The sequence below is a fragment of the Pseudomonas sp. SHLD1 genome (genome assembly GCF_028640935.1).
GTDB lineage: Bacteria > Pseudomonadota > Gammaproteobacteria > Pseudomonadales > Pseudomonadaceae > Chryseomonas > Chryseomonas aestiva.
On record NZ_JAQZAD010000035.1, the window covers coordinates 56,056 to 111,630 of the forward strand.

The window sequence follows — 55,575 nt, forward strand, 5'->3', positions numbered from 1 at the left end:
TTTTGGTGAGCCTGGCCCTGGCGCTGGCCCTGTCGGATCTGGTCAGCCAGCGCACCGGCATCGACTCGCTGTTTCTCGACGAAGGCTTCGGTACCCTGGATGGCGAGACCCTGGAGGTCGCCCTGGATGCCCTCGATCAGCTCAATGCCAGCGGCAAGACCATCGGCATCATCAGCCACGTGGAGGCGCTCAAGGAGCGCATCCCGGTGCAGCTCAGGGTGCGCAAGGGCGTCGGTCTGGGCCATAGTGGTCTGGAGCGGCGCTATGCCGTGGAGAAAAACGCGACCGAGTGAGTAATTTTTCCGGCGCAGTGGTCGAAGCCCAGCGCGAAGCGAAACGATGAAACTGTTAACGTAGACAGGTTCGCCGTCTCTGCTGGCGCTATGACATCTCCTTCTCCTACCGGCCACCTACCCACCATGTCCCAATTCCTTGCCGTCGGCCTGTTCGAATACGATCCCAGCCGCGCCGAATGGCGCGCGGATGCCGCCTGTGCGGCCATGCTGGGACGGGACGCCGAGGCACTGGCCCAAGGCCTTTCACCCGCCGAGCTGCTCAGCGAGCTGCAGAGTTGCACCGCCCCGCCCGAGGGGCTGCTGCCCGCCGCGGACCAGGTCTGGGAGGCCTGGCGCCAGGGCACCGATGGCCAGTTGCGCTGCCTGCAATTCCAGCGGCGCGAGGCCGGTGGCGTACTGCTCGACGTCACCGCGCAGCGGCGCCATGAAGCCGAACTCTGGCAGGGCGAGGCCTTCAAGCGCAGCGTCATGGTCTGCAGCGTCGACTGCATCAAGCTGATCGATCTGGAAGGGCGTCTGGAATACATGAATCCGGGTGGCCTGGTGGTCATGGAGATCGACGACTTCATTCCCTTCCAGGGCCGTCCCTGGGCCGAACTCTGGCCCGAAGGGCAGCGCCATGAGGTGACCGCCGCCATCGAGGCGGCGCGGCAGGGCGGTATCGGGCGCTTCACCGGGCTGGCGCCCACGGCGAAGGGCACCCGGCGCTGGTGGGACGTGGTGGTCACGCCGATCCTGGGCGATGACGGCCAGCCCCTGAGATTCCTCTCCATTTCCCGCGACGTCAGCGAAGCCGTCCACACCCGCGAAGCCCTGGACGAACTCAATCGCAACCTCGAGGAGCGCATCGAGATACGCAGCCAGGAGCTGATGGCTCTGGAAGAGGAGCTGCGCCAGGCGCAGAAGATGGAGGCCATCGGCCAACTTACCGGCGGCATCGCCCACGACTTCAACAACCTGCTGACCGGTATCGTCGGCTCGCTCGATCTGATGCGTCGTAGGGTGCAGCAGGGGCGCATCCAGGAGCTGGAACGCTACCTGGACACCGCCACTCGCTCGGCCGAGAACGCCGCGGCCCTGACCCAGCGCCTGCTGGCCTTCGCCCGCCGTCAGGTACTCGAACCCCGTCCGGTGGATGCCGGCCAGCTGGTGCAGGGCATGCACGAATTGCTGCGTCACAGCCTGGGCAAGAAGATCCGCAAGGACGTCCAGCTCGACGCCGACCTCTGGCTGCTGCACTGCGATCCGCATCAGCTGGAAAACGCCATCCTCAACCTGGCCATCAACGCCCGCGATGCCATGCCCGAGGGCGGCAACCTGAGCATCCGCGTGGACAATGTCAGCGGACCGCTCAGCATCGGCCTGCCGATCGAGACCGTGGCCGGTGATTTCGTCCGTATCCAGGTCTGCGATACCGGCACCGGCATGGACGCCGATACCCTCAAGCGCGCCTGCGAACCCTTCTTCACCACCAAGCCCAGCGGGCGTGGCACCGGACTCGGGCTGTCGATGATCTATGGCTTCGTCCGCCAATCCGGTGGTCAGGTGGAGATCCATTCGGTGGTGGGCGAGGGCACCTGCATCAGCCTCTATCTGCCGCGGCTGCTGGCTCAGTCCGTGGTGGAGCCCGCTCCCAGCGAAGCCGAAGGCCCTGTCCTGCCGGAGGTCTCCGGTGACTGCGCGCTGATCGTCGAAGAAGAGCGTGAAGTCCGCGTCATCATCGTCGAGGTGCTGGCGGAGCTGGGGTACACGCCCCTGGCGGTCGCCGACAGCGCCACCGCCGTGGCACTCATCGCCTCGGGCAGCCTGCGCATCGATCTGCTGGTGACCAGTCTCGGCCTCTCCGGGCTGGACGGCCGGCAACTGGCCGAGCAGGCGCGGGCCACCAGCCCCGGGCTGCCGGTACTCTATCTGTCCGGTCAGGCGGACCCGGCGTCCCTGCCGGAGCTGGCGGAAGAGGGCGTCGAACTCATCGGCAAACCCTTCGGTCTCGAAGAGCTGGCACGCTGCGTAAGGCGTCTGCGTCCGGGCGGCTGAGCCGGTCGCGGCGAACTGTCGCGGCGCTCCAGGGTCGATCCTTTCGTGTCGCAACGTCCGTTGCGGCTGCTGTCGTGTCGACAAGAAAAGGAGCGCTTCATGAAACGCCTGCCACCTGCGCCGCCCGCGCGGATGCTCGTCCTGTCCCTGTCCATCGCCTTTCTCGCTGCCTGCGCCCATGAGGGCAGCAAGCCGGAAACCCCGACCTGGAGTTGGCGCGACGCCAGCAGCGCCCGCGCCGTGCCGCCGGACCAGGCCTATCCCGAGCTGTTCGCCGCCGTGCAGCAGGGCAAGCTGTTCAGCGACCAGAAGCACTTCGTCGATGCCCTGCCCAGGCGCAATCCGGCCGATATCCGCCAGGACTATCTGGCCCAGCGCGACAAGCCGGGCTTCGACCTCAAGGCTTTCGTCAGCGCCAACTTCGAAGAATCCGATCCGATCAAGGCCGCACCGCCCAAGGCGGGGGCCGACCTGCCGACCCACGTCAAGGACCTCTGGCCGGTGCTGACCCGCCACTACGAAGAGGTGCCGGCCTACAGCAGCCTGCTGCCGCTGCCCAAGCCCTATGTGGTGCCGGGTGGACGCTTCCGCGAGGTCTACTACTGGGATTCCTACTTCACCATGCTGGGACTGGCCAAGGACGGGCGCACCGACCTGGTCCGCGACATGGTGGACAACTTCGCGCATGAGATCGACGTCTACGGCCACATTCCCAACGGCAATCGCAGCTACTACCTGAGCCGCTCGCAGCCGCCGTTCTTCGCCTACATGGTCGATCTGCAGGCCAGCCTGGAAGGCGACTCCGCCTATCGCCGCTACCTGCCGCAACTGCAGAAGGAATACGCCTACTGGATGGCCGGGGCCGAAGGCCTGCAACCGGGCCAGGCCAATGCCCATGTGGTCAGGCTGGCCGACGGCACCCTGCTCAATCGCTACTGGGACGCCCGCGATACCCCGCGCCAGGAGTCCTACCTGGAAGACCTGGCCACCGCCGCCCAGGCCAAGGGCCGATCGGCCGGCGAGGTCTATCGCGACCTGCGCGCCGGGGCCGAGAGTGGCTGGGACTTCTCCTCGCGCTGGCTGGGCGATGGCAAGACCCTGGCGACCATCCGCACCACCGCCATCGCCCCGGTGGACCTGAACAGCCTGCTCTATCACCTGGAACAGACCATCGCCAAGGCCTGCGGGAAGACCGGCGAGGCCAGTTGCGTCCAGGCCTATAGCCAGAAGGCCAAGACCCGCCAGCAGGCCATCGACCGCTACCTGTGGAATCCGGCCGGTTATTACACCGACTTCGACTGGCAGGCCAAGCGCCGTACCGACAAGGTTTCCGCCGCTACCCTGTTCCCGCTGTTCGTGGGCCTCGCCAGCCAGAGCAGTGCCGACCAGACCGCCGCGACCGTGGCCAACCAGCTGCTGCGTCCGGGTGGCATCGCCACCACCACGGTCAAGACCGGCCAGCAGTGGGACGAGCCCAACGGCTGGGCGCCCCTGCAATGGGTCGCCGTGGACGGCCTGCGTCGCTACCAGCAGGACAAGCTGGCCGCCGACATCGGCACCCGCTTCCTGACCCAGGTGCAGAACCTCTACGCCCGCGAGCAGAAGCTGGTGGAGAAATACGACCTCACCGGCGGCCAGGGTGGTGGCGGCGGCGAGTACGAGCTGCAGGACGGCTTCGGCTGGACCAACGGCGTGACGCTCAAGCTGCTCGAACTCTACAAGCCGCAACCTGGCGCGAAATAAGGCCAAAGAAAAGGTCCGCCATGGCGGACCTTTTTCATACTGCCAAATCCCAACGATCTGGGAGTTTTGGCTAACCCGTGAGCTTCGCTGCGCTCAACCCAACCTGCGGACCGCTATTTCCCTTTCTCCCTTTCGGATAGGGCTGAGGTAAACCTAACCCCCAATCCAGGTTGATGGCGTACTACAGCGTCACAGCGGATCCACCGGTGGCGCATCGTCCTCGTCGGCAGGCAACTCCGCCGGATGCAGCCCCTCCGGATCGTCGTCCTCGGGCAACGGCAGGATGGCGTTCATCAGCTGTACTCCGGATCGCGCGGATTCTTCTGCGGCAGGCGTTCCTCGACCGGCTTGTCATCCGGATCCTCACCTACGGGCTCTTCGGGATCAGGCGCAATGTCCGGGTCGATGTCCAGGTCGTCGGGGTTTTCCTTGATCTGATCGTTCATGCGGCCTCCGCGAGTGGTTGTTAAGCGTTGGGCATAGCCCTCCACGCGAAGTTCGTTACCGGCGATCAGCGATAGCCTCTGGCCTGCAGATCGAACAGCTGGGCATAGCGGCCGCCGCTGGCCAGCAGCTGCTCGTGATCCCCTCGCTCGCGGATCTCGCCGCCTTCCAGCACCAGGATCTGATCGGCATTGCGCACGCTGGAGAAACGGTGCGAGATCAGCAGGGTCATGCGCTGCTGCGCCTGGGCGCGAAAGCGTTCGAAGATCACCGCCTCGGCGGCGGCGTCCAGCGCGGCGGTGGGTTCGTCCAGTACCAGGATATCGGCGTCTTCGCGCATATAGGCGCGTGACAGGGCGATCTTCTGCCACTGCCCGCCGGACAACTCCTGACCGCCCATGAACCAGCGTCCGAGCTGGGTCTCGTAGCCTTCGCGCAGGCCGGCGATGACCTCGTCGGCCAGGCCCTGCTCGGCCGCCTTGCGCCAGCGTGTCTCGTCGTTGAAGGCCGTGGTGTCACCGACACCGAGGTTTTCGCCAGCGGTGAGCTGGTAGCGGATGAAGTCCTGGAAGATGACGCCAATGCGCCTGTGCAGGGCGACCGGCTGCCACTCCTGCAGATCGCTGCCATCGAGCAGGATGCGTCCCTGGGTAGGCGGATGCAGCCGGGTCAGCAGCTTGATCAGGGTGGTCTTGCCCGAGCCGTTGGCGCCCACCAGGGCCAGGCTCTGGCCCGGCGCCAGGTGAAAGCTGATGTCCTTGAGCGTCGCTGCGGTCGCGCCCGGATAGGTGAAGCCGACTCCTTCGAATCTCAGGCCATCTCCGGGCTGGCTGCCGGCGGTGAGGCTGCCGCCCTCGGCGCTGGTCGGCTGGCCCAGGTAGTCGTAGAGATTGCTCAGGTAGAGGCTGTCTTCGTAGAGTCCGCCAAGGGCCGTCAGGCTGGCGCTGACCGCGGCCTGACCCTGGCGAAACAGGGTTAAATAGAGGGTCATCTGGCCCAGGCTCAGACGGCCGCGCACGGTATCGAGCACCACCCAGGCATAGGCGGCATAGAAGGCGAGGGTGCCCAGCAGGCCAAAGACGAAACCCCAACCGTCACGTCTCAGGGTCAGGCGGCGGTCCTCGGCATAGAGCTTGGTGAAGGTGGTGCGATAGCGCTCCAGCAGCAGCGGCGCCAGGCCGAACAGCTTGACCTCCTTGATGTAGGCCTCGTGGGAAAGCAAGGTCTCCAGGTAGGTCTGGCGGCGCGTCTCGGGCGCACGCCGACTGAACAGGCGAAAGGCATCGCCGGAAAAGCGCGCCTCGGCCAGGAACACCGGCAGGGCACCCACCACCAGCAACAGCAGCGCCCAGGGCGAGAAATGCACCAGCAGCACGGCGAAGCTGACCAGCGAGATGAGGTTCTGCAACAGGGTCAGGGACTTGGTCACCAGCGCCAGGGGCCGGATGGACGCCTCGCGCCGGGCCCGTACCAGCTTGTCGTAGAAATCCGCGTCTTCGAATTGTGCCAGCGACAGGGTCTGGGCCTTTTCCAGGATCAGCAGATTCACGGTCTGCCCCAGGCGTACCCGCAGCAGCGACTGCTGCACCGACAGCAGCCGCTGGGCCCCTGCCAGGGCGGCCAGCACCCCCGCTTCGGCCAGCACGAACTTCAGCACTGGCCACAGCGGCGCCTGGCCCTGCTCGGCATGCAGCCGCATGGCCGCCACCACGGCATCGACGATGCGTTGTCCCAGCCAGGCGGCCAGCGCCGGCAGCAGGCCGGCGACCAGGGTGGCCAGAACCAGGCCGATCATCAGCGCGGGAGAGGTGCTCCAGACCAGGCCGGCAGCGCGGCGCATCTGCTGTTGCACGATAGCGAAGGAGGTCGAGAGGGCCATGGCGGATCTTCGGCGAGGGTCAGCATTAGTCGAGGCGGCGGTCGCCATGTTCCCGAGGCTATGGCAAAAGGCTTACACGCCCTGGTGTCACCTGGCCATGTCGCCTTCTCGGCGGGCTGCGTACTCTACATCCATCAGCGGCGCAGGATGCGCAGCTCTGAGGTCACGGATGAAGACCAGGCCAGGATGGCGCCTGACAGGACGTTGGGATGGTCGCAACAAAGAACCCGCTTCGGCGGGTTTTTTGTTGGGCGCGATTTGAGGTCGGCAGGCGGACCGGGCAGGGTATGGCAAAAGGCTTACACGCCCTGGTGTCACCTAGCCATGTCGCCTTCTCGGCGGGCTGCGTAATCTACACCTATCAGCGGCGCAGGATGCGCAGCTCTGAGGTCACGGATGAAGACCAGGCCAGGATGGCGCCTGACAGGATGTTGGGATGGTCGCAACAAGCAACCCGCTTCGGCGGGTTTTTTGTTGGGCGCGATTTGAGGTCGGCAGGCGGACCGGGCAGGGTATGGCAAAAGGCTTACACGCCCTGGTGTCACCTGGCCATGTCGCCTTCTCGGTGGGCTGCGTAATCTACACCTATCAGCGGCGCAGGATGCGCAGCTTTGAGGTCACGGATGAAGACCAGGCCAGGATGGCGCCTGACAGGACGTTGGGATGGTCGCAACAAACAACCCGCTTCGGCGGGTTTTTTGTTTTGGGCGTCATGCCAGCCTGGCAGACGATTAAGGTCCGGGTTCCGCGGCGACGCGATTGCGACCGGCGCCCTTGGCCGCATAGAGCGCCCGATCGGCGCCTTCGGTGAGGGTGTAGGCATTCATCCCGGCCCTGTAGGTAGCGATACCAACGCTCAGGGTCACCGCGCGCCGTGACCAGGCATGGTTGGCGACGGCGGCCCGACAACGCTCGGCAACCAGATGGGCCGCGCTGAGATCGGCACCTGACAGCAGGATGGCGAATTCCTCGCCGCCGTAGCGAAAGCAGGCGTCATTGTCGCGACAGCTTTGTAGCAGCAACTGGCTGACCGTCTGCAAGGTGGTATCACCGGCCTGGTGGCCAAAGGCGTCGTTGTAGGCCTTGAAGTGATCGACGTCGATCAGCAGCATGGACAACGGCGTGCCCTGGTCCTCGGCGCGCCGCAGATGCTCCGTCAGGCGCAGGTCGAAGGCGCGTCTGTTGAACAGGCCGGTCAGGGCATCGGTGACGCTGCGTTGCTCGGCGGCCTGCATCATGTCCAGCAGCTGACGCTGCGAGGCCTCCAGCATGTGCTGTTGCTCGATATGCTCGGTGACGTCCACCGACAGCCCCGCCAGGGCGATGCCCTGCCGGGTGACCAGGGGAAACTTGTAGGACTGCCAGAAGAGGCGTCGGCCGTCCTGAGCCGTCATGCGCTCGACGAGTCGGCTCGGCTTGAGTTCGTTCATCACCTGCTCGTCGACCTGGCGAAAACGTGGCGCCGCCTCTGGCCAGATGGTGAAGTCGTCCTGGCCGAGGACCTCGTCACGGGTCAGTTCCAGCTGCTGCAGAAAGGGCTCGTTGACATAGCGGTAGCGCCAGTCGCGGTCCTTGATGTAGGCGATGAAGGGCCCGTTGTTCATGAAGGCGGAAAAATTGATGTCCAGCTCTTCCAGCTGGCGCAGGGTCTCGCGCTGTTGCAGCAGGATGATGACCTGCCGGGCCAGCCGTTGCAGGTTGTCGACCTGCGCCGGCTCGAAATGCCGGACCCGATCGTCCATCACGCAGAGGGTGCCAAGGGCGACCCCGTGTCGGTCGAGCAGGGGAATGCCCAGGTAGGCGCGCATCCGCTCCAGCCCGGGTGCCGACCTGAGGTGTGAGACACGCGGGTCCCTCTGCAGATCCTCGACCAGAAAAGGCTGGCGAGGGGTGCGGATCGCCAGGTGGCAGAGCGAGGCGTCGACCGGCACCTCGGCTACCGTCATGCCCTGGCAGGCCTTGAACCAGAGACGTTGCCGATCGGCCAGGGTGATGAAGGCCACCGGCGCCCGGGTCAGTTGGCAGGCCAGGGCGACGATGTCCTCGTAGGCGGCTTCGACACCGCTATCGAGAATCTGCAGCTCGCTCAGGGCGTGGAGACGCTGGGCGTCATCGGGGTGAGTCATGCGGGCTCGCGAAGGCGGGGTCTCTGGCTAGAGCATAGTATCCAGGGCGACGGAGGAAAACTGTAGCCTTGCCGCAGTTCGCCCAGGCACCGGTCGCGACCGGCACCTGGGCATTAGCGGACTAGCGCCGGGGTTGCAGCAGCAGCGCCACCAGGGCGCTCCAGCCGGTCTGGTGGGAGGCCCCGAGTCCGCGGCCGTTTTCGCCGTGGAAATACTCGTGGAACAGCACCAGGTCGCGACTACGCGGATCGTTCTGCAGTTGCGGATAGTCGACCATGCTCGGGCGTTTGCCGTCGGCGTCCTTGAGGAACAGCCGCGTCAGGCGCTGGCTGAGGCCGTCGGCGACCTCTTCCAGATTGGCCAGGTAGCCGGAGCCGCTGGGGTATTCCACCGAGAAGCTGTCGGCGTAGTAACGGTGGAACTCGTGCAGCGACTCGATGAGCATGTAGTTGATCGGCATCCACAGTGGCCCGCGCCAGTTGGAGTTGCCGCCATAGAGCCGCGAATCCGATTCCGCCGGCTGGTAGCGGGCGCTGAGCAGGTTGCCGTCGGCCTGGCGCATCTCGAAGGGTTGCTGTTCGTGGGCCTTGGACAGCGAGCGGATGCCGTATTCGGAGAGGAATTCGTTGTCATCCAGCATGCGCTTGAGCAGCAGCTTGGTGCGGTGGCCGCGCAGCAGCGAGAGCAGGAATCTATTGCCCTGACCGGGTTCGGTCCAGCGCGAGACCAGTCGGGCGAGATCCGGCCGCTGGCGCAGGAAGCCGCGCAGCCGTCCGCCGAGGCCGGGGAGGCCCTCGTGCTCGCGCTGTTCCAGGACCTGCACCGCGAACAGCGGGATGAGGCCGACGATGGACCTCAGGCGCAACGGCTCGGCGCTGCCATCCGCCTTGTGCAGGACGTCGTAGAAGAACTCGTCCTGTTCGTCCCAGAGCCCGTCTTCGCGATCATCGCTGTGGTTGATGGCGCCGGCGATGTGCAGGAAGTGCTCGAAGAATTTCACCCCCAGATCGACGTACACCGGATTTTCCTTGGCCAGCTCCAGGGCGATGCGCATCAGGTCCAGGGCGTAGGCGGCCATCCAGGCGGTGCCGTCGGCCTGGTCCAGGTGATAGCCCTCCGGCAGGGGGGCCGAGCGGTCGAAGAGGGCGATGTTGTCCAGGCCGAGGAAACCGCCCTGGAAGATGTTGCGGCCCTCGGTGTCCTTGCGGTTGATCCACCAGGAGAAATTCAGCAGCAGCTTGTGGAAGACGCGTTCGAGAAAGACCCGGTCGCCCACCCCGGTCAGGGACTTTTCCTGCAGGTAGACGTGCCAGGTGGCCCAGGCGTGCACCGGCGGATTGGCGTCCTCGAAATTCCACTCGTAGGCCGGCAGCTGGCCATTGGGGTGCATGAATCTGTCCTTCACCAGCAGCAGCAGCTGCTGCTTGGCGAAACCGGGATCGATCAGGGCGTAGGCCACCGCCTGGAAAGCCAGGTCCCAGGAGGCGTACCAGGGGTACTCCCATTTGTCCGGCATGGACACGATGTCGAAATTGAGCAGGTGGCGCCAGTGGCCGTTGCGGATGCGCTGGCGCTGCGCCGGCGGCGCCGGCTGGGCCGGATCGCCATCGAGCCAGCGATTGACCTCGAAATAATAGAGCTGCTTGGACCAGAGCAGGCCGGCCAGGGCCTGACGCTGCACCAGACGCGCATCGGGATCGGCGATCTTTTCCTGCAGGGCGGCATAGAAGGCATCGGCCTCGGCGATGCGCTCGGCAAAGATCGCATCGGCATCCACCGCCAGCGCATTGGTGGGCGCCAGGCGCAGGTAGACCACGGTCTTGGCGCCACCCTCCAATTCCACGGCGAAATGGGCGGCTGCCTTGCTGCCGAAATCGCGGCGGATCGCCTCGCGGGCGCCGCGCACCACGTAGTCGTTGATGCCGTCCTTGAAGGGCCCTTCGGCGGGCTCGCCGGTGAGGCGGGGCAGGTTGGTTTCGTTGTTGCAGAACAGCCACTCGGCCTCGCGCGGGCCCCAGGCGCTGACCACCAGGTCGGGCCGGTCGAAATAGCTGGCGCGAACCTGGTCGCCTTCCAGGCTGAGCATGGAGCGCGGCGGGGTACCGGTCCAGGCCCAGGTGTTGCGAGACCAGATCTGCGGCAGCACCCGCAGGCTGGCGCGCTCGGTCCCGCGGTTTTCCACGGTGACCCGCATCAGGATGTCGTCGGGGGTGTGCTTGGCGTATTCGACGGTGACGTCGAAATAGCGATCCTCGGCGAAGACGCCGGTATCGAGGATCTCGTATTCGCGGTCCTCCAGGCCGCGCCGGGCGTTTTCCTCGGTGAGCTGGGCATAGGGAAAGGCGGCGTGGGGATACTTGTAGAGCATCTTCTGGTAGGCATGGCTCGGCACCCCGTCCAGGTAGAAGTACAACTCCTTGACGTCCTCGCCATGGTTGCCCTCGGCGTTGGTCAGGCCGAACAGCCGTTCCTTGAGGAAGGGATCGCGTTCGTTCCACAGGGCGATGCCCAGGCACCATTGCTGAGCCTTGTCGCAGAAACCGGCGAGGCCGTCTTCGCCCCAGCGATAGGCGCGGCTGCGCGCATGGTCATGGGGGAAGTAGCGCCAGGCGTCGCCATCGGCGCTGTAGTCTTCACGGACCGTGGCCCACTGGCGCTCGCTCAGGTAGGGCCCCCACTGCCGCCAGGCGGCGGCATCGGTATCAGCCAGGCGCTGGCCTTCTCGGGTATGCAGGATGCCCGGGGCGGGATGTGCCGTCATCGTGTCTCCAGATTCAGGTAACGGTTAAGGCTCGAGGATAGATCACCATTGTGGCGTGCAACGACCTGCCTTGGCGTATCGCTGCAGTTTTTAGTGCCTGTCTGACCGGAAAAAATTCACGCCGTTGCGGTTTTCGTCACAGGGTCTGGGCGGATGCAAAGGCTCTATCTCGGGCAGGCGGCGGACGAAAAAAAGCCCCACGCCGGGTCGGGGTGGGGCCTTCTGGTCATCGCGGAGAGCCCGCCGCTCGCGCAGCGGGCCTGGCAGCGATCTACAGCGCCATGTCGTTGGCGGCCTTTTCGGCGCGCGGGGCGCTGGCGGTGGCCTTGGCGTTCTCGGTGCCGGTGCCGGTGGCGACCGGCGGGGTGGCCAGTTGCAGGACTTCGGCGGTGTAGTTCCACTCCTGCTGAACGCGCGCCGGGTCGCTGTTCAGCTTGGTGCCGTAGCTGGGCACGATCTGGTGCAGCTTGGCTTGCCACTCCGGGGTCGCGACCTTGTCCTTGAACACCTTCTCCAGCACGCTCAGCATGATGGGCGCGGCGGTCGAGGCACCCGGGGAAGCGCCCAGCAGGCCGGCGATGCTGCCGTCCTTGGCCGCGACGATCTCGGTGCCCAGCTTCAGCACGCCACCCTTGTCGGCGTCGCGCTTGATGATCTGCACGCGCTGACCGGCCTGCCACAGGCGCCAGTCTTCCTTCTTGGCGTTGGGGAAGTACTCGCGCAGGGCGGCCATGCGGTCGTCATCCGACAGCATCAGCTGGCCGGCGAGGTATTCCACCAGCGGGTACTCGGCCACGCCCACGCGGACCATCGGCCAGGCGTTGTGGGTGTTGGTGCTGGTCAGCAGGTCCAGGTAGGAACCCTGCTTGAGGAACTTGGTGGAGAAGGTGGCGAAGGGCCCGAACAGGATCACGCGCTTGCCGTCGAGCATGCGGGTGTCCAGGTGCGGTACCGACATCGGCGGTGCGCCCACCGAGGCCTTGCCATAGGCCTTGGCCAGGTGCTGCTGGGCGATCTCGGGATTGTCGGTGACCAGGAAGGAACCCCCCACCGGGAAGCCGGCGTAGTCGTTGGCTTCGGGGATGCCCGACTTCTGCAGCAGGTGCAGCGCACCGCCACCGGCGCCGATGAAGACGAACTTGGCGTCGGTCTCGGTCTTCTTGCCGTCCTTGAGGTTCTTGTACTCCACGCGCCAGCTGCCATCGGCATTGCGGGTGATGTTCTCGACTTCGCTGGACAGGTTCAGCTTGAAGTTCGGCTTGGACTGCAGGTTGGCGGCGAACTGGCGGGTGATCTCGCCGAAGTTGACGTCGGTGCCCAGCGGACTCCAGGTGGCGGCGATCTTCTGCTTGGGATCGCGACCTTCCATCATCAGCGGAACCCACTGCTTGATCTGCGCGGGATCCTCGGAGAACTGCATGCCGGAGAACAGCGGGCTGGCCTTGAGCGCCTCGTAGCGCTTCTTCAGGAAGGCGATGTTCTCGTCACCCCAGACGAAGCTCATGTGCGGGGTGCTGTTGATGAAGCTCTTCGGGTCCTTGAGGACACCGTTCTTGACCTGCCAGGACCAGAATTGACGGGAGATCTGGAAGGCTTCGTTGATCTCGATGGCCTTGGCGATGGTGACCTTGCCGTCCTTGTCTTCCGGGGTGTAGTTCAGCTCGGCCAGGGCGGAGTGGCCGGTACCGGCATTGTTCCAGCCGTTGGAGCTCTCGTCGGCGACCTTGTCCAGGCGCTCGACCATTTCCATGGTCCAGTTCGGCTCCAGCTCGTTCAGCCAGATGCCCAGGGTGGAGCTCATGATGCCGCCGCCGATCAGCAGGACGTCGACCTTCTTGGTGTCTTCGGCCTGTGCGGTGCCCAGGGCGGAGGCGATGGCGACGCCGAGCAGCGCGCCAGTCATTTTCTTCAGCATGTGATCTCTCGTTCGATAGAAGCTGGGTCTGCTTATCGAGTTTCGGTGCGGTGCGGCACCATGGCACATGGGGGGATGTGCAGTGGGCAAGGCAGAATGCAGCCGGAAACACGCAAGGGCAGGTTCTTTTCCCTCCACCGCCCCTCTCTCATGAGTCACCGGAGGAGTCGGAGCAAAAACGCAAGGCGCGGCCTTGGCAGCGGCTGACCGGCGACAGAGGTCCCGGGCGCGGCTGCGTGCGCGTGGCGTAATTGTTGCCGGACATTTTAAAGGGAAGGGGTAGGGCTGCCTAGCCCGTAATTCATTGGCTTTGCCTATTAGCCTTTAGTCTAATCCGCTGTGACGGCGATCAAAGTCCCGCCAGCTGCCGCTCCAGGCGAAGCGGAGCGGCCTGGGCGGCTTTCCGCAAGCCGCCGGCGGCACCGACGAAAGCGGGCAGAAAGCCGCCGGAGGGTCGTCGTTCGCAGGGGCGCGCAGGTAGCGGGACGATAGATCAGGCGAAGCGCCAGGCGAGAAAGCGACTCTGCTTCTGGCCCTGGGCCATGGCTACGACGCGACTTTCAATGACCTTTTCGCGGCGTAGCGCCGCCTGCAACGGCGGCAGATTGCTGGCCTTGGACACCAGGCAGGTGAACCAGCCGACCTGCCTGGCGAAGGCCCGACTCTCGCGGATCATCCTGTCGATAAAGGCTGCCTCGCCCCCGGGGCACCAGAGTTCAGCCGCCTGGCCGCCGAAGTTGAGTAGGGGTACCTGCTTGCCGGTGGTCTTGCCCAGATTCTTCCACTTGCGCCTGCTGCCGCGCACGGCATCGTCGGGGCTGGCGTGGAAGGGCGGGTTGCACAGGGTGGCGGCGTAGCGCTCACCGGGCTGCAGGATGCCGGCGAAGATCGCCTGGGGATCCGGCTGGCGGCGCAACTCGATGGCGGCGGCGCAATCCGCATTGGCCGCCAGGGTGCGTCCGAAGGCAGCCAGCGCCGCCGGGGCGATGTCGCTGCCAACGAAATGCCAGCCATACTCCTTGAAGCCAATCAGCGGATAGACGCCATTGGCGCCCGTACCCACGTCCAGCAAGAGTGTAGTCGTGCCACGGGGAATCCGGCCGCCATTGCCCTCGGCCAGCAGGTCGGCCAGGTGATGCAGGTAATCCGCCCGGCCAGGAATCGGTGGGCAAAGGAAATCAGCGGGGATGTCCCACTCGCGCACGTCATGGTGCAGTGCCAGTAGCGCGCGATTGAGTGCGCGGACGGCCTGGGGATCGGTGAAGTCGATGGACAGATTGCCCCGCGGCGTCGGCGCCACGAACGGCCTGAGCGCCGGGCTCATGCGCATCAGGGCGGGAAAGTCGTAGCTGCCCTGGTGGCGATTGCGTGGATGCAGGGGCGCGGGGCGGCCAGGGAGGGGGCGGCGGGGCGAGGTCATGAAGGCAGGCAGGGTGGAAAAGGGGCGGCGAGCCTAGCACAGCCGCCCCTTTCACTCACGCGGGCGTCGGGGCATCCTCTGGCAGCACGCCGATCTCGCGCAGGTTGCGCCAGAAGGCGGCGGGGATAGGCGCCCGCAGCAGTTCGGCGTTCTGCCAGGCCCGCTCCGGCGTGCTGCTGCCGGGAATGGTGGCGGCCACCGTGGGATGGGCCAGGCAGAACTGCAGGGCCGCGGCGCGGATGTCCACCCCGTGATCCTGGCAGACGCCCTCGATCAGTTCGACCTTGCGACGCAGTGCCGGCTCGGCTTCGGCGTAGTTGTAATGCTTGCCACCCGCCAGCAGGCCGGAGTTGTAGGGCCCACCCACCACGATGCCCACGCCGCGGCGTGCGCATTCCGGGAAGAGCGTGTCCAGGGCTTCGCGATGATCCAGCAGGGAGTAGCGACCGGCCAGCAGGAAGGCATCGGGATCGCTCCGCTCCAGCGCCAGGCGGCAGGGTTCCACTAGGTTGACGCCCAGGCCCCAGCCCAGGATCAGCCCTTCCTCGCGCATCTCGGTGAGGGCCTTGGCCGCACCCTGCATGGCCTGGGCGAAGTAGTCACGCCAGGCTGGGCCGTGCTGGTCCTCGGACAGATCGTGGATCCAGACCAGGTCGAGGCGATCGGTCTTGAGGCGTTCCAGACTGGCCTCGATGGAGCGGCGGGCGCCGTCGGCGGAATAGTCGAGCACCCGCTTGAAGGGCAATTCGTTGACGAACGGCGGCGCATTTTCCGGCTGATCGGCCGGTTCCAGCAGGCGGCCGACCTTGCTGCAGAGGACGAAATCGTCGCGCGGCTTGTCGGCCAGCACCTCGGCGAAACGTCGCTCCGACAGCCCGGCGCCATAGTGGGGCGAGGTGTCATAGAGGCGGATGCCCGCGTCCCAGGCGGCTTCGAGAGTCGCCCGGGCGTCGGCGTCGCCTACCTCGCGGAACATGTTGCCCAGCGGGGCGCCGCCAAAGCCGAGGGAGGGGATGTCGATACGCATGGGAAGTCTCCAGGGTGGTGCGTGTCTGCATCCCGACCGGTGTCGCCGGACTCCTGTTCCCCTAGTCCGCCGGACGTAGCAGGGCCACCTCGGCGCGGGTGAGCGGGCGATAGGCACCCTCGGCCAGGGCGGAATCCAACGCCAGCTCGCCGATGCGGTCGCGATGCAGGGCGACAACCTCGATGCCGAAGCGGCCGAACATGCGCTTGACCTGGTGATAGCGGCCTTCGACCAGGGTCAGGAAGGCGTTGTGATCATCCAGTGGCTCCAGGCGTGCGGGTTGGGTGACCAGGTCTTCATAGGCGAAGTAGAGCCCCTCGGCGAAGGTGGCCACCAGCTGCGGCGGAATAGCCTCGGCGGTGGTGACCCGGTAGCGCTTGGTCTGCTTGTGACGCGGATGACTGAGACCGCGCGACCACTGGCCATCATTGGTGAGCAGCAGCAGGCCGGTGGTGTTGAAATCCAGCCGCCCGGCCAGGTGCAGATCGGCGCGCTGATCCGGTGCGAGGCAGTCCAGCACCGTGGCATGGCGGGCATCGACGGTGGCGCTCACGCAGCCGCGCGGCTTGTGCAGCATCAGGTAGCGGCCGCCGGGACCGTCCTGCAGCAGGCGCTCGTCGGCCTCGATGCGATCGAAGGCGAACACCTCCTGCTCGGCCCGCAGGGTGGTGGTGCCATTGACCCTTACCCGACCCTCGGCGAGCAGACGTCGCCCCAGTTGGCGGCCTAGCTCGGGTCGGTTGCCCAGCCAGCGGTCCAGGCGCATCAGCGAGATTCGCCGGCGGCGCCCGCCGCGCAGGCCGGGCAGAGGCAGCGTCGATCGCGCTCTTCCGCGGGCAGGCGCTCCAGGACGGCGGGATCGATCGGCGTCTGCAGGCACCAGCAGTCGAGGAGTTCGCCACCGGCGGCCAGGACGCAGCTGTTGGCCTGGCCGCACAGCGGGCAGCGGGTGGGATCGAAGGGGATGGGCGATGCGGCCATGGTGATCTCGTCGGGCGAAGCGGGCGGCAGAGTACCGGGAATTGCGACCTGGGTAACGTCCGCTACGCTGGGGGTCTGCGTACTGTCGCATCCGGGGTGCAAGCTGCATCCTAGCTCCGATCGTCGGACCACCCGAGGAACCCATGACAATAACTGCTCTGCGCACCCTGATCCGTACCCTGATTCCCGGCACCCTGCTGGTCAGCCAGCTGGCCCTGGCCACCGAAGCCGATGTCGGCCAGACCCTGGCCCGGCAGGCCGGCATTCCCTGGCCGGCGGTGATCGCCCATCGCGGCGCCTCCTTCGACGCCCCCGAATCCACCGCGCCGGCCTATCTGGTGGCGCGGGAACTAGGCGCCGACTACCTGGAGCTCGACCTGCAGCGCACCAGGGACGGCCAGCTCATCGCCCTGCACGACGACACCCTGGAACGGACCACCGACGTCGCCAAGCGCTTCCCCGACCGCGCCAAGGCCCCGGTCAGCCAGTTCACCCTGGCCGAACTCAAGTCGCTGGACGCCGGCAGCTGGTTCAACCAGGCCCATCCCGACCGCGCCCGGCCGAAATTCGCCGGACTCAGAATCCTTACCCTCGACGAGGTCATCGACATCGCCGAAGGCGGTCGCAACAAGCCGGGTCTCTACATCGAGACCAAGCAACCCAAGCTGTTTCCGGGCATCGAGCGCGACCTCAAGGCCAAGCTGACCCAGCGCGGCTGGCTCGGTAAGCCCAAGCCGGGCGCCACCGGCGTCGCCGCCATGCCCGGGCGGGTGATCCTGCAGACCTTCGAGAAGAGCAGCCTGGAGCTGTTGCAGAAGGAGATGCCGAAGACGCCGAAGATCCTGCTGCTGTGGCTGGGCGACGACTACATCCCGGCCAAGCCCGGGCCGAGCTACGCCGAGTCGGGCGAGGCCAGCAAGGCGGCCTACTACGCCAAGCAGCAGGTGCGCTCCGAAGGCGATTTCACCGCCTGGATCGAGTGGGCCAAGGCCCATGGCGCCATCGGCATCGGCCCCTCGGCGGCTCTGGAGGAGGGTGGCGACCAGAGCTACGCGGACCTGGTGAAGCCCTGGATGAACGACGTCGCCCACGAGCGGGGTCTGCTGGTGCATGCCTATACGGTGGACTCGGCGGTGGACTACGCGCGTCTCGCGCCGCGTGGTGTGGATGGCTTCTTCAGCAATCGCGCCGCCGAATTGCTCAAGTTCTATGAGCGTCCGGCCAAGCAGGAACCGGGTGCCCTGCTCAAGCAACTCGGTTACTGAGTGGAGTTGGGGAGACCGGCCGGTCTCCCCCCGTCATCTGGAGCCCCATCATGTCCCGCCATGCCTTCAACGGTGCCAAGCTGGCGCTGCTCTGCGCTGAGCAGATCCTGGTCTATCAGCGCGACGACAAGCCCGACATCCCCTGGCCGGCCCTCTGGGACCTGCCCGGCGGTGGTCGCGAAGACGGCGAGACGCCCGAGCGCTGCGCCCTGCGCGAGCTGGAGGAAGAATTCGGCCTGGTGCTGGACGAGGCGCGGCTGACCTGGGGGCGTTGCTATCCGCCGCGCCAACCCGGTTACCTCCCAAGCTGGCTGTTCGCCGGGCAGTTGCATCCTGGCGAGATCGCCGCCATCCGCTTCGGTGACGAAGGCCAGCATTGGCAGTTGATGAGCATCGCCGACTTTCTCGCCCATCCCCAGGGCGTGCCCCATCTGCAGACGCGGCTGCAGGACTACCTGGGCGAGCGGGAGGAGAACCGAACGGCGTCTCTTAATCCCGGCTGAATGAACGCGCGATAACCGGGCGCGGCGCCTGGCCAGGGCTTAAGCTTTCTCCAGGCCCATCCGGGCCGTTCTGGAGATATCCCCATGCGCCATTTCCTCTTGGCGTCGCTCTGTGCCCTGACCTTTACCGGCTGCACCGTCTACGACACGTCCCCGCGCTATTACAGCCGTCCGGCACCGCCCGCGGCGGTCTTCTACGGCACGCCGGCCTATCCGCCGCCCGCGGTCATCGTGCGGCCCTATGGCTATGGCTACTACTATCGGCCGGCGCCGCCACCACCGCCTCACTGGGGTCCGGGTCCCGGTTGGGGACCGCCGGGCTGGGGGCCGCGTCCGGGTTATGGTCCGCCCGGCTGGGGCCCGCGCTACGGTCCGCGCTGGTAGCGGGTTTGACAGAGGCAGCCGGCTTTTCTAGGGTGCTGCCCTTGTCTTGACCAGGAAGCCTCGAATCGTGGACGACGATCGCATCAAGCTCGACCCCCAATGGAAAGCCGCGCTGCGCGACGAATTCGAGCAGCCCTACATGCGTCAGCTGAGCGAATTCCTCAGGCGCGAGAAGGCGGCGGGCAAAGTCATCTATCCGCCCGGTCCGCTGATCTTCAACGCCCTCAATACCACCCCTCTGGATCAGGTCAGGGTGGTCATCCTCGGCCAGGATCCCTATCACGGTCCGGGCCAGGCCCACGGGCTGAGCTTCTCGGTGCAGCCTGGGGTGCCGGCGCCACCGTCACTGCAGAACATCTTCAAGGAGCTCAAGCGCGATCTGAACCTGCCCATTCCCAACCATGGCTACCTGCAGCACTGGGCGGAGCAGGGCGTGCTGCTACTCAATACCTCGCTGACCGTGGAACAGGCCAACGCCGGTTCCCACGCCAAGGCCGGCTGGCAGAGATTCACCGATCGCATCATCGAGGTGGTCAGCGCCGAGCGGGAGAATCTGGTGTTCCTGCTCTGGGGCAGCCATGCCCAGAGCAAGCAGACGCTCATCGACCCCCAGAAGCACCTGATCCTCAAGTCGGCGCATCCCTCGCCGCTGTCGGCCCACCGCGGCTTCATCGGCAACGGCCACTTCGGCCGCACCAACGAATTCCTGCGCAACGCCGGCCTCACCCCCATCGACTGGGCGCTGCCGCCGCTGGCGTAGGAGGGGCGCAGCCGGCCAGGACGCTCGCGTTCAGGTCGTCCCTGCCGCGACTGTCCGAGGCGGGCGCCGGTGGCACTGCAGGCACCAGCTCGTCCCGAGCATGAGCAGGAGGATCGCCAGGAATTCCAGGCGAGTCGGCCAGCGCCCGTTCCAGAGAAAGCCATAGGTCAGCGAGGCCAGGGTCTCGATGACGATGGCCTGACCACTCAGGGTCAGGGGTAGCCGGCGGCTGGCCTGGTTCCAGCAGGCGCCGCCGATGACCGAGGCGAGCAGCGCCACGCCGGCAGCCACCAGCAGCGGCTGCAGCCAGTCCGCCGGTGTCCGCAACGCCAGCTCGTCTCCCAGCAACCAGGGCGCGACCAGCAGTGCCTGGGCACCGGTCATCCCGCCCAGCAGCAGGCCCCAATCGTGGGCGCCGATCGGCGTCCTGGCCAGAAGGCGCATGTTGACCACCGCGAACCAGCTCCAGGCCAGCAGGGCGCCGCAGGCGCACAGCAGGCCCAGAGCGGGCTGCTCGCCGACTGTGGGGGTGGTCAGCGTCTCGTAGCTGATCAGGATCACGCCGAGCAGTGCGCAGCAGAGCGCTGGCCAGAGGCGACCGAACCTCACGGCGCCCGCGTCGCGCTGCCCGGCCAGGGCCACCAGCAGGGGGATAAGGCCGACGATCAGGGTGGTCGCCGCGATACCGGCCTGCTTCACGCCCACGCCGACCAGGGTGTAGTAACCCAGGTTGCCGATCAGGCTGAGCCAGAACAGGCGCTTGCCGGTGGCCCAGGTGAGTTGGGTGCGAAGTCGGCGCCAACAGGGCAGCAACAGTCCGAGTGACACCAGCCCGTAGCAGAGAAAGCGCAGCACGGCGAACTGGGCGCCGCTCAGGTCAGGGACCAGCGCCGGGGCCAGAAAGATCACGCCCCAGCACAGGCCTGCCGCCAGTCCGTAGCCGATACCCACTGCCGATAGTTCTCGTTCCTGCATCGCGCCGTCTCCACCGATTCGCCACCAGTGTGGCGACGGCGACGTGGACCGGTCTTGCGCGAGACTGCAAGGCTTTTTACCCGGACTGCTTACCTGGACGGCGTTACCCGGGCAATCGCTGGCCGCGCCGCCAGGCCGCCGGACTGATGCCCAGGCGGCGGGTCATGGCGCGGGTCAGAGCGGCCTGGTCGGAAAAGCCGACACGCAGGGCGATGTCGGCGATGGGCAGGCGGCTGTCGCCGAGCCAGCGTTGTGCCTGGCGCAGCCGCAGGTCGGTGAGCCAGGCCTGGGGCGTCTGGGCGAAACGCTGGTGGAACAGCAGGTGCAGCCGGGTCAGCCCCAGGCCCGCCAGGCGGGCCATGGCCGCATTGTTCCAGTCACCGGCGGGCTGGGCCTCCACCTGGGCCAGCAGGCGGTCGAAGGCCGAGCCGGCGGTGGCGGAGGTAAGCGACGCGAGCAGCAGACGGGTGAGTTCGGGCGCGTGTTGGTCGAGGGTGTCAGGCGAGGTCAGCTCGGCAAAGGCGATCAGCTGGCGGGTCGCGGGCGGAATCGCCATACCCGGCTGCCGTAGCGCTCGATCCAGGATCGGAGCAGGCAACCAGTCCGCCGCGCAGTCGATCACCAGAAAGCGGCTGCCTGGCTCCGATTGCTGGGCATGACCGCAGTCGGGCGCAACCAGGGCCGCGAGACCGGTATGCAGCCGCGTCCCGCTACGTCCGTCGAGCTCCAGCTCCATGCCGCCCTGGATGGGCAGCACCAGCTGCGCGAAGGCATGGGCATGGGGCTGGTGTTCGCCCTGATAGCGCTTGATGGCGAGGCGGGGAGTCAAGGCGCACCTCGTTGGGAGCGGGAGGTCGAGAGCCTTGATCCTAACACGCCACCCCGGGGCCTTTCGGCCCTCAGCGCACCGGCTGCAGCGGCAACTCCACTTCGCCACCACCGCTCAGATCCACGGTCACCGGCTCCTGGGTCAGGTACAGCGGGCGACCGCCGAGCAGGATGCGGCCGCTGAGCAGGTAGCGCTCGCCGCTCTTGACCTTGGCCGGGGCGTAGTCGAGGCGGAAGGGTACCTGGCCGGGCTGCTTGACGAACAGGGTGCGCTGGGCCAGGCGACCGGCAGGGGTGTCGCCGGCACTGGCGCTGTAGAGGCTGACGGTGAGCTTGGCGGTGGGCGGCACCGGCTCGTTGGCGGTAAAGGTGGCCTGGCCGCTGAGGCTGGTCATGCTCGGCTGGGCCGGCACGCCAGGAGTGGTGGTCTGCGGCTGCTCGGTGGGCGGCAGCGGCTGGCCGGCGGGCGGCGGTGGCGTCGCGGGGCCGGGGCGCAGCCCGCTACAGGCGCTGAGCAGCAGCGAGGTGGCGAGCAGGGTGGCGATTCTCTTCATGGGTAGATCCTGGGACTGAAATCGACTGCTGTGACCCATGGACGCCAGCTTAGTTGCCGGCGACCGCAGGGGATTCGGGATCCGGCAGGTCGGGCGCATCGGGGCGGTCCAGCGCCACCTGACGAATCGACAGGCGGATCTCCGCCGGCAGCACCCGCTTGCCGGCGCCTTCGGCCAGTTCGCCCAGCAATTCGTGATGGCCCAGGGTGCCATCGTCGGCCTTGCGCAGCACACCCTCGGCCAGCAGCGTCTGGATGAAGTGGCGGAACAGCGACTTGTCGAAGAATTCCGGCGCATTGAGGCCATGCAGCACCGACAGCCGCTGGGCCATCACGGTGCAGAGTTCTTCCAGCTGCGGCGCGGTCAGGCTGTTCTGGCCGTGGTTCAGGATCAGTGCGGTGGTCATGTAGTAGCGCTGCAGGGTCTGCAGGATGGCCCGCGCCAGCAGGGTGAGGCGGACGAATTGCCGCGAGCTGGGCGCCGCACGCACGAAGACGTCGTCCTCGATACGCAGCAGGCCGCGCTCCACCATGGCTTCCAGCCAGCCGTCCAGCACCAGGGGCAGCTCCTCGCGCTCCCAGTGGATGAACAATTCGGCCTGCAGATAGGGATAGAGCGCCAGGGCGAATCTATGGATCAGCTCGCGGGTCATGCGCCCGGTGTTCTGGAAGAAGCTGGCGATCAGCGCCGGGATGGCGAAGAGGTGCAGGACGTTGTTGCGATAGTAGGTCATCAGCACCGCGTTCTGCTCGTCCAGGTAGAGGATGCGCCCCAGGGCGTCCTGCTGCTCGGAGAGGAAACCCAGGGCGCGCACCTCTTCGATGATCGCCTGGCCGTCGCCCTCGGGCAGGGTGACGCTGGTGGAGTAGGGCACCCGCTTCAGCAGATCCAGATAGAGGTCGATGGCGCGTACCAGGGCGCCTTCGTCGAGGGCCTGACGATGGGTCGAGAGCAGCGCCAGGGCCACCAGGTTGACCGGGGTGACGGCCGCCGCGGCATTGATGCGGCGTACCACCCGCTCGCCCAGTTCGTGGGTGACCGAATTGAACCAGGCGGGCTTCAGGTCTTCGTCGAGGGGTTCGTCGCGCCAGCCCGGGCGGCGGGCATCGAGGAAGCCCTGCAGCGGGATGGGCTCGCCGAAGTTGACCCAGACCCGACCGAAGCGCTGGCGCAGGGCGCCAAAGACCTTGACCAGGTCGAAGATGGATTCCTTCTTCTTGGCCGCACCGCGCAACTCGCCCAGGTAGGTGCGCCCCTCGAAGACCTTCTCGTAGCCGATGTACACCGGTACGAAGACGATAGGGCGCCGCGAATCGCGGAGGAAGCTGCGCAGGGTCATGGCCAGCATGCCGGTGCGCGGCTGCAGGGTCCGTCCGGTGCGCGAGCGACCGCCCTCGACGAAGTACTCAGTGGAGAAGCCGCGGCTGAACAGGCTGTGCAGGTATTCGTTGAACACCGCCGCATAGAGGGCGTTGCCCTTGAAGCTGCGCCTCATGAAGAAGGCCCCGCCGCGACGCAGGATATTGCCCACCACCGGCATGTCCAGGTTGATGCCGGCGGCGATGTGCGGCGGGGTCAGGCCGTTCTGGAACAGCAGGTACGACAGCAGCAGGTAGTCGATGTGGCTGCGGTGGCAGGGGACGTAGACCACCGTATGACCGGGCGCCATCTCCTGGATCCGCTCGATGTGGCTGACCGTGACGCCGTCATAGATGCTGTTCCAGAACCAGCGCAGGCCGACGTCCAGGCAGCGCACCACCGGATAGGAGAAGTCCGAGGCGATCTCGCGCGCATAGTGCGCCGCCTCGTCTTCGATGCGCCCGGGGGTGGCCTTGCGCTGGGCGATCTCATGGGCGATGGTCGCCCGCACCTGGGGCGCGCGGAGCAGGCCGCGCAGCAGGGTACGGCGGTGCGAGAGGTCCGGGCCGATCACCGCCTGGCGCACGTTGCGGAAGTGGATGCGCAGCCGCCGCATCACCAGGCGCTCCAGGCGTTGCGGGTCGGGACGCTGGCTGGCCAGTTCGCCCAGCGACAGCGGCTTGGAGAATTGCACCCGGGTCAGCCGGCCCAGCACCAGGATGCGCGCCAGCTTGCGCAGCCGTCCGGTCACCACCCAGTTGTCCGCCCAGAGCAGTTTCCAGGGACTGGTCTCGCGATCCGGCGACTGGCCCCAGAAGACGCTGACCGGTACCAGCTGGACGTCTTCCAGCTGCTGCTCGGTCACCGTGGCCACCACCCGGCGCAGGGTAGGAGGTACCGAGCGCCGGGCGGGGCGCCCGCGCCAGTTCGCCTTGCCGGTGGCGTTGAAGTAGGCCAGCGGTTCGGTCTTGCTCCCCAGCACCAGCGGGCGTAGCGGTCGCGGCAGGCCGGCCTTGCGGCATTCCCGGTCGAGCACCGCCAGATCGCTCAACGAGGCCTCGGGCAGGACATAGAGCACCGGCTTGGCGGGATCGATGCGGCTGAGCAGGCTGGCCGCCTGGGTGGTCTCGGAGCGGACCCAGAGATAGAGCAGGCGCTTGAGCAGCGAGAAGGCCAGCAGGCGCAGCGGCGAACGGGTCATGGAGGGCTACCGGATTGACGAGGCGGCAGTGTGCCGGATGGCCTGGCGGGCGTAAAACCGCCCGTGTCGTTCTCTCTTCGACCCGGCAGTCGGCGGCTTGTCCCCGCTGTCGAAAAAATGCCGCTCAAATCGTCGAAAACCCGGCGTTGGCGCGGCTTCCAGCCGTGATGGCACTTTGCGTAAAGAACGTTGCTTTTGCCAGGGAAGCCATGCTTTATAAGACGTCGGCAGCTTCCTGCCGCTGGTCGGACCGCGACGCCAACCCGGCAACCGGTTCGATGCTCGATCTGTACCGATACAACAAGGCAACCCGAGCGCCCAGCTTGTGGCGAGCGGGGATAGGAAATCCAGAAAGCTTCGGAGAGATGTGATGGGTGAGCAACGCGAAACCGGGACCGTCAAGTGGTTCAATGACGCCAAGGGATATGGATTCATTCAACGCGAGGGCGGTGCCGACGTGTTCGTTCACTACCGCGCCATCCGCGGCGAAGGTCATCGTTCCCTGAACGAAGGCCAGCAGGTGGAATTTTCGGTGATCGAGGGCCAGAAGGGCCTCCAGGCCGAAGACGTCGCCCAGGTCTAGATCCGTGGCGCGAGGAGCGCAAGGCTCCTCGCGCCTTCAGTTCACTCGGTGCGCCAGACGATCTCTTCGACGCCCGCGTCCGTCACCTTCAGCCAGCGATCGGCGGCTTCTTCCTCTTCTTCCTCGCTCCAGCCGCTCGGGGCGCAGCGCACCTGTACCTGCAGGGCTGCATAGGCATCGCGGGCGCAGGCCAGGTCATCCACCCAGGGCGACACATCGCTTTCCAGCAGCAGGCTGTGCCACTTGCCGACCGCCTTCGGCAGCCAGGTCACCGGAATCGACTCGCCGCCATAGCGCAGGGTGCATTTGAAGGTCTGTCCGCGCGCCTGCCAGATGCAGGGCATGGCGAACACCTGTTCGAGCCAGGCCGAGACGGCGTCCTGATCGACGTCCTTGAGGTAGATTTCGATATCGGGCTGGCGCATGGGGCTTAGGCTCCGGATTTGATGATCCAATCGTAACGTACTGCCACCCGCATTTCGAAGGGCTCGGCCAGGACCCGCTCGCGGCGCTCGGCGTTGACGCGCCAGCCGTGGGGCGTCATGGCCAGCAGGTCTTCGCGGGTCTGGCGCTCGGCCAGCGGCAGCACGAATTCGAGCCCCTCGCTGTGGGCCAGTTCCAGGCCCGGTGGCAGATCCTGCAGGTGCTTGTCCTCGGCATAGTCGCGCACCTCGTCATAGAGTCGCTGGCGCAGCTCCAGCAGGTGGGCGCTGGCCGGCCCCAGGCGCAGGATGCCGCCGCCGGGTGCCAGCACGCGCTGGGCTTCGCTCCAGTCGATAGGGCTGAAGACGCTGGCCAGCAACTGGCAACTGGCGTCTGGCAGCGGCAGGCGCGCCATGCTCGCCACCAGCCAGGTCAGGGCCGGGGTACGCCGGCAGGCGCGGCGCACCGCCTCGCGGGAAATGTCCAGGGCATAGCCGTCGGCTGCGGGCAGGGCCTGGGCCAGGCGCGCGGTATAGAAGCCTTCGCCACAGCCCACGTCGATCCAGCGCTGGGGCGCGCGTTCGGCGGCCAGGTGCGCCAGGCGCTCGGCCAGGGGCGCATAGTGACCGGCATCGAGAAAGCGTCGGCGTGCCTCGACCATGGCGGCGTTGTCGCCCGGGTCCAGGCTCTTCTTGTGTTGCACCGGCAGGAGATTCAGATAGCCCTGGCGGGCACGGTCGAAACGATGGCCGGCGGCGCAACCGACGCCACCCTCGAGTTCGGCCAGCGGGGCCTGGCAGAGCGGACAGATCAGCTTCATGCCAGCAACCGTACCAGGGTGCCGTAGTACACCTCGGTCAGCAGATCCAGGTCGCTGGCCAGGACGTGCTCGTCCACCTGGTGAATGGTGGCGTTGACCGGACCCAGTTCCACCACCTGGGCGCCCAGGGTGGCGATGAAGCGACCATCCGAGGTGCCGCCACTGGTGGAGGCTTCGGGGCGATAGCCGGTGACCGCGTCCACGCTGGCCGAGACGGCGTCGAGCAGGTCGCCCGGCTCGGTGAGGAAGGGCAGGCCGGACAGCGACCAGTCGATGTGCCAGTCCAGGCCGTGGCGATCAAGAATGGCCTCTACGCGGGCCTGCAGGCCTTCCACGGTGGATTCGGTGGAGAAACGGAAGTTGAACAGCGCCTGCAGTTCGCCCGGCACCACATTGCCGGCACCGGTGCCGGAATTGAGGTTGGAGATCTGGAAGCTGGTGGGCGGGAAGAAGGCGTTGCCATCGTCCCACTGCTCGGCGGCGAGATCCGCCAGGGCCTGGGCCGCCAAATGGATGGGATTGCGTGCGAGGTGCGGATAGGCCACATGACCCTGCTTGCCACGCACGGTCAGGCGGCCGTTGAGCGAGCCACGGCGACCGTTCTTGACCACGTCCCCCAGCAACCGGGTGCTGGAGGGTTCGCCGACGATGCACCAGTCCAGGCGCTCGCCGCGCGCGCGCAGGCGCTCCACCACGGCGCGAGTGCCGTGCAGGGCCGGGCCTTCCTCGTCGCTGGTAATCAGGAAGGCGATGGCGCCACGGTGGTCGGGATGGCCGGCGACGAAGCGCTCCACGGCGATGATCATGCTTGCCAGGCTGCCCTTCATGTCGGCGGCGCCCCGGCCGCGCAGCATGCCGTCGGCATCCACGTGGGCATTGAAGGGGGCCTGCTGCCAGGCCTCCAGCGGGCCGGTGGGCACCACGTCGGTGTGACCGGCGAAGCACAGCACCGGACCGTCGCCGCCACGGCGCGCCCAGAAGTTGTCCACCTCTTCGATGCGCAGGGGTTCGAGGGCGAAGCCCAGGCGCTCCAGGCGCTGCATCATCAGGGCCTGGCAGCCTTCGTCCAGCGGCGTGACCGAAGCCCGGCCGATCAGGTCGCAGGCGAGTTCCAGGGTGGGGGTGAGGGCGGTGGTCATGGCGGGTCCCGGGAGGCAGCTAGGGTTCAGGGGGAGCGGTATGGTAAAGGAAAACCTATACTGTGGCTTTTGTGGAAAGCCTTCATGACGTTCGATGAACAACGCTTCGGCGGGATCGCCCGGCTCTATGGGCAGGAGGCCGTCGAGCGCCTGGCCGCCAGTCACGTCGCCGTGGTCGGCATCGGTGGCGTGGGTTCCTGGGCCGCCGAGGCCCTGGCGCGCAGCGGTGTCGGTCGCATCAGTCTGTTCGATCTGGACGACGTCTGCGTCAGCAACACCAATCGCCAGGTACATGCGCTGGAAGGGCAGGTGGGGCGGCCCAAGGTCACGGTGATGGCCGAGCGCATCCAGGCCATCAATCCGGCCTGCGTGGTCAAGGCGGTGGCGGACTTCGTCACCCGCGAGACCATGGCCGACTACATCACCGAAGAACTCGACCTGGTGCTGGACTGCATCGACAGCGTGGCCTCCAAGGCGGCGCTGATCGCCTGGTGCAAGAGGCGCAAGATCGCCATCGTCACCACCGGCGGCGCCGGCGGTCAGATCGATCCCACCCAGATCCAGGTGGTGGACCTCAATCGCACCTACAACGACCCCCTGGCCTCGCGGGTGCGCTCGCTGCTGCGCCGCGACTACGGCTTCTCGCGCAATCCCAGTCGCCACTACAGCGTGCCCTGCGTCTTTTCCACCGAGCAGCTGCGCTATCCAAAGCCGGACGGCAGCGTCTGCCAGCAGAAGAGTTTCGTCGGCGAGGGGGTCCGCCTGGACTGCGCCGGTGGCTTCGGCGCGGTGATGATGGTCACCGCCACCTTCGGCATGGTCGCCGCGGCCCGCGCCGTGGACAAGTTGATCCAGAAGCCGAAGGCATAGCGCTTTTCGCAGGTTGGGTTGAGCGCAGCGAAGCCCAACGGTGACCAGGTCGAGCCCGCCATGTTGGGCTTCGGCGGTAAAGCTGTCTCAACCCAACCTACGTCCTGAAGAGGGACTTGGTTAGGTAGGGTGGACAACGGCGCAGCCTTGTCCACGCGGGCGGATGCCGGGGCGCCAGTGGAAAACGCTGCCGCGGTTTTCCACGCTACGGGTATCGAGCGCACCGTGCCTCACATGTCCTGGGGCGTTTCCCGGGCGGGGCGGTCGTCGGCGATGGCGGGGACGTGCAGGCCGGTCTTGGCCAGTTGCTGGCCTTCCATCTGCGGCTGGGTGGTCCAGGTGAGGATGTCGTAATAACGGCGCACGTTCTGCACGAACTCCACCGTTTCGCCGCCGCGGGCGTAGCCGTAGCGGGTCTTGCTGTACCACTGCTTCTGCGCCAGGCGCGGCAGCATCTTCTTCACGTCCAGCCAGCGATCCGGGTCCAGGCCCTGGGATTCGGCCAGGCGGCGGGCGTCGAGGATGTGGGCGATGCCGATGTTGTAGGTGGCCAGGGCGAACCAGGTGCGATCCGGTTCGTGGATGCTGTCGGGCAACTCGTCGCGGATCTGGTCGAAATACTTGGCGCCACCGGTGATGCTCTGCTCCGGATCCAGGCGGTTGGCGACGCCCATGGCCTGGGCCGTGTTGTTGGTCAGCATCATCAGGCCGCGCACCCCGGTCTTGGAGGTGGCGTCCGGGGTCCACAGCGACTCCTGGTAGCCCATGGCAGCAAGCAGGCGCCAGTCCAACTGATGCTTCTGCGCCACCTTGCGGAAGTGCTTCTCGTACTTGGGCAGGCGTTCTTGCAGGTGCTGGGCGAAGGTGTAGGCGCCCACATAGCCAAGGACGTCGACGTGACCGTAGTAGCGCTCCTTGAGCTGCTGCAGGGTGCCGTCGCGGCGGACCTTGTCGAGGTAGGTGTTGACCGCATCGAGCAGGCTGTCGTCCGCGCCGGGTTGCAGCGCCCAGGCCTGGCCCTGGTTGTCGCCCAGGTCGAAGGCCACCCGCACGTTGGGGAAGTACACCTGGTTCATGGCCAGTTCGTTGGAATCCACCAGGGTCAGGTCGATCTGGCCTTCGTCGACCATGCGCAACAGGTCGCTGACCTCCACCTGATCGGACTCGTCGAAGGTGAGTCCCGCTACCTGAGCCTGCAACGCCCTGAGCTGCTGCGCCTGGCTGCTGCCCTTGAGCACCAGGATGCGCTTGCCGACCAGATCCTTGGGCGTGCTGGGGCGGACGGTGCCGTTGCGGTAGATGACCTGGGGCACCACGTCCAGATAGCTGCGGGAAAATTTCAGATTCTGGCGATTGATCGAAGGCGTGAGGCCGGCCGCGGCGATCACCGGGCCGTCCGGCGCGGTCAGGCGATTGAAGAGGTCGTCGAGGTTGTCGGCGGTGCTGATTTCCAGGCGCACCTTGAGCGATTCGGCGAAGCCCTTGACCAGTTCGTATTCGAAACCGGTCTCGCCGTTGCGGTCCTGGAAGTAGGTCGCCGGACTGTTGCGCGTCACCACGCGCAGCACACCCGCCTGCTGCACCTGCTCCAGCGCGGTCGGCTTGGGCGGCGCAGGCACGTCGGCCTCCCCGCAGCTCATGAGCAAGGCGAGGAAGGGCAGGGTAAGCCAGGCGAATCGCTTGAAGGCTCTATTCAAATGGGCTAGCTCGGCCATACGGCATCAAAACGGCACTGGCGCCTTGCTGACGCGCCTCATCGGTGGCCCCTCCGGGCACTCGTTATGGTCGGGGCGCTCCGCGCCACCGGTCCGGCCAAAGGCTCTATCCTGAGCCCAATGGGGAGCCGCGTCCATGGGGCGCGGCAGGCCGTAACGGCGGGCAGTATACGCGAGAAGTGGCACAGCGCCCATTTTATACATACAGGGGTGGTGGTAAGGCTGCATGAACCCTCGTCGCCGGAAGGTGTCCCCGGCGCGCCTTTAGGCTAGAATGCACGGCCCCAAAGTGACTTGGCCCCGAGGCTGTCCCCGATGCTGATCCTGCGCGGCGCTCCCGCTCTTTCTTCGTTCCGTCACGGCAAACTTCTCGACCAGCTGACTCGCCTGGTTCCCGGTGTCTCCGGGCTCTATGCCGAGTTCGTTCATTTCGCCGAAGTCGCCGGCACCCTGAGCGCGGAGGAAGAGGGCATCCTCGGCCGACTGCTGCAATACGGCCCCAGCGTCCCCCAGCAGGAACCCAGCGGCGCACTGTTCCTCATCGTGCCCCGCCTGGGCACGATCTCGCCCTGGTCGAGCAAGGCCACCGACATCGCCCACAACTGTGGCCTCGCGCAGATCGAGCGCCTGGAGCGCGGCGTGGCCTACCATGTCGCCGGCGAACTGGACGCCGCCGCCCACGCGCAGCTGGCCGCGGCCCTGCATGACCGCATGACCCAGCGCGTGCTGCCGGCCCTGGACGCCGCTGCCGACATCTTCAGCCATGCCACGCCCAGGCCGCTCACCGCGGTGGACGTGCTCGGCGGTGGTCACGCCGCGCTGGAGCAGGCCAATCTCGAGCTGGGCCTGGCCCTGGCCGATGACGAGATCGACTACCTGGTCAAGAGCTTCACCGCCCTGGGGCGCAACCCCCATGACATCGAACTCATGATGTTCGCCCAGGCCAACTCCGAGCACTGCCGGCACAAGATCTTCAATGCCAGCTGGGACCTCGACGGCGAGAGCCAGGAGAAGTCGCTGTTCGGCATGATCAAGAACACCTACGAGATGAACCGCACCGGCGTGCTGTCCGCCTACAAGGACAACGCCGCGGTCATGGAAGGCTTCACCGCCGGGCGCTTCTACCCCGACGCCGAGTCCCGCGAGTACGGGGCGCACAGCCAGCCCGTGCACATCCTGATGAAGGTGGAGACCCACAACCACCCGACCGCCATTGCCCCCTTCCCCGGCGCCTCCACCGGCTCCGGCGGCGAGATCCGCGACGAAGGCGCCACCGGCCGCGGCTCCAAGCCCAAGGCGGGCCTGACCGGCTTCACCGTCTCCAACCTGAACATCCCCGGTTTCGAGCAGCCCTGGGAGCAGCCCTACGGCAAGCCCGAGCGCATCGTCACCCCCCTGGACATCATGATCGAAGGCCCGCTGGGTGGCGCCGCCTTCAACAACGAATTCGGTCGCCCGGCCCTGGCCGGCTACTTCCGCACCTTCGAACAGCAGGTCCAGACCCCCCGCGGTCCCGAGGTGCGTGGCTACCACAAGCCGATCATGCTCGCCGGCGGCCTGGGCAACATCCGCGCCGACCACGTGCAGAAGGGCGACATCTCGGTGGGTGGCAAGCTCATCGTGCTGGGCGGTCCGGCCATGCTGATCGGCCTGGGCGGCGGCGCGGCCTCGTCCATGTCCACCGGCGCCAGCTCCGCCGACCTGGATTTCGCCTCGGTGCAGCGCGAGAACCCGGAAATGGAGCGTCGCTGCCAGGAGGTCATCGACCGCTGCTGGCAGCTGGGTGAAAACAACCCCATCACCTTCATCCACGACGTGGGTGCGGGCGGCCTGTCCAACGCCTTCCCCGAGCTGGTCAACGATGCCGGTCGCGGCGGTCGTTTCGAATTGCGCAACGTGCCCAACGACGAGCCGGGCATGAGTCCGCTGGAGATCTGGTGCAACGAGTCCCAGGAGCGCTACGTGCTCTCCGTGGACGCCGAGAACTTCGAGACCTTCAAGGCCATCTGCGAACGCGAGCGTTGCCCCTTCGCCGTGGTCGGCGAAGCCACCGAGGAGCGCCAGCTGACCGTGGCCGACAGCCACTTCGGCAACCACGCCGTGGACATGCCGCTGGACGTCCTGCTCGGCAAGCCGCCGCGCATGCACCGCAGCGCGACCCGGGAAGCCGAACTGGGCGACGCCTTCGACGGCGCCGGCCTGGACCTGACCGAGTCGGTGGAGCGCGTCCTGCGCCACCCGGCCGTGGCCAGCAAGAGCTTCCTGATCACCATCGGCGACCGCACCATCACCGGCCTGGTCGCCCGCGACCAGATGGTCGGCCCCTGGCAGGTGCCGGTGGCCGACTGCGCCGTGACCGCCACCAGCTTCGACGTCCACACCGGCGAAGCCATGGCCATGGGTGAACGCACCCCGCTGGCGCTGCTCGACGCGCCCGCCTCGGGCCGCATGGCCATCGGCGAGACCATCACCAACCTGGCCGCCGCACGCATCGAGAAGCTCGGCGACATCAAGCTGTCCGCCAACTGGATGGCCGCTGCCGGCCACCCGGGCGAAGACGCGCGCCTCTATGAGACCGTCAAGGCGGTGGGCATGGAGCTGTGCCCGCAGCTGGGCATTACCATCCCGGTCGGCAAGGACTCCATGTCCATGAAGACCCGCTGGCAGGACGGCGGCGAAGACAAGAGCGTCACCGCGCCGCTGTCGCTGGTGATCACCGGCTTCGCCCCGGTGCAGGACATCCGCCGCACCCTGACCCCCCAGCTGCGCCTGGACAAGGGCCAGACCGACCTGATCCTCATCGACCTGGGTCGCGGCCAGAATCGCCTGGGCGGCTCCATCCTCGCCCAGACCCATGGCAAGCTCGGCCGGCAGGCCCCCGACGTCGACCAGGCCGAAGACCTCAAGGCCTTCTTCGCGGTGATCCAGGGTCTCAACCAGGACGGCCTGCTGCTGGCCTACCACGACCGTTCCGACGGTGGCCTCATCACCACCGTGGTGGAAATGGCCTTCGCCGGTCACTGCGGCCTGGCCCTGCGCCTGGACGCCCTGGCCGCCGACCGTGACGAGCTGACCCGCGCGCTGTTCGCCGAAGAACTGGGCGCGGTCATCCAGGTGCCCCAGGACTTCACCCACGAGGTGTTGGCCCAGTTCAGCGCGGCCGGTCTGGAAGACTGCGTGGCGGTGATCGGCAACCCGGTCAACGGCTACGAGATCAACATCCACTACCACGACGAGCACCTCTACCGGGCCGAGCGGCGCATGCTGCAGCGCGTCTGGAGCGAGACCAGCTTCCAGATCCAGCGCCTGCGCGACAACGCCGAGTGCGCCCAGCAGGAATTCGATGCCCTGCTGGAAGAGGATCATCCGGGTCTGTCGGCCAAACTGGCCTTTGATCCCAATGAAGACATCTGCGCCCCCTACATCAAGAAGGGCGTGCGGCCGCAGGTTGCCATCCTGCGCGAGCAGGGCGTCAACGGTCAGGTGGAGATGGGCGCGGCCTTCGATCGCGCCGGCTTCGCCGCCATCGACGTGCACATGAGCGACATCCTCTCCGGGCGCATCGACCTGGCGGACTTCAAGGGCGTGGTGGCCTGTGGCGGCTTCTCCTATGGCGACGTCCTCGGCGCCGGCGGTGGCTGGGCCAAGTCCATCCTGTTCAACGCCCGTGCCCGTGACGGCTTCCAGCAGTTCTTCGAGCGCACCGACACCTTTACCCTGGGCGTGTGCAACGGCTGCCAGATGGTCGCCAACCTGCGCGAACTGGTGCCCGGCAGCGAATTCTGGCCGCGCTTCGTGCGCAACCGCTCCGAGCAGTTCGAGGCGCGGGTGGCCATGGTCCAGGTGCAGGATTCGCCCTCGCTGTTCCTCGCCGGCATGGCCGGGTCGCGACTGCCCATCGCCATCGCCCACGGCGAAGGCTTCGCCGAGTACCCGAACCAGCAGGCGCTGGTCGCCGCTGACGTCTCCGGCACCGTGGCGCTGCGCTATGTCGATGGTCACAGCAAGGTCACCGAGACCTATCCGGCCAACCCCAACGGCTCGCCGCTGGGCATCACCGGTCTGTCCAGTCAGGACGGTCGCGTGCTCTTGATGATGCCGCACCCCGAGCGCTGCTTCCGCGCCGTGCAGAACTCCTGGATCCCGGCCGACTGGCAGGGCGAGGACGGCGGCTGGATGCGCCTGTTCCGCAATGCGCGGGTCTGGGTGGACTAGGTCCGCCGGCTTGCCGCTCTGACGAAACCCGCGCCCAGGCGCGGGTTTCGTCTTTCTGGGAAGGGCTTAAGCTGAGGGGGTCGTCCAGCGTCCCCGGAGTTCTCGATGCTCAAACTGTGTTTCTACGTCCCCGACTCTCACCTTGAAGCCGTCAAGCAGGCGATCTTCGCCACGGGCGGCGGTCGCATCGGCCGCTACGACAGCTGCTGCTGGCAGGTCCAGGGCCTCGGCCAGTTCCGCCCGTTGCCAGGCAGCCAGCCGCACCTGGGCGAGCAGGGCAGTCTCGAACGCGTGGCGGAATGGCGGGTGGAACTGGTGCTGGCTGACGAGCTGATCGCCCGCCAGGCTGTGGCGGCGCTCAAGGCCGCGCATCCCTATGAGACGCCGGCCTATGACGTGGTACAGGTGCTGGATTTCTAGGTGTCAGGGATAGCCCAGGACCGTCTTGATCCGCGGCAATTCACGCTCTACCCAGCGTGGATCCACCGCGCCCCAGTCGCGGATCTCGTAGCCGCCGGCGTTGTTGCGGGCGCCTTCGCCCTGCACGAACTGGCAGTCGATATCCAGATCGGCCAGGGCCAGCAGGGTGTCCTGGGCGGTACGCCGCGGCATACCGGTGGCGGTCATCAGGGCCGGTACGCTGGTGGCGGTGCCGCTGGCCACCAGCCAGGCCACATAGAGTCGGCGATAGAAGCTGGTCTTGGTCTTGCTCACGTCCATGTCATTGATCCTGATGAGCGCTAAGCGTTGATTTCAAAACAGTTGGAAGAAGATCCGAGACTCGAGAAAAAGCGTGTCTTTCGTCCGGCCGAAGTCACGCTTAGTTAGCGTCTCTCAAGGCGCCAAGCTGATCCAGCAGCCTGGGCAGATCGTCCCGGATGATGCTCCAGAGGATGTCGTCGTCGATACCCAGGTAACCATGGATCAGTCGATTGCGCGTCGCTATGACCTGGCGCCAGGGAATGTCCGGGTATCCCTCGCGCACTGGCGCTGGGATGCGTGTCGCCGCCTCGCCGATCAACTCGAGATTGCGCAGCGTCGCATCATAGACCAGGGTATTGGCCACGAAGGTAGTCCTGCTCAAGCCCGCGCAATAGGTGATGGCCTTCTCGGTGAAGTCGATCATGTCCTCTATATAGAAGGTCCAGAGGCGCTCCTCAGACATGTATGGCATCTCGCTCCACCAGCGGACGTAACTCGCCGCGTAGCGCTTTTTCAGTAACCAGATCGACGGGATGCCCCAGCTGATCTTCGAGGTGGAACTGCACGCCGAAGTAACGCTCCGAGGTGGCCGGTCCGTCGAAGTCGACCAGGATGTCGATGTCACTGTCGGCTCTGGCCATTCCTCGCGAAGCCGAGCCGAACAGGGCGAGTGAAACCAGCCCGTAGCGCGCGGCCAGATAGGGCTTGCTGAGGCGAAGCTTGGCCAGAATAACGTCGCGTTCCAAAGTCCTGACCTTGGCAGAGGAGATTCGAGTCAGTCTGGCATGGATCGGCAGGGGCTTCCAACTCGCTACCTCGTTGTCGGCTTCCCAGGCAGTGGGGTGACGGCTGACCGACCTGCATAAGGGAAAACGCCGCAGTCGTATCCGACTGCGGCGTTTGCGTTACAGCGTCGCGATGCGCTGCCGCTGGTCCACCAGCTTGGCCAGGGCCTGTTCGGCCTCGGCCAGTTTGGCGCGCTCCTTCTCCAGGACCTCGGCCGGGGCCTTGGCGACGAAACCTTCGTTGGCCAGCTTGCCGCCGACGCGCTTGACCTCGCCTTCCAGGCGGCCGATCTCCTTGTCCAGGCGCGTAAGTTCGGCGTCCTTGTCGATCAGGCCGGCCATGGGCACCAGTACTTCCATCTCGCCCACCAGGGTGGTGGCGGACATCGGCGCTTCCTCGCCGGTGGCCAGTACGCGGACCGATTCCAGCTTGGCCAGCTTGTTCAGCAGCGGCTCGAAGTCGGCCAGGCGGCGCTGGTCCTCGGCACTGGCATTGGCGACGATGATGTCGATGCGCTTGGCCATGGAGATCTTCATCTCGCCACGGATCTGGCGTACGCCCAGCATCAGCGCCTTGACCCACTCGATGTCGCCTTCGGCGGCGACGTCGATGCGCGCCTCGTTGGCCACCGGCCAGGGTTGCAGCATCAGGGTCTCGCCCTGGACACCGGCCGGCGCCTTGAGGCGCTGCCAGATCTCCTCGGTGATGAAGGGCATGAAGGGATGCGCCAGGCGCAGCACCACTTCCAGCACCCGCGCCAGGGTACGGCGAGTGCCGCGCTGACGCTCGAGGGAGGCGTTCTCGTCCCACAGTACCGGCTTGACCAGTTCCAGGTACCAGGCGCAGTACTCGTCCCAGACGAATTCGTAGAGCGCCTGGGTGGCCAGGTCGAAGCGGAAGGCGTCGAGCTGGCGGGTCACCTCGGCCTCGGTGCGTTGCAGCTGGGAGATGATCCAGCGGTCCACCGAGGACAGCTCGACGGCTTCGTCGTTGACGCCGGTGTCCTGGCCCTCGACGTTCTCCATGACGAAGTTCGCCGCGTTCCACAGCTTGTTGCAGAAGTTGCGATAGCCCTCGACGCGCCCCATGTCGAACTTGATGTCGCGACCGGTGGTGGCCAGGGAGCAGAAGGTGAATCTCAGGGCGTCGGTGCCGTAGCTGGCGATGCCGTCCGGGAATTCGGCGCGGGTCTGCTTGGCGATCTTCTCGGCCAGCTTGGGCTGCATCAGGCCGCTGGTGCGCTTCTCCAGCAGGGTATCCAGGTCGATGCCGTCGACGATGTCCAGCGGGTCGAGCACGTTGCCTTTGGACTTGGACATCTTCTGGCCCTGGCCATCGCGCACCAGACCATGGACGTAGACGGTCTTGAACGGGATCTGCCCGGTCAAGTGGGTGGACAGCATGATCATCCGGGCGACCCAGAAGAAGATGATGTCGAAGCCGGTGACCAGCACGTCGGTGGGGTGGAAGGTTTTCAGCGCCTCTGTCTGCTCGGGCCAGCCCAGGGTGGAGAAGGTCCACAGGCCGGAGCTGAACCAGGTGTCCAGGACATCGTCGTCCTGGCGCAGGGCGATGTCACCCAGGTTGTGCTTGGCGCGTACCTCGGCCTCGTCGCGACCGACGTAGACGTTGCCGGCCTGGTCGTACCAGGCGGGAATGCGGTGGCCCCACCAGAGCTGGCGGCTGATGCACCAGTCCTGGATGTCGCGCATCCAGCTGAAGTACATGTTCTCGTACTGCTTGGGCACGAATTGCACCTCGCCGCTCTCGACCACGGCGATGGCCTTCTCGGCCAGGGGCTTGGTGGAAACGTACCACTGGTCGGTCAGCCAGGGCTCGATCACGGTGCCGGAGCGATCGCCCTTGGGCACCTTGAGGGCGTGGTCGTCGATCTTTTCCAGGCGGCCGGCGGCCTCCAGGTCGGCGACGATGCGCTTGCGCGCCTCGAAGCGGTCCAGGCCGGCGTAGGCGGCGGGCAGGGTGGCGTCGAACATGCCGTTGACGCTGCCGTCCAGGTTGAACACCTGGGCGCCGGGAAGGACGGCCGCGTCGGCATCGAAGATGTTGATCAGCGGCAGGTTGTGTCGCTTGCCGACTTCATAGTCGTTGAAGTCGTGGGCCGGGGTGATCTTGACGCAGCCGGTGCCGAATTCGGGGTCGCAGTAGTCGTCGCCGACGATGGGAATGCGACGGCCCACCAGGGGCAGCTCGACGTACTGGCCGATCAGGTCCTTGTAGCGCGGGTCTTCCGGGTGCACGGCTACGGCCGCGTCGCCCAGCAGGGTCTCGGGGCGGGTGGTGGCGACCACCAGGTGGTCCATGCCCTCGGCGGTGCGGGCGCCATCGGCCAGCGGATAGCGCAGGTGCCAGAGGTGACCCTTCTCGTCATGACTTTCCACTTCCAGGTCGGAAATGGCGGTGTGCAGCTTGGTATCCCAGTTGACCAGGCGCTTGCCGCGATAGATCAGGCCGTCCTCGTGCAGGCGCACGAAGGCTTCCTTGACCGCCTCGGAGAGGCCCTCGTCCATGGTGAAGCGCTCGCGCGACCAGTCCACCGAGGAGCCCAGGCGGCGGATCTGCCGGCTGATGTTGCCGCCGGATTCGTTCTTCCATTCCCAGACCTTCTCCAGGAATTTCTCCCGGCCCAGGTCATGACGCGACAGGCCCTCGGCGCCGATGCGACGTTCCACCAGCATCTGGGTGGCGATGCCGGCGTGGTCCGTGCCCGGCTGCCAGAGGGTGTTGCGACCCTGCATGCGACGGAAGCGGATCAGGGCGTCCATGATGGCGTTGTTGAAGCCATGGCCCATGTGCAGACTGCCGGTCACGTTCGGCGGCGGGATCATGATGGTGTAGGGCTCGCCCGACCCCTGGGGCGCGAAATGGCCCTGGCGTTCCCAGGTCTGGTACCAGGAGGTTTCGATGGCGTGCGGCTGGTAGGTCTTGTCCATGGAGGGGGCTTTTGTCGCTGGAAGAGGAAAGCCTCCGAGTATAGCGACTCCGGCCCGCCGACGGCAGGGCGCCTTGGCGCCCCGCGCTCAGGGACGCTGCAGCAGTTCTTCCAGGCGCCGCTGCAGACGCCGCTGCAATTCGGCTTCCAGGCGCGGCAACTGCTCGTCGAGCAGCTCCTGGAGAATGGCCGGTGCTTCCTGGCGCAGGCGCACCTGGGCCAGGTCTTCGTGCGGCGCGCTGGGCGTCACCTCCTCGATGACGTCCGGCACGATCTGGTCGAGCAGCGGCGGAATGGCCTTGAGCCGCTCGGCGCTGGGCGCGATGACGTCGGAGAGGATGGGGATGCCATCGGCGCTGCTCGGCTGGACCGTGTTACGGCTCTTGTCGAGCACCTGGCGGATGGCTTCGAGGTCTTGCAGGACGTGCGCGGGAGGCTTGGTGCTGGTCATGAAATCAGACACGTGACAGCTGATGGTCCTGTAGAGCATAGCCAAGCTTGCGGTAGAAGCGAAAACCTTCGCGCATCGCCTGGCGGACTTCGGGGGCTTCGACGACCACTTCGGCGATCCGGGCGAAACCCGCATGGCAGGGCGGCGGGGCCAGGCTGAGGTTGATCAGCAGCTCACCCCTCAGCTCGGCGGGCGTGGTCAGGCCGAGCACTACCGGACTATCGCCGGATGTTTCCGCAAGATCGTGAGGAACGAAGCTGTCCGGGCGGAAGGCCCACAGCTGGTCATCCAGACGCTGGCGCTGTTCGGCGTCGGCACAATGCACATAGACCGGCATGCCCTGCTTCCAGGCCTTGTCCACCAGCCGGCAGGCAAAGGCCAGCCGCGCCGCGGGATCGGTGGAAGGCAGAACATAGAAGTCGACACGGGTCATTGCGGATCACGAAGAAGGGGAGGGAGGCGGCAAGGCCGCGACGTAGGGGCGTCGCGGCCTCTATAGGCGTTAGCGCGTGTTCAAAGTCTCGCGAGCTAGAGCCAAACAAGGCGAAAAGACCTGAGGAAGCGGAGTTTACAAAACGTAAATGAGCATTCCGAAGGTCTTTTCAACGCCGTTTGGCCGACGCGCAGCAGACTTTGAGCAGGTGCTTAGGCCTCGGCGGTGCGGTCGAGCAGGTACTGCACCAGCAGCGGGACCGGACGACCGGTGGCGGCCTTGTCCTTGCCGCCGCTGATCCAGGCGGTACCGGCCACGTCCAGGTGCACCCAGGGATAGGCCTTGGCGTAGCGCGCCAGGAAGCAGCCGGCGGTGATGGTGCCGGCCTTGGGGCCGCCGATGTTGGCCATGTCGGCGAAGGGGCTGTCCAGCTGCTCCTGGTACTCGTCGTGCAGCGGCAGTTGCCAGACGCGGTCGTCGGCGCGATCACCGGCCTGCTTGACCTGGTCGATCAGGGCATCGTCGTTGCCCATCAGGCCCGAGACCAGCGAACCCAGCGCGGTGATGCAGGCGCCAGTCAGGGTGGCGATGTCGATCACCGCCTTGGGCTGGAAGCGTTCGGCGTAGGTGAGGGTGTCGCACAGCACCAGGCGGCCTTCGGCGTCGGTGTTGAGGATCTCGATGGTCTGGCCGCTCATGCTGGTGACGATGTCACCCGGACGGGTGGCGGTGCCGCTGGGCATGTTCTCGGCCAGGGCCAGCAGGCCCACCACGTTGATCGCCGGCTTGAGCTCCATGAGGGCGCGGAAGGTGCCCAGGACGCTGGCGGCGCCGCACATGTCGTACTTCATCTCGTCCATGCCGGCGCTCGGCTTGATGCTGATGCCGCCGGTGTCGAAGGTGATGCCCTTGCCGACCAGGGTGTAGGGCTGGGCATTCTTGGCGCCACCCCGGTACTGCAGCACCACCAGGCGCGGCGGCTGGGCGCTGCCCTGGGCCACGGCGAGGAAGGAGCCCATGCCCAGTTCGCGCATCTTCTTCTCGTCGAGCACCTCGACGGAGAGTCCGGCGTCCTTGAACTGCTTGCCCAGGGCCTTGGCCTGATCGGCCACATAGACCGGGTTGCAGACGTTCGGCGGCAGGTTGCCGAAGTCCTTGGCGTAGGCGGTGCCATGGGTGATCGCCAGGGCATGGGCCAGGGCCCGCTCGGCCTCCGGCTGGGAGGCCTTGGTGGTGACCAGGGTCAGCTTCTTCAGCGGCCGCGGCTCGGCCTTCTTGCTCTTGAAGCGATCGAAGACGTAGTCGCCATCGGCCAGGGTCTCGGCCAGCAGGCGCAGGCGGGCATAACCATCGCGATTCTTGACCGGCACGTCGCCCAGGGCGATGGCGGCGTCGCTGCCGCCCAGGCTCTTGAGCACGCCCAGGGCGCCGCTGGCCAGTTTGCGGTACTGGCGGTCGGACAGTCCTTCGCTGGCGCCGCTACCCACCAGCAGCACGCGCTCGGCCTTGAGGCCGGGCAGGTTGGTCAGCAGCAGGGTCTGGCCGGCCTTGCCGGCGATGTCGCCGCGCTTGACGGCCGCGCTCAGGGCGCCGGAAGTGGCAGCGTCCACGGCGCTGGCCGCTGCGTCGAGCGCACCGCCTTCACCGACGGCCACGACCAGCGTGGCGGTTTTCAGGGTTTCCGGACGAGCGTTTTTGACGACGAATTCCATTAGGAGAAGCTCCCCAAGACAAACACATGAGTTCGCAGGATATAATGCGGGGCTTTCGCCAGGGCCTTTCCCGGCGATCGGCCTTCAACGGGTGGGCCTTGCAACGCAAGCCATGCAGCCGAGCTAGTGTGAGCGTTCGCGCCAGAGCCTGACAACCCTGGAGAATCCTGTTTGATCGTCTTCCGCTATCTGTCTCGAGAAGTTCTCACCACCCTCGGTGCGGTCAGTGCCGTGCTGCTGGTGATCATCATGAGCGGCCGCTTCATCAAGTACCTGGCCCAGGCGGCCCAGGGCCTGCTGGATCCGGGTGTGCTGCTGCTCATCATGGCCTACCGCATCCCCGGCTTCCTGCAGCTGATCCTGCCGCTGGGGCTCTTTCTCGGCTTCCTGCTGGCCTATGGCCGGCTGTACCTGGACAGCGAGATGACCGTGCTCACCGCCACCGGCCTGAGTCCGCGCCGCCTGCTGGCCTACAGCATGGCGCCCGCCGCGCTGGTGGCCCTGGTGGTTGCCTGGCTGAGCCTGTCGCTGGCGCCCCTGGGCGTGCAGAAGGTCACCACCATCCTCAACCAGCAGGACGCCATGACCGAGTTCGACACCCTCGAACCGGGCCGCTTCCAGTCGCTGCGGGACAACTCGCGGGTGACCTACACCGAGCGCCTGTCGGCGGATCGCAGCCAACTGGGCGGCGTCTTCATTTCCGAACGCAACACCTCCACCGTGGGTGGCAAGGACCGTGGCGTGGGCGTGCTGGTGGCCGACACCGGCCGGCAGGAAATCCACCCGGACGGCAGTCGCTACCTGATCCTGCAGAACGGCTTCCGCTACGATGGCGTCCCCGGCCAGGCCGACTACCGCGCGGTGCAGTACGACACCTACGGCGTGCTCCTGCCCAAGCCCGCGGTCAGCGAGGACATCAGCGAGCGTGACGCCGTCACCACCGGCGAACTCATGCGCAGCAACGAGCTGCAGTATCGCGGCGAACTGCAATGGCGGCTGTCGCTGCCGATCCTGGTGTTCATCGTGACCCTCATCGCCGTGCCCCTGGCCAAGGTCAATCCGCGCCAGGGCCGCTTCCTCAAGCTGCTGCCGGCGATCCTGCTGTACATGGCCTACCTGTCGCTGCTGATCGCCGCCCGCGGCGCACTGGACAAGGGCCGCCTGCCGCCGGCCATCGGCCTGTGGGGCGTGCACCTGCTGTTCCTGGTGCTCGGCCTGCTGCTGGCCTTCTGGGAACCGCTCAAGGCGCGTCTGCGCGGTCACAAGCCGGAGGTGGCGGCATGAACAAGCTCGACTGGTACATTGGGCGCACCGTTTTCGTCAGCATCCTCGCGGTGCTGGGCGTGATCGTCGGTCTGGCCCTGCTGTTCGCCTTCATCGACCAGCTCGGCGACTTCGACGACAACTACGGCGTCGCCGAGGCGCTCAAATTCGTCCTCTTGACCTCGCCGCGGCGCGCCTACGAGATGCTGCCCATGGCCGCGCTCATCGGCTGCCTGATCGGCCTGGGCACCCTGGCCAGCAGCAGCGAGCTGATCGTGATGCGCGCCGCCGGCGTTTCGCTGGGGCGCATCGTCTGGGCGGTGATGAAGCCGATGTTCGTGCTGCTCATCGCCGGCATCCTGGTTGGCGAGTACGTGGCGCCCTGGTCGGAAAACCTGGCCCAGAGCGGCCGGGCCCTGGCGCAGAGCGCCGGCAAGGCGCAGAGCTCGCGCCATGGCCTCTGGCATCGTCAGGGTCACGAGTACACCCATGTCAACGCGGTGCAGCCCAATGGCCTGCTGCTGGGCGTGACGCGCTACGAATTCGACGACAATCGCCACCTGCTGCAATCCAGCTTCGCCCAGCGCGGCATCTATCGCGGCGATCACTGGGAGCTGGAAAACGTCAGCATCACCGACTTCGGCAATCGCCAGACCAGCATCCGCCAGGAGCCCAAGGTGATCTGGAACGTCGAGCTGACGCCGCAGGTGCTCGACACCGTGATCATGGAGCCGGATGCGCTGTCGATTTCCGGGCTGTGGTGGTACATCCACTACCTGGCCGATCAGGGGCTGAGCAACAAGAGCTACTGGCTGGCGTTCTGGTCGAAGATCTTCCAGCCGCTGGTGACCGCCGCCCTGGTGCTGATGGCGATCTCCTTCATCTTCGGTCCGCTGCGTTCGGTGACCTTGGGGCAGCGGATCTTCACCGGGGTGATCATCGGCTTCGCCCTGCGGATCTTCCAGGATCTGCTCGGGCCATCCAGCCTGGTGTTCGGCTTCTCGCCGCTGCTGGCGGTGCTGGCACCGGCGCTGCTCTGCGCCGTGGCCGGGGTGCTGTTGCTGCGCCGGGCCGGCTAGCGCCGCCCGGCGGCGCCGCTCGCTAGGCGGCGCCCTTGCTCGCTGCCGGCTGCGGCTGCAACCAGCCGGCGTGCGCTTCGCAGAAGTTCAGGATCCGCTGCACACGGCGGATCTGATCCCGGTGGCGACATTCGCCCACCACAGTACGCACCAGCAGATCGACGTTCTGCATGTGGATCAGGCGCAGATCCGCACTCATGTCGGGGCAGGTTTCCATCTCGTCGATGCGCGTCTCGCAACGCGAGAGCAGCCGCTCGATGAAGGCCGGGGAGAAGCGGGCGGGGGTCTGGGCCGTTTCCAGGTCCTTGACCGCCACCTGGGAGAGGGGGGAGAGCGTTTCCATGCGCAAGATCTCGCGTCCGTATCGATGTCTTACTATTGCACGCTTTGCCCCTGCGTTTCAGCTGCCGGTGGTCAGCTGGCTATCCGGTCGTTTCTAGGGCTCAGCGCGGATGTCCGGGTGCTTCTGCCGCCACGTCGAGCAGCGCTGATCGCGCCTTAAGATAAGACTGCTTCTGCTGCAAGTCGGCCGGATGATCGATGGTGAGCCCGGCCAGATAGCCCTGCCAGGCGGCCAGATAGGCTTTCTGCGCATTGCGCAGCAGTCGATCCTGACCGGTGGGTAACTGGCCCGTGGCATGCTTTTCTTCGTCAGCGGCCTGGGTCTGGCAGCGGCTCAGCCGCTGACGAAAGTCCGCCAGACGCGCCTGTTCGCCCGCGAGACGGGCATTGTTGCCGTGCAGCACCAGCAACTCGCAGCCATAGAGGGCGCTGTGCAACCGCGCCTGCAGGGTCCAGCTGGGGGAGCGATTCAGGTCGACGCCCGTACCAGTCGGCTGGGCCGGTTGCTGCACGGCGCAGCCACCCAGGGTCAGCAGCAGAACGAGCAGCAGGGGAGGGCACAGGCGCATCTTCCGGTCTCGGCAAGCTTTTGGCAGGCGCCAGCCTACTGGTAACGCTGCCATTCCCGATACTTGTCCAGCAGGTGGTCACCGACCGCCTGCCGGTGCTTGCAGTCCTCGCCGCTCAATGGACTGGGTTCGCAGACGGAGCCGGCTGGGCTGTAGTGGTTGCAGCCGGTCAGTAGCAGGGCGAGGCATAGCTGGAGCGGTTTCAAACAGTCTTCTCGGGTGGTGATGGGTAACGCCGCCGGTGAGCCTGGACGAGCGGTCGGTGGCTCACTGGGCGGGCAGGCGGCACTTACTGAGGGCTTCGCCGTGGTTTGCTGCTTGAATTGATGGTCACGTCATCGATGATCGTGGTCGCCAGCGCCTTAATCTGATCGGACGTCATCGCCGAGAATACACCCTCCCAGGCGCTGGACGAGGTGTCGTAGGTGCGGGTCGCCAGCGTTTCCCCTGAGGTGGCGTCCTGGTAGCGCACCTGGGTGCTGATCCAGGCGTTACCCGCCATCACTCCCACCGAATAGCGCAGGCCTGAGCTCATGTAGCGAAAGTTGGTAACCTCGATGGTGGCCAGGGTCGCTGCCGTCTTCGGTCGCTCGGTCAGGACCTGCAGCCCCTTGGCCTGGCCGCGGGTACGCAGGGCCTCCAGTCATTCGCTCTTCAGCAGCGGCCATTTTTCGTTGGCCTGAACCTTGGCATCGGCCTTGAACAGCACCACCAGCGTGCTTCTGGCATCGGCATAGACGGGAATCGGCGTCTGATCCGCGGAGGAGGTGACCTTGGCGGCGCAGCCGCCAACCAGCAGGAGTGCAGCGACAACGACGAGTCTGATCATCGGTTGGCTCCGGTTAGTGAGGGGCCGGCTCCAGGGGCGCTCGCCCTGCGCTGGACGAGACGCTGGCGCGCCGGTCAGGGCAGTCTAGTCGCTGCTACGAGAGACAGAGTCTTTTGCTGCAAGACGGCAGATGGCCCGGCGATACCAACGCCTGCACGGTCGATTGCCAGACACAAAAAAACCGCCTCAATGGGCGGTTTCTTCAGTTTCCATGCCTCTCGAAGGCGGCCTGGAAGGTACAGCTTGGTGCCCCGGGGGAGACTCGAACTCCCACTCCTTTCGGAAACGGATTTTGAATCCGCCGCGTCTACCGGTTCCGCCACCGGGGCAATGGCGGCGGAGTATAGGGACGCGGGCAGGCCCGGTCAATCCAAAGTGCTTTGGTGAAAAAGGTCGCTTCCGGTAAGCTGTGCGGCCTTTCGAGATCTACCTGCCATGCACGTCGCCGACTTCCATTTCGACCTTCCCGAATCCCTCATCGCCCGTCATCCGCTGGCCGAGCGCCGCGGCAGTCGATTGCTGGTGCTCGACGGGCCCAGCGGCGAGCTGAGTCATCGCCATTTCGCCGATCTGCTGGGCTATCTGCGGCCCGGCGACCTGATGGTGTTCAACGACACCCGGGTGATACCGGCGCGGCTGTTCGGCCAGAAGGGCAGTGGCGGCAAGCTGGAGATCCTGGTGGAGCGGGTGCTGGACGAAGAGCGGGTGCTGGCCCATGTGCGGTCCAGCAAGTCGCCCAAGCCGGGCAGCCGCATCCTCATCGACGGCGGTGCCGAGGCCGAGATGGTGGCGCGCCACGAGGCCCTGTTCGAGCTGAAATTCGCCGAGCCGGTGCTGCCGCTGCTGGAGCGGGTCGGCCACATGCCGCTGCCGCCCTATATCGACCGGCCCGACGAGGCCGAGGATCGCGAGCGCTACCAGACCGTCTATGCGCGCAATGCCGGCGCGGTGGCCGCGCCCACCGCCGGATTGCACTTCGACGAGCCGCTGCTGGACGCCATCCGCGCCAAGGGCGTGGCGACCGCCTTCGTCACCCTGCACGTCGGTGCCGGCACCTTCCAGCCGGTGCGGGTCGAGCGCATCGAAGACCACCACATGCACCGCGAGTGGCTGCAGGTCGACCAGGCCGTGGTGGATGCCGTGGCCGCCTGCCGCGCCCGGGGTGGTCGGGTGATCGCCGTCGGCACCACCAGCGTGCGTTCGCTGGAAAGCGCCGCCCGTGACGGTGAGCTCAAGGCCTTCGCCGGCGAGACGGACATCTTTCTCTATCCCGGTCGGCCCTTCCACGTGGTCGATGCGCTGGTGACCAACTTCCACCTGCCCGAGTCGACCCTGCTGATGCTGGTGTCGGCCTTCGCCGGTTACCGCGAGGCCATGGCCGCCTATGCGACGGCCGTGGCCGAGGGCTATCGCTTCTTCAGTTATGGCGACGCCATGTTCATCACCCGCAATCCCGGGGCCCAGGGCCCGGAGAGCTGATATGAGTTTCATGAATTTCGAATTGCTGGCCACCGAAGGCAAGGCCCGTCGCGGTCGCCTGACCTTTCCCCGTGGCGTGGTCGAGACCCCGGCCTTCATGCCGGTCGGTACCTACGGCACGGTCAAGGGCATGCTGCCCGACAGCGTCGCCGACATTGGCGCCCAGATCATCCTTGGCAACACCTTCCACCTCTGGCTGCGGCCCGGGACCGAGGTGATCCAGCGCCATGGCGACCTGCACGACTTCATGCAGTGGCAGGGGCCGATCCTCACCGATTCCGGCGGCTTCCAGGTGTTCAGCCTGGGCGCGCTGCGCAAGATCAAGGAAGAGGGCGTCTATTTCGCCTCCCCGGTGGACGGCGCCAAGGTCTTCATGGGGCCTGAGGAATCCATGGCGGTGCAGCGTGCGCTGGGCTCGGACATCGTGATGATCTTCGACGAGTGCACGCCTTATCCGGCGGATTTCGACACCGCGCGCCGCTCCATGGAGCTGTCGCTGCGCTGGGCCAAGCGCTCCCGCGAAGCCCATGGCGACAATCCCTCGGCGCTGTTCGGCATCGTCCAGGGCGGCATGCACGAAGAGCTGCGCCTGAGATCCCTGGAGGGGCTGGAAGGCATCGGCTTCGACGGCTACGCCATCGGCGGCCTGTCGGTGGGCGAGCCCAAGGAAGAGATGATCCGGGTGCTGGACTTCCTGCCACCGCATCTGCCGGCGGACAAGCCGCGCTACCTGATGGGCGTGGGCAAGCCGGAAGACCTGGTGGAAGGCGTGCGCCGTGGCGTCGACATGTTCGATTGCGTGATGCCCACCCGCAACGCGCGCAACGGCCATCTGTTCATCGACACCGGTGTGCTCAAGCTGCGCAACGCCATGCACCGTCATGACGAGACGCCGCTGGATCCGACCTGCGACTGTTACACCTGCAAACACTTCTCCCGGGCCTACCTGCACCATCTGGATAAATGCGGGGAAATGCTGGGGAGTATGCTGAATACGATCCACAACCTGCGGTATTACCAGCGCGTGATGGCCGGTTTGCGCCAGGCTATCCAAGAGGGTAAATTGGCCGACTTTGTGGACGCCTTCTATGCACGGCGCGGCCTGCCTACGCCGCCGCTCGACCGCTGAAAGCCCCTGTCCGATCGTCCAGGCGAAACGGCGCTCGCGCGTCCTTCGCCGGGTGCGTGAGCGGGGTCCCGAAGCGGTCGGAACGGCTACGAGCGACCCCCGGCATCTCTTCTTTTTCCGTCATCCAACTCTGCAAGGAGTAGTGCAATGAGTTTTCTGATTTCCACGGCCCAGGCCCAGGAAGCTGCCGCGCCGGCCGCCAACGCTGCACCGGGAGGTGAATACATTCAGTTCATCTTCCTGATCGGCTTCGTGGTGATCTTCTATTTCCTGATCTGGCGTCCCCAGGCCAAGCGCACCAAGGATCACAAGAACCTGATCGGCGGCTTGCAGAAGGGTGACGAAGTGGTGACCACCGGTGGTATCGCCGGCCGCATCAACAAGGTCACCGACGAGTTCGTGGTGCTGGAAGTGTCCGACAACGTCGAACTGAAATTCCAGAAGGGCGCCATCGCGGCAACCCTGCCGAAGGGCACCCTGAAGGCCCTCTGAGCCTTCCTCAATCTAGCTAATATCGGGGCGCGCAAGGCGCCCCGCCTTTATCTCGGGCGGTGTCATGCTCAACAAATATCCCCTCTGGAAGTACCTGCTGATCCTGGCCGTACTGGTCGTGGGCGCCATCTATTCGGTCCCTAATCTGTACCCCGACGATCCGGCCCTGCAGATCAGCGCTTCCAGCACCGAACGCGCGGTGACCCCCGCCGAGGTCCAGCGTGTAGACGCGGCCCTGGCGCAGGCGAAGCTCGCCGTGAAGTCCAGCGATCTCAATGCCAATGGCAGCCGGGTGCTGATCCGTCTGACGCGCGCCGACGATCAGCTGCCGGCCCAGGAAGTGGTCCGCCGTACCCTCGGCGACGACTTCGTGGTCGCCCTGAACCTGGCGCCCACCACGCCGCAGTGGCTGCGCAAGCTGGGCGCCAGCCCCATGAAGCTCGGCCTGGACCTGTCCGGCGGTGTGCACTTCCTGTTGGCGGTGGACATGGACAAGGCCGTGGATGCGCGCCTGAAGGTCTATGACAACGAGGTCAAGACCCTGCTGCGTCGCGAGAAGGTGCGCTATCGCAGCATGCCCGACCAGAACGGTGCCCTGCAGCTCGGCTTCACCGACGCCGCCGACCTGCAGCAGGCGCAGAGCCTGATCCGCAAGAACTACACCGATTTCGAGCTGACCACCGATACCCGGGGCGACCTGCAGGTGCTGCGGCTGCAGCTGACCGAGGCCAAGCTGCGCGAGATCCGCAACTATGCCGTCACCCAGAATCTGACCACGGTGCGCAACCGGGTCAATGAACTGGGCGTGGCCGAGCCGCTGGTGCAGCGCCAGGGCGCCGACCGCATCGTGGTCGAGCTGCCGGGCGTGCAGGACACCGCCGAAGCCAAGCGCATCCTCGGCAAGACCGCCAACCTGGAATTCCGCCTGGCCGCCACCGCGGACACCCCGCGCGCCTCCACCGAGAGCTTCGAATTCCGCGAGCCCGGTCGCCCGGCGGTGCCGCTGGAGCGTAACGTCATCATCACCGGTGACCAGGTCACCGATGCCTCGGCCAGCTTCGACGAAAACGGTCGGCCCCAGGTCAACATCCGCCTGGATGGCCATGGTGGCGATCTGATCAACCGCGCCACCCGCAGCAACGTCGGCCGCAGCATGGCCGTGGTGTTCATCGAGCAGCGTCCGGTCACCCGCTACACCACCCAGACCGTGGATGGCGTGCAGAAGGAAGTGGCGGTGCCCGGCTTCGAGGAAGAGCGGCGCATCATCAGCCTGGCGACCATTCAGTCGGCCCTGGGCAACAGCTTCCGCATCACCGGCCTGAACGGCTCGGGCGAGGCCTCGGAACTGGCGCTGCTGCTGCGTGCCGGTGGCCTGGCCGCGCCCATGTACTTCGCCGAGGAACGCACCCTCGGTCCGAGCCTGGGCGCCGACAACATCGAGAAGGGCATCGATGCCTCGCTGTGGGGCATGGTCTTCGTCTCGCTGTTCCTGATCGCCATCTACCGCTTCTTCGGGCTGCTGGCGACCATCGCGCTGGGCTTCAACATGGTCTTGCTGATGGCCCTGATGTCCATCCTGCATGCCACCCTGACCCTGCCCGGTATCGCCGGTATCGTCCTGACCATGGGCCAGGCGGTGGACGCCAACGTACTGATCTTCTCGCGGATCCGCGAAGAGATCGCCAACGGCATGCCGATCCAGCGCGCCATCCATGAGGGCTTCAGTCGCGCCTTCACGGCGATCCTGGACTCCAACCTGACGACCCTGCTGGTGGGCGCCATCCTGTTCGCCATGGGCACCGGGCCGGTCAAGGGCTTCGCCGTGACCATGTCGCTGGGTATCTTCACCTCCCTGTTCACCGCCATCTTCGTGACCCGTGCCATGGTCAACCTGATTTATGGCGGCCGGAACGTCAAGAAGCTGTGGATTTGAGGACGCGGCGATGAAAAAGACCATCAACTTCATGGGCGTACGCAATATCGCGTTCGCCATCACCGCGCTCCTGACCGTTCTGGCGTTGTTCAGCTGGTTCTACAAGGGGCTGAACTTCGGCCTGGATTTCACCGGCGGTACCCTGATCGAGCTGCGCTACGAGCAGCCGGCCGACCTTGGCAAGATCCGTCAGGAATTGCAGGGCGCCGGCTTCGGAGAAGCCGTGGTACAGAGTTTCGGCGCCACCACCGATGTGCTGGTACGGATGCCGGGTGACAACCCGCAGCTGGGCCAGCAGGTGACCGGCGCGCTGCAGAAAGCGAGCACCGAGCGCTTCTCCCTGACCCGTACCGAATTCGTCGGTCCGCAGGTGGGCGAGGAACTGCGTGACCAGGGCGGCCTGGGCATGCTGCTGGCCCTGGGAGGCGTGCTGCTCTATGTTGCCTTCCGCTTCCAGTGGAAGTTCGCCGTGGGCGCCATCATTTCCCTGGTGCACGACGTGGTGGTGACCCTGGGTCTGCTGTCGTTCTTCCAGATCACCTTCGACCTGACGGTGCTGGCGGCGGTCCTGGCCATCATCGGCTACTCGCTCAACGACACCATCGTGGTGTTCGACCGGGTGCGGGAGAACTTCCGGGTACTGCGCAAGGCCAGTCTGATCGAGAACATCAACGTCTCGACCACCCAGACCCTGCTGCGCACCCTGGCGACCTCGATCTCCACCCTGCTGGCCGTGGCGGCGCTGCTGTTCTTTGGCGGCGACAACCTGTTCGGCTTCTCGCTGGCGCTGTTCATCGGTGTGCTGGCCGGTACCTACTCGTCGATCTACATCGCCAACGTGGTGCTGATCTGGCTGGACCTGAAGAGCGAGGATCTGATTCCCCCGCAAGCCAAGGAACTCGACGAGCGTCCCTGATGTCCCAGGCATGGCAAAGGGCCAGGTGCCCGCTATGACAGAGTAGTCAGGAGGTTGTAGTGAACAAATCGATGCTCGTAGGTACGGTTCTGGGAGCCATCGTCGCCACCGCAGGTGGCGCCGTGGCGTACAGTTTCGTCGACCGCGGGCCTCAGTACGCCGAGGTCGTCGCCGTCCAGCCGGTCAAGGAAACGGTCAAGACCCCGCGCGAGGTCTGCAAGGAGGTCGCGGTGACGCATCGGCGGCCGGTTCAGGACCAGCACCAGATCGCCGGGACCGCCGTAGGCGCGGTCGTCGGCGGTCTGCTGGGCAACCAGGTCGGCAATGGCAGCGGCAAGACCCTGGCGACCATCGCCGGTGCCGTCGGCGGTGGCTACGCCGGCAACAAGGGTCAGGAATACATGCAGAACCGCGACACCTACACCACCAGCCAGACCCGCTGCAGCACGGTCAATGACAGCAAAGACCAGGTGGTCGGCTATGACGTCAAGTACCTGCTGGATGGCAAGATCGGCCAGGTCCGCATGGACCACGAGCCGGGCAAGCAACTGGAAGTGAAGAACGGCCAGGTGCTGGCCAGCCAGTGATCCGCGCCAGCGGCTGAAGCCCCAGGGCTTCAGCCAATGAAAAACCCGCTACCAGGCAACTGGTAGCGGGTTTTTTGTTGGGCCTTGCGCGGTGACCGGTGAGGTCACCTGCTCCGGCCGGGCGCGCGGGGCGCCCTGGCCGGCGCCGTCACTCAGATGGCGGGGCGGGGGGTTTCTGCTTTGGGCCGAAGCCACCGCCGGGCGGAGATCCACGCCGGCGCCTCGAACAGACCGTTGATGCCGCGGGCTTCCAGCAGCTTGGCGATGGCCACCGGCACCAGGATGCCGAAGGCGCAACCGGCGATGATGTGCAGCAGCCCGTCGTTGATGTGCAGGCCCTTGCTCAGGATGATGCGTGCGCCACTGCCGCTCAGCACGTGCATCACATAGATCGGCATGGACAGCGCGCCCAGGGTCAGCACCCATTGCAGCGGCCGCTGCGCCAGCACCATGCAGGTGGCGCTGACGAAGATGATGCCGTTCAGCGCCAGAACCAGGGTGGCCAGGCCGCGATCGGTGTAGACCAGGCCCAGCAGGCCGTGGAACCAGTATTCGAGCACCACGAACAGCAGACCCGAACCCAGCATCACGCGGCCGGCCTGTTCCTCGATGGCCTGCTTGAAGTTGTTGAACCAGACGCCGAAGGCGAAGAAGACGAAGTTCTGCGCGGTGAAGGTGAAGAAGAAGTCTTCCGGGCCGGCGTTCTGGAACAGATAGACCAGGGCGCCAAAGGCGAACACGGCAAAGAACGCCATCGGCTTGGCCCAGCGATAGGCAAGCATGGCCAGGCAGAACACCAGGAACAGCGCATAGAGGAACCAGAACTGCTGGCGCGGCTCCCAGACCATCAGGACTTCGCTGAAGCTGACACCGCCATTGGTGTAGCGCGACATCAGCGCCTCGACCGAACCCTGCAGCAGCGACCACACCAGGAAGGGATAGACGATGGTGTCGATCTTGTTCACCAGCAGGCCGCCGGTGCCGCGCTTGACGAAGGAGTTGTAGAAGAACAGGCCGGACAGGAAGAAGAACAGCGGCATGTGGAAGCTGTAGATGACGCTGTCCACCAGGCCGTGGAATTCGGCGTCCTGCAGGATGCCGGCGTTGAGCAGGCCGCGGACGACGTGGCCATAGACGACCAGCACGATGCCAATGGCCTTGGCATAGTCGACCCAGAGATTGCGAGTGTTCATTGAATGATCCTTTTCAAAAGAGAACCTGTGCAGCTGAGGCCAAAGCACTGGGGCAAACGAAAGCAGGGACGCTGCGACGCCAGGGCGCGCGTTGCGACAGGTTCGGTCATGGTAGGACTCCCGAAGGAACGACGTCCGTAAGTAGCCGGTTACAGGAAGGGGCTCCTTGCCCGCGTTCTGACCGTGGCTATCTGCCATTGTTCATGGCCTGTTTCCGGCGATGCGTGACCGGGACGACACTTTGGCCGCCCGAAGGGCAATTGTCCGACGAGCTGTAACCGGATGTTTAGAGAGAGTCTTTGACGAACTGCAGCTGCTTCTCCTTGAGCAGGGGCTCGTAGCGCGGCGAGGTATAGATCAGCAGGACCTGCTTCTTGCGCGCCGCCTGGGCGCTGAACTTGTAGACGACGGTGTCGTGATCGAAGGCCAGATAGGCCTGGGCATTGTCGTCCTGGGTCAGGCGCTCGAAGGCCGCGGCCGACGACTGGGAGGAGGGTTTGCCGTACTTCTGGGTGAGGCCTTCGGCAATCAGAAAGGACTGCGCCAGGGGCGTGACGATGGACAGGCGCAGGAAGCGGCCATCGATGAAGAAGGCGCCGGCCTCGACCTTTTCACCGGCGAAGCCGAGGTCGGTGCACTCGAAATAGTCGACGCCGACCACGTCGATCTTGCGCGGCTGGAAGGTGCAGAGCTTTTTCGCCAGAAAGGCTTTCTGGTCGGTACCGAAGGCGATGCCGGCGTAGCCGTCCACGGCCCGGGCCGGCGCGGGGACGAGCACCAGCAGCGCCAACAGGGGCGCAAGGAAAGGCGACAGGTAGGACCTGACGGTCATGGTGATCTGGATTCCCTTCACGAAGGCCCTGGGGCCCACTCAACCCGACGGATGCTAAGAGCTCCGCCGGGGCTTTGCCACCGCTGTCGACGGCTTTTGTCGAGGGGTTCAGGATTGGCGTCAGGCGATGCCGGGTGGAATCTGGTCCTTGCCGTAATCCTTGAGCTTTTCCAGGTTTTCCGGCTTCTGGTGCTCGGGGACGTCGTCGCCGTCGGCGGGGGTGTCCAGGGGTTCCTGATCGCGGGTGTCTTCGCTCATGGCAGCGCTCTCGGCAGGGGATGTCCGACTTTGAGGGGAGCGCCGCCCCGGCGGTTCCGCAACCTCAGCCACTGCCGCCATCGCTGAGCCAGCCTTCGCGGCGGGCCAGGCGCCAGGCGAGCAGCGCGGAGATCAGCCCGCGCAGCGCCATGAAGGCGAGAAAGGCCAGCCACAGGCCGTGATTGCCGAGGCCGCGCAGCAAGCCGCCGAGCGGCAGCGCCAGCAGCAGGGCCAGCAGCATCGAGTTGCGCATCTCCCGGGCGCGGGTGGCGCCGATGAAGAGGCCGTCCAGCAGGTAGCTGACCATGGCGATCAGCGGCAGCACGGCCAGATAGGGCAGGTAGGCGTGGGCTGCCTGGCGCACCGCGGCGATGTCGCTCTGCAGGGCGACGAACAGATCGCCGCCCAGCGCGAAGGCCACGGCGAAGCCGAGACTGGCCAGCAGCGACCAGCCACCGGCGATCACCAGCACCCGGCGCAGGGTGGCGCCCTCGCGGGCGCCGAGGGCATGGCCGGCCAGGGCCTCCACCGCATGGGCGAGGCCGTCGAGGGCGAAGGCGGTGACCAGCAGGCCATTGAGCAGCAGGGCGTTGACCGCCACTGTGGTCTCGCCCAGCTGGGCGCCCTGGGCGGCGAACAGCAGGAACACCGCCTGCAGCGCCAGGGAGCGGATGAAGATGTCGCGATTGACCGCCAGCAGCGGCCGCCAGCTGGCGAGGCGGCGCAGTGCCGGATGGTCGATCCGGCCGGGCCACAGCCGCAGACGGCGCAGCACCAGCCAGAGGCCGAGCAGCATGCCGCTCCATTCCGCCAGGACCGACGCCAGGGCGATGCCCTGCACCCTGGCGCCGAGGCCCAGCACGAAGCCGGTCACCAGCAGCAGGTTCAGGACATTGGTGGTGAGCAGCAGCACCAGCGGCGTGCGCGCATCCTGGGTGCCGAGCAGCCAGCCGATCACCGCGTAGCTGAGCAGCGCCGCGGGCAGGCCGAGCAGGCGCAGGTGCAGGAAGCGCGCGGCCAGGTCGGCGAAGGCGGGATCCAGGCCAAGCCAGGCGAGCAGCGGTTCCAGTGCCAGGCTGGCGGCCAGCAGCAGGAGCACCGACAGGCCCAGTCCGAGCAGGCCGGCCTGCAGGAGGATCTGGCGCAGGGCGGCGCCGTCGCGCCGCCCGCTGGCCTGGGCGGCGAAACCGGTGGTGCCCATGCGCAGGAAGCCGAGGATGCCGAGCAGGGCGGTGTAGAAGGCGCCGCCCATGGCCACCGTGGCGAGCTGACGGGCTTCGGGCAGATGGCCGGCGATGGCGCTGTCGACCAGGGTCACCAGCGGCACGCTGAGATTGGACAGGATCATCGGCGCGGCCAGGGCCCAGACGCGACGGTGCAGCAGGGGATGACGCCAGTCGGCAAGCAGGGTGGACAT

At 66.2% G+C, this 55,575-nt stretch carries 52 protein-coding genes and 1 tRNA gene (1 of these 53 only partly in view); 19 read left to right on the plus strand and 34 right to left on the minus strand.

The genetic code is table 11. The annotated features are described in order from the left end of the window. The 3 genes from PVZ77_RS23900 to treA all read left to right on the plus strand — a co-directional run. Nucleotides 1-293: the end of an AAA family ATPase gene (locus tag PVZ77_RS23900; RefSeq protein ID WP_273808515.1), read on the plus strand. Its footprint begins 3,133 nt before the window's first position; 293 of the gene's 3,426 nt are visible here — the last part of the coding sequence; its start codon lies off the left edge, out of view; it ends in the stop codon at nt 291-293. 126 nt (nt 294-419) lie between these two features. Beyond that, on the plus strand, nt 420-2,333 hold the full coding sequence (locus tag PVZ77_RS23905) for a hybrid sensor histidine kinase/response regulator (RefSeq protein WP_273808516.1): 1,914 nt from the start codon (nt 420-422) through the stop codon (nt 2,331-2,333). Between the two features lie 99 nt (nt 2,334-2,432). Further along, nucleotides 2,433-4,076 (plus strand): alpha,alpha-trehalase TreA, encoded by a 1,644-nt coding sequence (gene treA / locus PVZ77_RS23910; protein ID WP_273808517.1) that lies wholly within the window; start codon nt 2,433-2,435, stop codon nt 4,074-4,076. Between the two features lie 293 nt (nt 4,077-4,369). Here the strand turns inward: treA and PVZ77_RS23915 are convergent, their stop codons facing one another. The 9 genes from PVZ77_RS23915 to PVZ77_RS23955 form a co-directional block, all read right to left on the minus strand. After that, nucleotides 4,370-4,522 (minus strand): hypothetical protein, encoded by a 153-nt coding sequence (locus tag PVZ77_RS23915; RefSeq protein ID WP_178118456.1) that lies wholly within the window; start codon nt 4,520-4,522, stop codon nt 4,370-4,372. Between the two features lie 65 nt (nt 4,523-4,587). After that, the gene (locus PVZ77_RS23920) at nt 4,588-6,399 is read right to left on the minus strand and encodes an ABC transporter ATP-binding protein (RefSeq protein WP_273808518.1); all 1,812 of its coding nucleotides are present in this window, start codon (nt 6,397-6,399) and stop codon (nt 4,588-4,590) included. A gap of 731 nt (nt 6,400-7,130) precedes the next feature. Further along, nucleotides 7,131-8,525 carry a GGDEF domain-containing protein gene (locus PVZ77_RS23925; RefSeq protein WP_273808520.1) on the minus strand — a complete coding sequence of 465 codons (1,395 nt, stop codon included), beginning with the start codon at nt 8,523-8,525 and terminating at the stop codon, nt 7,131-7,133. Nucleotides 8,526-8,646: 121 nt separating this feature from the next. Then, nucleotides 8,647-11,286 (minus strand): MGH1-like glycoside hydrolase domain-containing protein, encoded by a 2,640-nt coding sequence (locus PVZ77_RS23930; protein ID WP_273808522.1) that lies wholly within the window; start codon nt 11,284-11,286, stop codon nt 8,647-8,649. 271 nt (nt 11,287-11,557) lie between these two features. Continuing rightward, the gene (gene mqo, locus PVZ77_RS23935) at nt 11,558-13,201 is read right to left on the minus strand and encodes a malate dehydrogenase (quinone) (protein ID WP_273808524.1); all 1,644 of its coding nucleotides are present in this window, start codon (nt 13,199-13,201) and stop codon (nt 11,558-11,560) included. Between the two features lie 493 nt (nt 13,202-13,694). Beyond that, nucleotides 13,695-14,621 carry a 23S rRNA (adenine(1618)-N(6))-methyltransferase RlmF gene (rlmF, locus tag PVZ77_RS23940; RefSeq protein WP_273808525.1) on the minus strand — a complete coding sequence of 309 codons (927 nt, stop codon included), beginning with the start codon at nt 14,619-14,621 and terminating at the stop codon, nt 13,695-13,697. 55 nt (nt 14,622-14,676) lie between these two features. Next, the gene (locus PVZ77_RS23945; RefSeq protein ID WP_273808526.1) at nt 14,677-15,648 is read right to left on the minus strand and encodes an aldo/keto reductase; all 972 of its coding nucleotides are present in this window, start codon (nt 15,646-15,648) and stop codon (nt 14,677-14,679) included. Nucleotides 15,649-15,709: 61 nt separating this feature from the next. Further along, entirely contained in the window at nt 15,710-16,414 is a 705-nt protein-coding gene (locus PVZ77_RS23950; protein WP_273808527.1) for a 16S rRNA pseudouridine(516) synthase, read from the minus strand. Beyond that, nucleotides 16,414-16,629: a cysteine-rich CWC family protein gene (locus PVZ77_RS23955; protein ID WP_273808528.1), complete on the minus strand. Its 216-nt coding sequence runs from the start codon at nt 16,627-16,629 to the stop codon at nt 16,414-16,416. Before PVZ77_RS23955 ends, PVZ77_RS23950 begins: the two co-directional genes overlap by 1 nt. A 143-nt stretch (nt 16,630-16,772) precedes the next feature. Between PVZ77_RS23955 and PVZ77_RS23960 the strand changes: the two genes are divergently transcribed. The 4 genes from PVZ77_RS23960 (at nt 16,773) to ung (ending at nt 19,541) form a co-directional block, all read left to right on the plus strand. Continuing rightward, the gene (locus PVZ77_RS23960) at nt 16,773-17,894 is read left to right on the plus strand and encodes a glycerophosphodiester phosphodiesterase (RefSeq protein ID WP_273808529.1); all 1,122 of its coding nucleotides are present in this window, start codon (nt 16,773-16,775) and stop codon (nt 17,892-17,894) included. Between the two features lie 50 nt (nt 17,895-17,944). Then, entirely contained in the window at nt 17,945-18,397 is a 453-nt protein-coding gene (locus PVZ77_RS23965) for an NUDIX hydrolase (RefSeq protein ID WP_273808530.1), read from the plus strand. 84 nt (nt 18,398-18,481) lie between these two features. Further along, on the plus strand, nt 18,482-18,781 hold the full coding sequence (locus PVZ77_RS23970) for a hypothetical protein (protein ID WP_007163043.1): 300 nt from the start codon (nt 18,482-18,484) through the stop codon (nt 18,779-18,781). Between the two features lie 64 nt (nt 18,782-18,845). Then, a complete protein-coding gene (ung, locus tag PVZ77_RS23975; protein WP_145153341.1) occupies nt 18,846-19,541 on the plus strand; it encodes a uracil-DNA glycosylase in 696 nt (231 codons plus the stop codon). A 30-nt stretch (nt 19,542-19,571) separates the two neighbouring features. Here the strand turns inward: ung and PVZ77_RS23980 are convergent, their stop codons facing one another. The 4 genes from PVZ77_RS23980 to plsB all read right to left on the minus strand — a co-directional run bounded on the left by PVZ77_RS23980 (nt 19,572) and on the right by plsB (nt 24,458). Beyond that, entirely contained in the window at nt 19,572-20,516 is a 945-nt protein-coding gene (locus PVZ77_RS23980) for a DMT family transporter (RefSeq protein ID WP_273808531.1), read from the minus strand. 103 nt (nt 20,517-20,619) lie between these two features. Continuing rightward, nucleotides 20,620-21,345, minus strand: coding sequence for an AraC family transcriptional regulator (locus PVZ77_RS23985; RefSeq protein WP_273808533.1), 726 nt, complete (start codon nt 21,343-21,345; stop codon nt 20,620-20,622). A gap of 70 nt (nt 21,346-21,415) precedes the next feature. Further along, nucleotides 21,416-21,898 (minus strand): YbaY family lipoprotein, encoded by a 483-nt coding sequence (locus PVZ77_RS23990; protein WP_273808534.1) that lies wholly within the window; start codon nt 21,896-21,898, stop codon nt 21,416-21,418. 49 nt (nt 21,899-21,947) lie between these two features. Then, nucleotides 21,948-24,458, minus strand: a complete 2,511-nt coding sequence (gene plsB, locus PVZ77_RS23995; RefSeq protein WP_273808535.1) for a glycerol-3-phosphate 1-O-acyltransferase PlsB — start codon at nt 24,456-24,458, stop codon at nt 21,948-21,950. Between the two features lie 370 nt (nt 24,459-24,828). Between plsB and PVZ77_RS24000 the strand changes: the two genes are divergently transcribed. After that, nucleotides 24,829-25,041, plus strand: a complete 213-nt coding sequence (locus tag PVZ77_RS24000) for a cold-shock protein (protein WP_133862934.1) — start codon at nt 24,829-24,831, stop codon at nt 25,039-25,041. Between the two features lie 41 nt (nt 25,042-25,082). On the opposite strand, the gene PVZ77_RS24005 is transcribed toward PVZ77_RS24000, so the two are convergent. Genes PVZ77_RS24005 through dapE form a run of 3 tightly spaced genes read right to left on the minus strand, consistent with a single transcriptional unit; the run spans nt 25,083 to nt 27,423 of the window. After that, a complete protein-coding gene (locus tag PVZ77_RS24005) occupies nt 25,083-25,466 on the minus strand; it encodes a hypothetical protein (protein WP_273808538.1) in 384 nt (127 codons plus the stop codon). Nucleotides 25,467-25,471: 5 nt separating this feature from the next. Continuing rightward, the gene (locus PVZ77_RS24010; protein WP_273808539.1) at nt 25,472-26,284 is read right to left on the minus strand and encodes a putative RNA methyltransferase; all 813 of its coding nucleotides are present in this window, start codon (nt 26,282-26,284) and stop codon (nt 25,472-25,474) included. After that, on the minus strand, nt 26,281-27,423 hold the full coding sequence (gene dapE / locus PVZ77_RS24015; RefSeq protein WP_273808540.1) for a succinyl-diaminopimelate desuccinylase: 1,143 nt from the start codon (nt 27,421-27,423) through the stop codon (nt 26,281-26,283). The genes PVZ77_RS24010 and dapE overlap by 4 nt, the downstream gene beginning before the upstream one ends. 84 nt (nt 27,424-27,507) lie before the next feature. On the opposite strand from dapE, the gene tcdA reads away from it, so the two are divergent. Then, entirely contained in the window at nt 27,508-28,293 is a 786-nt protein-coding gene (tcdA, locus tag PVZ77_RS24020; protein WP_273808542.1) for a tRNA cyclic N6-threonylcarbamoyladenosine(37) synthase TcdA, read from the plus strand. Between the two features lie 230 nt (nt 28,294-28,523). Here tcdA and mltF read toward each other — a convergent pair whose 3' ends face one another. Then, nucleotides 28,524-30,008: a membrane-bound lytic murein transglycosylase MltF gene (mltF, locus tag PVZ77_RS24025; RefSeq protein ID WP_273808543.1), complete on the minus strand. Its 1,485-nt coding sequence runs from the start codon at nt 30,006-30,008 to the stop codon at nt 28,524-28,526. A gap of 315 nt (nt 30,009-30,323) precedes the next feature. Here mltF and purL point away from each other — a divergent pair, with 315 nt between their 5' ends. Continuing rightward, a complete protein-coding gene (purL, locus tag PVZ77_RS24030) occupies nt 30,324-34,223 on the plus strand; it encodes a phosphoribosylformylglycinamidine synthase (RefSeq protein WP_273808544.1) in 3,900 nt (1,299 codons plus the stop codon). A gap of 105 nt (nt 34,224-34,328) precedes the next feature. After that, nucleotides 34,329-34,643 (plus strand): Nif3-like dinuclear metal center hexameric protein, encoded by a 315-nt coding sequence (locus PVZ77_RS24035; RefSeq protein WP_273808546.1) that lies wholly within the window; start codon nt 34,329-34,331, stop codon nt 34,641-34,643. A gap of 3 nt (nt 34,644-34,646) precedes the next feature. Here the strand turns inward: PVZ77_RS24035 and PVZ77_RS24040 are convergent, their stop codons facing one another. The 7 genes from PVZ77_RS24040 to PVZ77_RS24070 form a co-directional block, all read right to left on the minus strand. Then, entirely contained in the window at nt 34,647-34,943 is a 297-nt protein-coding gene (locus PVZ77_RS24040; RefSeq protein WP_208694269.1) for a winged helix-turn-helix domain-containing protein, read from the minus strand. Nucleotides 34,944-35,043: 100 nt separating this feature from the next. Next, complete coding sequence (locus PVZ77_RS24045; RefSeq protein ID WP_273808548.1) at nt 35,044-35,397, minus strand: HepT-like ribonuclease domain-containing protein; 354 nt, start codon at nt 35,395-35,397, stop codon at nt 35,044-35,046. Then, nucleotides 35,381-35,671 carry a nucleotidyltransferase family protein gene (locus tag PVZ77_RS24050; RefSeq protein ID WP_273808550.1) on the minus strand — a complete coding sequence of 97 codons (291 nt, stop codon included), beginning with the start codon at nt 35,669-35,671 and terminating at the stop codon, nt 35,381-35,383. The genes PVZ77_RS24045 and PVZ77_RS24050 overlap by 17 nt, the downstream gene beginning before the upstream one ends. Nucleotides 35,672-35,830: 159 nt before the next feature. Then, entirely contained in the window at nt 35,831-38,662 is a 2,832-nt protein-coding gene (locus PVZ77_RS24055) for a valine--tRNA ligase (RefSeq protein ID WP_273808551.1), read from the minus strand. An 87-nt stretch (nt 38,663-38,749) separates the two neighbouring features. Then, nucleotides 38,750-39,112, minus strand: coding sequence for a hypothetical protein (locus PVZ77_RS24060; protein WP_273808552.1), 363 nt, complete (start codon nt 39,110-39,112; stop codon nt 38,750-38,752). 4 nt (nt 39,113-39,116) lie between these two features. Next, nucleotides 39,117-39,545, minus strand: a complete 429-nt coding sequence (locus PVZ77_RS24065) for a DNA polymerase III subunit chi (RefSeq protein ID WP_273808553.1) — start codon at nt 39,543-39,545, stop codon at nt 39,117-39,119. 212 nt (nt 39,546-39,757) lie between these two features. Further along, nucleotides 39,758-41,257 carry a leucyl aminopeptidase gene (locus tag PVZ77_RS24070; protein WP_273808554.1) on the minus strand — a complete coding sequence of 500 codons (1,500 nt, stop codon included), beginning with the start codon at nt 41,255-41,257 and terminating at the stop codon, nt 39,758-39,760. A 171-nt stretch (nt 41,258-41,428) separates the two neighbouring features. Between PVZ77_RS24070 and lptF the strand changes: the two genes are divergently transcribed. Together lptF and lptG are read left to right on the plus strand one after the other, a co-directional pair. Continuing rightward, entirely contained in the window at nt 41,429-42,541 is a 1,113-nt protein-coding gene (lptF, locus tag PVZ77_RS24075) for an LPS export ABC transporter permease LptF (RefSeq protein ID WP_273808555.1), read from the plus strand. Continuing rightward, nucleotides 42,538-43,599 (plus strand): LPS export ABC transporter permease LptG, encoded by a 1,062-nt coding sequence (lptG, locus tag PVZ77_RS24080; protein ID WP_133863132.1) that lies wholly within the window; start codon nt 42,538-42,540, stop codon nt 43,597-43,599. Before lptF ends, lptG begins: the two co-directional genes overlap by 4 nt. A gap of 22 nt (nt 43,600-43,621) precedes the next feature. On the opposite strand, the gene PVZ77_RS24085 is transcribed toward lptG, so the two are convergent. From PVZ77_RS24085 to PVZ77_RS24110, 6 genes are all read right to left on the minus strand, one after another. Then, nucleotides 43,622-43,942, minus strand: coding sequence for a hypothetical protein (locus PVZ77_RS24085; RefSeq protein WP_273808556.1), 321 nt, complete (start codon nt 43,940-43,942; stop codon nt 43,622-43,624). Nucleotides 43,943-44,042: 100 nt separating this feature from the next. Next, nucleotides 44,043-44,510 (minus strand): hypothetical protein, encoded by a 468-nt coding sequence (locus tag PVZ77_RS24090; protein ID WP_273808557.1) that lies wholly within the window; start codon nt 44,508-44,510, stop codon nt 44,043-44,045. A 35-nt stretch (nt 44,511-44,545) separates the two neighbouring features. Continuing rightward, entirely contained in the window at nt 44,546-44,716 is a 171-nt protein-coding gene (locus PVZ77_RS24095) for a hypothetical protein (RefSeq protein WP_273808558.1), read from the minus strand. Between the two features lie 83 nt (nt 44,717-44,799). Then, on the minus strand, nt 44,800-45,045 hold the full coding sequence (locus PVZ77_RS24100; protein ID WP_273808560.1) for a hypothetical protein: 246 nt from the start codon (nt 45,043-45,045) through the stop codon (nt 44,800-44,802). 108 nt (nt 45,046-45,153) lie between these two features. Further along, on the minus strand, nt 45,154-45,339 hold the full coding sequence (locus PVZ77_RS24105) for a hypothetical protein (protein ID WP_273808561.1): 186 nt from the start codon (nt 45,337-45,339) through the stop codon (nt 45,154-45,156). 244 nt (nt 45,340-45,583) lie between these two features. Further along, nucleotides 45,584-45,668 (minus strand) — tRNA-Leu (locus PVZ77_RS24110). 106 nt (nt 45,669-45,774) lie between these two features. On the opposite strand from PVZ77_RS24110, the gene queA reads away from it, so the two are divergent. The 6 genes from queA (at nt 45,775) to PVZ77_RS24140 (ending at nt 51,875) form a co-directional block, all read left to right on the plus strand. Further along, a complete protein-coding gene (gene queA / locus PVZ77_RS24115; protein ID WP_273808562.1) occupies nt 45,775-46,818 on the plus strand; it encodes a tRNA preQ1(34) S-adenosylmethionine ribosyltransferase-isomerase QueA in 1,044 nt (347 codons plus the stop codon). A 10-nt stretch (nt 46,819-46,828) separates the two neighbouring features. Then, nucleotides 46,829-47,947 carry a tRNA guanosine(34) transglycosylase Tgt gene (tgt, locus tag PVZ77_RS24120; protein WP_273808866.1) on the plus strand — a complete coding sequence of 373 codons (1,119 nt, stop codon included), beginning with the start codon at nt 46,829-46,831 and terminating at the stop codon, nt 47,945-47,947. Between the two features lie 147 nt (nt 47,948-48,094). Continuing rightward, nucleotides 48,095-48,439, plus strand: a complete 345-nt coding sequence (gene yajC / locus PVZ77_RS24125) for a preprotein translocase subunit YajC (RefSeq protein ID WP_007162951.1) — start codon at nt 48,095-48,097, stop codon at nt 48,437-48,439. A 64-nt stretch (nt 48,440-48,503) separates the two neighbouring features. After that, a complete protein-coding gene (gene secD, locus PVZ77_RS24130) occupies nt 48,504-50,372 on the plus strand; it encodes a protein translocase subunit SecD (RefSeq protein ID WP_273808566.1) in 1,869 nt (622 codons plus the stop codon). A 10-nt stretch (nt 50,373-50,382) separates the two neighbouring features. Beyond that, a complete protein-coding gene (secF, locus tag PVZ77_RS24135) occupies nt 50,383-51,288 on the plus strand; it encodes a protein translocase subunit SecF (protein WP_273808568.1) in 906 nt (301 codons plus the stop codon). 59 nt (nt 51,289-51,347) lie between these two features. Continuing rightward, nucleotides 51,348-51,875 carry a glycine zipper 2TM domain-containing protein gene (locus tag PVZ77_RS24140; RefSeq protein WP_133863139.1) on the plus strand — a complete coding sequence of 176 codons (528 nt, stop codon included), beginning with the start codon at nt 51,348-51,350 and terminating at the stop codon, nt 51,873-51,875. Nucleotides 51,876-52,027: 152 nt separating this feature from the next. Here PVZ77_RS24140 and PVZ77_RS24145 read toward each other — a convergent pair whose 3' ends face one another. From PVZ77_RS24145 to PVZ77_RS24160, 4 genes are all read right to left on the minus strand, one after another. Continuing rightward, a complete protein-coding gene (locus PVZ77_RS24145) occupies nt 52,028-53,068 on the minus strand; it encodes an acyltransferase family protein (RefSeq protein WP_273808569.1) in 1,041 nt (346 codons plus the stop codon). A gap of 286 nt (nt 53,069-53,354) precedes the next feature. After that, on the minus strand, nt 53,355-53,900 hold the full coding sequence (locus PVZ77_RS24150; RefSeq protein ID WP_273808570.1) for a hypothetical protein: 546 nt from the start codon (nt 53,898-53,900) through the stop codon (nt 53,355-53,357). A gap of 120 nt (nt 53,901-54,020) precedes the next feature. Beyond that, on the minus strand, nt 54,021-54,158 hold the full coding sequence (locus PVZ77_RS24155; RefSeq protein ID WP_007159685.1) for a hypothetical protein: 138 nt from the start codon (nt 54,156-54,158) through the stop codon (nt 54,021-54,023). Between the two features lie 64 nt (nt 54,159-54,222). Beyond that, on the minus strand, nt 54,223-55,575 hold the full coding sequence (locus PVZ77_RS24160; protein ID WP_273808571.1) for an MATE family efflux transporter: 1,353 nt from the start codon (nt 55,573-55,575) through the stop codon (nt 54,223-54,225).

Coding starts and splice junctions, on each gene's coding strand:
- PVZ77_RS23905 (WP_273808516.1), top strand. CDS start 420: ATGTCCCAATTCCTTGCCGTCGGCCTGTTCGAATACGATCCCAGCCGC.
- treA (WP_273808517.1), top strand. CDS start 2,433: ATGAAACGCCTGCCACCTGCGCCGCCCGCGCGGATGCTCGTCCTGTCC.
- PVZ77_RS23915 (WP_178118456.1), bottom strand. CDS start 4,522: ATGAACGATCAGATCAAGGAAAACCCCGACGACCTGGACATCGACCCG.
- PVZ77_RS23920 (WP_273808518.1), bottom strand. CDS start 6,399: ATGGCCCTCTCGACCTCCTTCGCTATCGTGCAACAGCAGATGCGCCGC.
- PVZ77_RS23925 (WP_273808520.1), bottom strand. CDS start 8,525: ATGACTCACCCCGATGACGCCCAGCGTCTCCACGCCCTGAGCGAGCTG.
- PVZ77_RS23930 (WP_273808522.1), bottom strand. CDS start 11,286: ATGACGGCACATCCCGCCCCGGGCATCCTGCATACCCGAGAAGGCCAG.
- mqo (WP_273808524.1), bottom strand. CDS start 13,201: ATGCTGAAGAAAATGACTGGCGCGCTGCTCGGCGTCGCCATCGCCTCC.
- rlmF (WP_273808525.1), bottom strand. CDS start 14,621: ATGACCTCGCCCCGCCGCCCCCTCCCTGGCCGCCCCGCGCCCCTGCAT.
- PVZ77_RS23945 (WP_273808526.1), bottom strand. CDS start 15,648: ATGCGTATCGACATCCCCTCCCTCGGCTTTGGCGGCGCCCCGCTGGGC.
- PVZ77_RS23950 (WP_273808527.1), bottom strand. CDS start 16,414: ATGCGCCTGGACCGCTGGCTGGGCAACCGACCCGAGCTAGGCCGCCAA.
- PVZ77_RS23955 (WP_273808528.1), bottom strand. CDS start 16,629: ATGGCCGCATCGCCCATCCCCTTCGATCCCACCCGCTGCCCGCTGTGC.
- PVZ77_RS23960 (WP_273808529.1), top strand. CDS start 16,773: ATGACAATAACTGCTCTGCGCACCCTGATCCGTACCCTGATTCCCGGC.
- PVZ77_RS23965 (WP_273808530.1), top strand. CDS start 17,945: ATGTCCCGCCATGCCTTCAACGGTGCCAAGCTGGCGCTGCTCTGCGCT.
- PVZ77_RS23970 (WP_007163043.1), top strand. CDS start 18,482: ATGCGCCATTTCCTCTTGGCGTCGCTCTGTGCCCTGACCTTTACCGGC.
- PVZ77_RS23980 (WP_273808531.1), bottom strand. CDS start 20,516: ATGCAGGAACGAGAACTATCGGCAGTGGGTATCGGCTACGGACTGGCG.
- PVZ77_RS23990 (WP_273808534.1), bottom strand. CDS start 21,898: ATGAAGAGAATCGCCACCCTGCTCGCCACCTCGCTGCTGCTCAGCGCC.
- plsB (WP_273808535.1), bottom strand. CDS start 24,458: ATGACCCGTTCGCCGCTGCGCCTGCTGGCCTTCTCGCTGCTCAAGCGC.
- PVZ77_RS24000 (WP_133862934.1), top strand. CDS start 24,829: ATGGGTGAGCAACGCGAAACCGGGACCGTCAAGTGGTTCAATGACGCC.
- PVZ77_RS24005 (WP_273808538.1), bottom strand. CDS start 25,466: ATGCGCCAGCCCGATATCGAAATCTACCTCAAGGACGTCGATCAGGAC.
- PVZ77_RS24010 (WP_273808539.1), bottom strand. CDS start 26,284: ATGAAGCTGATCTGTCCGCTCTGCCAGGCCCCGCTGGCCGAACTCGAG.
- dapE (WP_273808540.1), bottom strand. CDS start 27,423: ATGACCACCGCCCTCACCCCCACCCTGGAACTCGCCTGCGACCTGATC.
- tcdA (WP_273808542.1), top strand. CDS start 27,508: ATGACGTTCGATGAACAACGCTTCGGCGGGATCGCCCGGCTCTATGGG.
- mltF (WP_273808543.1), bottom strand. CDS start 30,008: ATGGCCGAGCTAGCCCATTTGAATAGAGCCTTCAAGCGATTCGCCTGG.
- purL (WP_273808544.1), top strand. CDS start 30,324: ATGCTGATCCTGCGCGGCGCTCCCGCTCTTTCTTCGTTCCGTCACGGC.
- PVZ77_RS24035 (WP_273808546.1), top strand. CDS start 34,329: ATGCTCAAACTGTGTTTCTACGTCCCCGACTCTCACCTTGAAGCCGTC.
- PVZ77_RS24040 (WP_208694269.1), bottom strand. CDS start 34,943: ATGGACGTGAGCAAGACCAAGACCAGCTTCTATCGCCGACTCTATGTG.
- PVZ77_RS24045 (WP_273808548.1), bottom strand. CDS start 35,397: ATGCCATACATGTCTGAGGAGCGCCTCTGGACCTTCTATATAGAGGAC.
- PVZ77_RS24055 (WP_273808551.1), bottom strand. CDS start 38,662: ATGGACAAGACCTACCAGCCGCACGCCATCGAAACCTCCTGGTACCAG.
- PVZ77_RS24060 (WP_273808552.1), bottom strand. CDS start 39,112: ATGACCAGCACCAAGCCTCCCGCGCACGTCCTGCAAGACCTCGAAGCC.
- PVZ77_RS24065 (WP_273808553.1), bottom strand. CDS start 39,545: ATGACCCGTGTCGACTTCTATGTTCTGCCTTCCACCGATCCCGCGGCG.
- PVZ77_RS24070 (WP_273808554.1), bottom strand. CDS start 41,257: ATGGAATTCGTCGTCAAAAACGCTCGTCCGGAAACCCTGAAAACCGCC.
- lptG (WP_133863132.1), top strand. CDS start 42,538: ATGAACAAGCTCGACTGGTACATTGGGCGCACCGTTTTCGTCAGCATC.
- PVZ77_RS24085 (WP_273808556.1), bottom strand. CDS start 43,942: ATGGAAACGCTCTCCCCCCTCTCCCAGGTGGCGGTCAAGGACCTGGAA.
- PVZ77_RS24090 (WP_273808557.1), bottom strand. CDS start 44,510: ATGCGCCTGTGCCCTCCCCTGCTGCTCGTTCTGCTGCTGACCCTGGGT.
- PVZ77_RS24100 (WP_273808560.1), bottom strand. CDS start 45,045: ATGAGCTCAGGCCTGCGCTATTCGGTGGGAGTGATGGCGGGTAACGCC.
- PVZ77_RS24105 (WP_273808561.1), bottom strand. CDS start 45,339: ATGATCAGACTCGTCGTTGTCGCTGCACTCCTGCTGGTTGGCGGCTGC.
- queA (WP_273808562.1), top strand. CDS start 45,775: ATGCACGTCGCCGACTTCCATTTCGACCTTCCCGAATCCCTCATCGCC.
- tgt (WP_273808866.1), top strand. CDS start 46,829: ATGAATTTCGAATTGCTGGCCACCGAAGGCAAGGCCCGTCGCGGTCGC.
- yajC (WP_007162951.1), top strand. CDS start 48,095: ATGAGTTTTCTGATTTCCACGGCCCAGGCCCAGGAAGCTGCCGCGCCG.
- secD (WP_273808566.1), top strand. CDS start 48,504: ATGCTCAACAAATATCCCCTCTGGAAGTACCTGCTGATCCTGGCCGTA.
- secF (WP_273808568.1), top strand. CDS start 50,383: ATGAAAAAGACCATCAACTTCATGGGCGTACGCAATATCGCGTTCGCC.
- PVZ77_RS24145 (WP_273808569.1), bottom strand. CDS start 53,068: ATGAACACTCGCAATCTCTGGGTCGACTATGCCAAGGCCATTGGCATC.
- PVZ77_RS24150 (WP_273808570.1), bottom strand. CDS start 53,900: ATGACCGTCAGGTCCTACCTGTCGCCTTTCCTTGCGCCCCTGTTGGCG.
- PVZ77_RS24155 (WP_007159685.1), bottom strand. CDS start 54,158: ATGAGCGAAGACACCCGCGATCAGGAACCCCTGGACACCCCCGCCGAC.
- PVZ77_RS24160 (WP_273808571.1), bottom strand. CDS start 55,575: ATGTCCACCCTGCTTGCCGACTGGCGTCATCCCCTGCTGCACCGTCGC.